A 46781-nucleotide genomic window follows, 5' to 3' on the forward strand; every position below is an offset into this window, starting at 1 on the left:
GGGTTCGCGCGACCTCAGCGCAGAACGGTACCGCCGTCCACGTTGACGATCTGCCCGTTGATCCACGAGCCCTCGTCGGACATCAGGTACGCGACCATGCTCGACACGTCACGGGCTTCGCCGGCTCGAGTGCTGCGGGACCGGCCGACGAGGGCTTTCAGAAGGTCGGGGTCGGCGCCCGTGCGGATCTCGTCGGTGAGGATCAGACCCGGGGCGACGGCGTTCGCGCGGATGCCCTCGCGACCCCAGCGCGAAGCGACGTGCCGCGTGAGGGCGTTGATCCCGGCCTTGGTCGCGGCGTATGCCGGCCGCTGCGGGTCGCCGGTGAACGACGCGATCGACGACGTGTAGACGATCGCGCCCCCACCTGCCGCGAGCAGGTGCGGAACCGTGTGCCGGGTGACGAGCATGTGTCCGCGCAGGTTCACGGCGATCATGCGATCCCAGATTTCCAGGTCGATGTCGACGACGTCGGTGTCCTTCGACACCGAGCCCATGTCACCCGCGTTGATGTGGACCGCGTCGAGCTTTCCGTAGGTGCCGATCGTGGCGTCGACGAGCGCCCGCACCGACTCGTCGACGGAGATGTCGAACTGAACGGCGGTCGCGTCGCTGCCCGCCTCACCGATGGCAGCGGCGGTCTTCTCGGCCCCGGCGCCGTCCAGGTCGCCCACGAGGACCTTTGCGCCCTCCCGGGCCAGTCGAGCGGCGGAGTCGGCGCCCAGCCCGGTCGCGGCGCCTGCCACCAGGACGACCTTGTCTTTCAATCCCTCCATCGCCAGCCTCTCGTCTATGGAAACACCATCGGAAACAATGATTTCAACGTGGAGAATAACATTCTCGAAATTCAGACAGAGGTTCTGAAGTGGCGGGGAGGGCCCGCGGATCTCGTTGTGAGCCATCGGTGACCCGGTGCGCGAACCTCCCCGCAAAGACGGGTAGCATTCTGGGCGCGCAGCCGGAGACGGCCGTGATGGGGCGGTAGCTCAGTCGGTTAGAGCCGTGGACTCATAATCCATTGGTCGCGGGTTCGAGCCCCGCCCGCCCCACCCATCGATGCAGGTCACGACCGTGCATCACGGAAACCTCCACGACTTTGCGGCAGTAGCGGCATCCTGTGAGCAAGCGGCACGCCCCGATGAGTCTCGGGCGCCCAGGAGGTCTACCCGATCATGAGGAAACTGATCTACCCGTACGGCGTCTCCCTCGACGGCTACATCAACGACCGCGACGGCAACATCGACTGGACGGATCCGGACGAGGAACTGCACCAGTTCCACAACGACAGGTTCCGCGAGCTCGAGATCTCGCTGCACGGTCGCCGAATGTACGAGTTGATGGCCGAGTACTGGCCGCACATCCCCGAGGACGCGCCGCCCATCGAGCGTGAGTTCGCCGGACTCTGGACGGAAAAGCGCAAGGTCGTCTTCTCGCGGACGCTCACCGAGGTCCAGTGGAACAGCACTCTGGTCAGGGAGAACGCGGTCGAGGAGGTCCGCAGGCTCAAAGCCGAAGGCGACGGCGTCATGGAGGTCGGCGGCGCGAACCTCGCGGCCTCGCTGATTCCCCACGGCCTCATCGACGAGTATCAGCTCTTCATCTCGCCCGTGGTGCTCGGCGGCGGCACACCGCTCTTCCCACTGCTGGACAAGCGCATCCGGCTCCGACTTGCCGAGACGAAGCACTTCGACACCGCGGTGATGCTCCGCTACGTCGCCGACTGAAACTTGTCGGTGGGTCCCGCTATGTTTCGAACATGCTTTCGAACCGGGTGGGGGGTGCGGTGGTCGAGGCGCGGCTGACCGCCCTCGACACCGCGGTCGACGGCCTGCTCGGTGACGACCTGTCGGGTCTGTCGGACGACGACATCGTCGAGGTCCTGCAACGCCTGGAAACCTCCCTGCGCAAGGCGTCGGCGGTCGGGCACCGTCTGATCGTCGAGACCACCGAGCGCATGATCCCGGGCCATCTCGGCTGCCGCTCGGTCAACGACTTCCTCATCGGCACCCTGCGGATCTCCGCCGCCGACGCGGCCCGACGGGTCAAGGGCGCGAAGAAGGTCGGCACCTGGCATTGCCTCGACGGCGAGGACCTCGAACCCGAACTGCCGGCCACCGCCACCGCCGTGAAGACCGGCGCGATCGGGCCCGATCATGTCGCGGCGGTGGCGAAGGTGATGCGGAAGGTGCCGCACGGGGTCGGGTTCGACGAGATCACCGTCGCGGAGAAGATCCTGGCGGATGCGGCGTGTTCGGTCACCCCCGACGATCTCGTGAAACTCGGTGCGCATCTGCTCGCGTACCTGAATCCGGACGGGGACGTGCCGGACGAGAAGGAACGCACACGGCGCCGGGGTCTGCGGATCGGCAAGCAGGGTGTCGACCTCATGACGCCGATCTCCGGGCTCATCGATCCCGAAACCCGCGCACTGCTCGAACCGGTGCTGGCGAAACTCGCCCGACCGGGCATGAACAATCCGGACGATCCCGAATCACCGTCCGGTGATGTCGAATCCGAGGCCCTCGACCGGGACGCTCTGGCCAAGGCCGCGGCCCGCGACACCCGCACCGCGGTGCAGCGCAACCACGACGCGCTGAAAGTCGCCCTGCGCCAGATCTTGTCGTCGGGGGTGCTCGGTAGCCATCGTGGGTTGCCGGTCACGGCGATCCTGACCATGACCGTGAAACAACTCGAGGAAGCGACCGGCGTCGTGACCACCGCCTCCGGTGGGTTGGTGCCGATCCGGGACGCGCTGCGGATGGCCGAGAAGGCGCATCCGGTGTTGGCGATCTTCGATCACCACGGTCGGCCGCTGCACCTCGGCCGCGCCAAGCGTTTGGCGTCGGCCGATCAGCGCCTCGCCCTGATCACCGCCTCGGGTGGTTGCACCCGCCCTGGGTGCGATGCGCCCGCGACATTGACGGCGGTCCATCACATCACCGAATGGCGAGACGGCGGACCCACCGACATCGGCAACGAGGACCTCGCGTGCGACGCCTGCCACGCACTGGTGCACGACGGTCCCGGCGGCTGGGAAACCCGCGTCGCACCGGCAGGTTCGGAGCATCCGGGCCGTACCGAATGGATACCGCCACCGCACATCGACCCCGAGCAGAAACCGCGGGTCAATCACCGTCATCATCTCGGTGATCTGCTGTCGGCGGCGTTGGCGCACTACCGTGCCCGCCGCGAAACCGAACTGCGCGAGCACCGACAGCGGTGGATGCAGGAACCCTCCGGGGACGCGAACGGCGACGCACCGTAGTGCCGTTGCGGTGCTATTTCTTGAAGCGCCCGGCGAATCCGCGGAGCGGCAGGTCCGCACTCGTCATGATGCCGGGAGGTGAGGCGACCACGGACTTGATCGAGTTCAACACCGGTAGTCCGGTGACGGTCATGCCGATGGAGGCGAAGTTCGACGGATCGGACAGGTCGAACCCCTTGCGGGGGAAGATCATGTGCTTGTTGTAGATATTCGGATCCCCGGTGATCTGGGTGATGTAGCAGCCCTGGATCTTCCACGCGGGATCGGTGTGGGGCGTCATCTGCCATTCGAGGTGGGTTTCCACCCGCGGCACACCGTCGACCAATCCCTGGTACTTGATGTAGCTCGCGCCGAGGGAACCTTCAGGCAAGAGGTACCAGCCGAGGTCGACGTCCTTCGTGCACGCTCCGAGTTCGTAGCCGAAGGTCACCTCGTCGAGTTCGAGGTCGAAGGCGTCGGCCATCAGGTAGACCGAGTCGGCGAACACAGCGGTGTACTTGTAGAGCGAGTCCGGGATCGTGGGGTCGTCGATCGGACGCCCGTATCCGACGGCCTTCCACGTATCGACGGAATGGTGGCACGAGACGTCGACCGATTCGGTAACGGTGACGTTCTCGATCTCGGAGACATCGGCGGAGTTGACGATTCCGAGGATCTGGCACAGCCCCGGATTCATTCCCGTGCCGTAGAAGGTGGAGTTGCCGCGTTCGCACGCCGCCTGGATGACCTCGCTGACCTTCCGGCCCGAGGGATGCGGATGGTTCTTGTCGCGGTGGTAGCCGGTGATCCAGTCCGCCGTCGTCACCACATCGATGCCGGCCTCGAGAACCTTCTCGTAGAGATCTTCGTCGGGGAACACCCCGTGGAATGTGAGGACCTCGGGTTCGGCGGCGAGGATCTCCTCGACCGATCCGGTGGCCGTCACGCCGATGGGGCCGATACCCGCGATCTCGCCGGCGTCCCGGCCGAGCTTGTCGGGGGTGTAGCAGTGGAGGCCGACGAGTTCGAGGTCTGGATGGTTGCGGATCCGGCCGATCATCTCCGTGCCGAGGTTGCCGGTCGCAACCTGGAACACCCGGACCTTGTCGGAGGTGCTCATTTCTCGTGGACCTTTCTGTCGGCTGGGTGAAGCTTTTCCGTCGGCAGTGGATTCAGGCCGGGGATTCAGGCCGGGGATTCAGGCCGGGTAGAACTGTGCCGCCCATTCGCGCAGTGCCCGGAATCCGTCGAATTCCTTACGGGTCAACGCGGGAGGATCGGAATAACGCTGATGGGCCCAGATGTGGATGTCGGCTTCGAACTGCTCGATGACGAAGTCTGCCATCGTCTTTCCGTACCTGGTGATCTCCGGGCCGTCGTCGCCGGGTTTGCGTCCGATCCACACCGTGAAGCGGACGTCGGAGGTGGATTCGTCGACGGGTGTCACCGCAGGCATCGTGCGGTTGTCGATCATTCCCCAGCTCTTGGTGATCGAGCAGCCCAAGCCGGCATTGATCGATTCCACCCCGCTGGCGACCTGCCCCTCGGCGACGTTCTCGTCGAAGGAGACGGTGAAGTCGACGTAGGAGACGGGTCCGGAGAAGTCGTGGCGAGTGAACTCGGGGACGAAGGGCGTCTTGTGGACGAACTTGAAATGGGCGAAATCGACCCCGTTCTCCAGGGTGTACTGCGGATGTAGTTCCAGCCCTTGTCGATACAACGTCGCCGCGGGCACCGGTGGGTAGTAGTCGGCGGCGGTCTTGCCGTCCCCGAACGCCTCGAAGATGTCCGGGACCTCGAAGTAGGGCTCGCGGCCTTCGGTGTCGAACCAGATCCATACCGCCTCGTTCCGCTCGACGGCGGGATAGCTGCGGATCCGGCGACCTTTGTTCGGGCGGCTTTCGTAGGGAATGCAGACGTTGCGGCCCGCCCGGTCCCATTCCCAGCCGTGGAACGGGCACACGAGATTCTCGCCCTCGACGTGGCCTCCGTAGCCGAGGTGGGCGCCGAGATGCTCGCAGTAGGCGTCGAAAACGGCGACCTGCCCGGAAGTCGATCGCCACGCCACCATGTCGCGACCGAAGTACTTCATCCTGCGAACGGCGCCGACTCCGATCTCGCTGCACCAGGCCACTTGGAACCAGCCCGTCGGCTCCATGCACAAGGGTGGCTTCGCCAACGCGGTCCTCCAGCACTCGAAACGAAACGGTGGACAAGGCATCGGAAGATCTGTGATCTCTACCACAGGCCGTGAGAGATCGTAGAACTGTCTTCGAAAATATGCAAGAGGGCTCTATGAAAGTGGTTCCGCTGGTCAGCGCTGTAGACTCGCCGTTCGTGGTGGAGGCGGCGGTGAGCGGGCGACGTGCGAACAAGCGCGGCATCGAGACGCGGGACAGCATGATCAAGGCAGCCATCGCTTCCTTGGCCACAGGCGACCCCGCGGCCGTGTCCGGCAACCGGATCGCCCGGGACATCGGCGCGACCTGGGGTGTGGTGAAGTACCAATTCGGCGATATCGACGGCTTGTGGGCCGCAGTTCTCCGCTACACCGCCGACAAGCGCGGCGACCTTCCGGCGGGAATCAAACCGGACGGCACGCTGCACGAACGGGTGACCGCCCTGATCGAAGCCATGGCGGTGGGCTTGCGCACGCCGGAATCGCTGGCGATCGAAACTCTCCGTGCTGCGCTACCTCGTGATCATGCGGAACTCGAGCGGGACTATCCGCAGACCGCCGCAGAGCTGGCTTCATGGAAACCCAATTGGGACAAGGCTATCGAGCGGTCCTTCGCCGACCTCGGCCTCGATCCCGTCAAGCTGAGGCAGGTGGCGGCTCTCATTCCGGCAGCGATGCGCGGAATCACCTCGGAGCGAACCTTGGGTACCTACGGGAATCTCGACGACGCACTCGCCGGGCTGATCTGCGGGATAGTCGCGTATCTCGAGACGTGACCTGATCCGCCGTAATCCACGACATCGAATCTTCAACCCCAAGGAATTCATGACCGGCTCGACCGACCTGACCACCACCGCGATCACGCAGAACCTCGTCCGCGGTGCCGCCGAACTCGAGCGCACCGAACACGGTCTCCTCCCGCATCGGCTTCCCGGCTGGGCGCGCCGCCGGTGCGACGATCCTCAGCTGCTCATGGCCGAATCCCAGCCGTCCGGAGTGCGGCTGGCTTTCCGGACCCGCGCGACCGTCGTCGAGCTGGACACGCTCCCCACGAGGCGGACGTACATCGGCGCGCCGCCACGTCCGACCGGCGTCTACGACCTGATCGTCGACGGCCGCCTCGCCGGACAGGCCGGTGCGGAGGGCGGAAACATCATCGTCGTCGACCTGGCGACCGGCAGTGTCGAGCACCGCCCGGGGAACGTCGGTACCGTGCGTTTCGCCGACCTGCCCGCCGCGCCGAAGACGGTCGAGATCTGGTTGCCGCACAACGAGACCACCGAACTGGTCGCGCTGCGCACCGACGCACCGGTCGAGCCGGTGGAGGACGAGGGTCGTCCGGTGTGGCTGCATCACGGCAGCTCGATCAGCCACGGGTCCAACGCCGCCACCCCCTCCGGAATCTGGCCCGCGTTCGCCGCCGCGCGCGGGGGAGTGGAGCTGATCAACGTCGGGCTCGCCGGCAGCGCGCTGCTCGACCCCTTCACCGCCCGCACGATGCGTGATACCCCGGCAGACCTGATCAGCGTCAAGATCGGTATCAACCTCGTCAACTCCGATGTGATGCGGCGCCGCGCGTTCGGGCCGGCCGTGCACGGCTTCCTCGACACCATCCGGGACGGGCACCCGACCGCCCCCCTGCTCGTCGTCTCGCCGATCCACTGCCCGATCCACGAGGACACACCCGGGCCCGGCGCATTCGACACCGAAGCGCTCGCCGCCGGGACGTTGGCGTTCGTCGCGACGGGGGATCCGGCCGAGCGCGCGGCCGGGAAGCTGACGCTCACGACGATCCGCGAGGATCTGGCGCGCATCGTCGCGCAGCGTGCAGAGGACGACCCGAACATTTACTACCTCGACGGAACCGATCTCTATGGGGAAGCCGATCATGCGGTGTTGCCGCTGCCGGGCCGGCTCCACCCCGACGCCGAAACACACCGGCTCATCGGCGAACGCTTCGCGGATCGTGCCTTCGAGGGTGACGGCGCGTTCGCGTCACGGGGCCAACTCTCCGGGTCGAGTCGACCGCGTCAGTCCGCGACGAGCCGGGCCGCACCGTAGAGGCCGGTACCGCGCTCGCGTTGCCGGCTGATGACGTAGCGGCCCGGTGCGATGCCCGTGGCGCCGTGCTCGGGGTGGACGAGGTACGCGACACCGGTCACTTCGACGATCCCGAGCGCGAGACCCCGGGGATCGGCAACCGGCGCGGTCCACGTGCACGCGTCCTCGTCCGCGACGAGCGAATGCGGATTGCCTCCGGCGGCGCTGCGCAGCAACTCGATCCCGGACGCGGGAACCGGAACGGTCCGGGTCCACGGTTGGCGTGTCACCACGCCGGTGAGCATCGAGTGCGGGACGACGATGAGATCGCCCTGTGCCTGCGGTCCGTCGACGACCGGCACGGACACCTCGCGATCGAGGTGCTCGAGCACGTCGATGCCGCTCCAGGCAGTGATGTCGGACAGGGTGTGAAGAGCATTCATGGAATTCACCTCGGGGATGTCAGGTCCGGCGTACCAGCCGGGCATAGTCGGAACCGCTGATGCCGTAGGTCCATCCGGCGGCATCGAGGGCGGACGGAGCCCACGCGGGAACGGGCAGTCCGTAGCGTCGGCGAGTGCCGTCGCGTTCGAGAGATCCATTGACGGCGAGCAGGATTCGTCCCGGTGCGCCCCAGCCGCCAGGGCTGTCGTACAACTCGAGCAGGCAGCCGGGATTGCCGGGATCCCCGGTGCGGTCCACGAGGGTGAGCGCTGCCTCCTCGATGTAGGCGTCCCACCCGATACGCTCGATCGCGCACCGCCGGATCTCGACGTTGCGTTCGCGTCCGATGCGCTCGGCCGTCGGATCGAGCACAACCCATTCCGGAACGATGGTGCCGTGATGGACGAAAGATCTTGTTCCGTCCGGATATTCGATCGCTGCCCTGTTCGGGTGGTGGAGGCGTCGTTCGTCCTCGGAACCGCCGGGCGACGGCTCGGTGTGCAGTTCGCAGGGGCGTTCGGCCATCACGCACACCCGCTCGAACGCCCACCACCATCCGGTAGCGCCGGCCAGTGCGGCCTGTGCGTCGAGAAGTTCACTGTCGAGTGCTCCGAAACCGACGAGACCGCATTGCCGGATCGCGTCGTAGTATCCGACCCGGTGCGCTTCCTGCTGCCCGTACCAGCTCACGGTGCTCAGGGGCTGGGGAAGTGTTCGCCGGATCGCGGTGGCCACTCCGTCGAAAAGCGTAGTACGCAACGAATTCCAGATCATCCTCCGGATGACCTGCTCCGGATTCGGAGACGCTCCGAATCGTGACGACGGATAGCGCCGCCGGATCCGCTCGTCCATCCGCCTGCGCCCGCCCGACAACAGCGACGCGATGCGCACGGACGGATGAGTGTCGTCGAGCGCCGAGGATGGTCCCGGGATCGACTGGTGCGCAATGAATGTCGATGCAGCGGCCGGTGACGGCGCCCACACGAATTCGGGTGGATCGAAACCGGAACGCCGATAGAGTTCCGCAACTGCGCATTCCGCGACGGAACGATCGGCGGGTCGAGTGCTCAGTCCGTGCGCGAGCCAATGATCGCGCAGTTCTCGGACGGCGGGGATCATGCGACGGGGGCGGAGGCCGCCTTTCCTGTTGTCATGGTTGTCGAGGATGGCACGAAATCACCGGTGGCGCAAGAATCATGCAGGGATCGGCGCGACGGTGGTGATCTCACCGCCGAGGATCCGCTGCCGATTCTCTGCGAGGCGACGCTCGCCGAGCCGCTGCAACCAGCGCTTCCCGGCCGGCACGCGACCGATCACGTGGTGCTTGGCCACGTTCACCGCGAGTCGGGCAGCCGGGTACCACGGCGGACGTATCGGGACATTCAGTGCCCGGACCGCGGCGGGACCGAGCAGAATGGTCGCGAGCGAGAGCCCGCGCTCGTACTCGTAGCGTCGGCGCAGCGGGCCGAACCCGCTTTCGGTGGAGGTGAGAGGCAGATCGACCAGCGACGCCGCGAGCAGGAGGCTGTGCTCGTCCGCGGCGGGCGACGCCGAGCCGATGTGATACATCATGCGCAGTCCCTTGCGTAGGTCGAACTGCAGCCAGTGCTCGTCGACACCCATCAGCCAGCCGACGTAACACCACAGGTGGAGGACGGCCTCGGCCTCCCGACGGGTGTAGCGCACACCGAGTACCCGCGTGTGGAGCAGGAACGTGATGGAGAACAGACCCAGGGTGCCGGCTTGGTCGAACTGATTGATGGGAAGTCCACGTTCGACCGTGTCCCAATCCGTTTCGCGCTCGTGGTGGTAGTTCACGAAGGCGTGCATGAGCCGGACGTGGACGGACAGGATGAACCCGTCGCCGAAGCGCTCGAGCCCGCCGTCCTCGGTGCAGCCGTACCACCACGCCCCGGTCTCGGCGATGCGCCGCAGTGTCCGGTCGCCGGTGAGCTTGCCCGATCCCGTGAGGATCGGCAGCGGACCGGAGTTGTTGTACCCGCCCAGGAGAGATCCGTAGGCGAGGACGTCCGCTGCGTCGGTGCCGACCCGGCGCAGGGTCCGTGCGCCGAGGGCGATCCTGTCGCGGTCGACCCAGTCCGGTGTGTCCTCGAGGAGCGCGAAGTAGTCACGCAGGGGTCGCGGGGCGTCGGGCACGGAGTCGATGCCGTGGTGGAGTGCCTGCCGGAACTGGGCCATCGTGACAGTGCGGTCCTCGCGCATCGCCCGGACCAGCGCCGCGCTCGGTTCGTCCCGCTCGAGCAGTGCCCGTCGGAGCCGGTCGGCCTCCTCCGGGTCGGCATCGGGATTCGGCCACGCGAACGGACGCAGGGGCGCGGTGATGCGCGCGGCGTGCGCGCGGTCGCGCATGTAGCGGGTCGGTGCGTAGGCCGGGATCGTCACGAGACCCACCTTCCGACTGACAACTGTCATTGTCAATAGTGGTCGATCCAGAAGATGCGGGCTTCGACCAGTGGGCTCGGCGACGGTCCCAGGTCCAGCCGGCGACCTGGGACCACACCATCCGCTGCCCGGCACCTGATCGACATCAGCGTCGGCGCCGGCTACCGGCTGGTCGGCGCCTCGGTGGCGTGAGGAGTGCTCACCGGGCCGTCGGAATGCCGTGCAAACCGCCCGGTTTCGCGATCGTGTACGACGTCCACGCGATCCCACGGCCACCCACCGAACTCGGTGCGGCGATAGTCGTCGTACGCCTGCTGGAGTTCGGCGGTCGTGTTCATCACGAACGGGCCGTGCTGGGCGACGGGTTCGCCGATCGGAACCCCCTGCAGCAGGAGGATCTTCGCGGGCCCGTCACCGGTCTCCACCACGGTCGGCCTCTGAGCGGACTGGGCGAAGCCCTCTCCTGCGGCCACGTCGAGGCCTTCGATGATTGCACGCGAGGCGTCGCCGTAGACGTACAGCACCCGGCGGGTGTCGGCGGTCGCGGGCGCCGGAAGTTCCACCCGCGCGTGGGGTTCGAGGTCGATCAACCACACCGCGATGTCCGATCGCGGATTCGATGCCCATGAATTCACCGGCGGGGCAACGGGTTCGGCGTCGCCGTAGCGTCCCGCGATCACCTTGATCGTGGCCGTGCCGCCCACCGGGCCGCGGACCGCCACGACCGGGATGTCCTCGTTCCACTGCATCGTGAACTCGGGCGACGCGGCCTTGCCGGTGGCGGGCAGATTCAGCCAGATCTGGAACAGCTCGAACGGATTGTCGGCGTCCTGTTCGAGCAACGGGAACATCTCCGAATGCGAGACGCCGTTGCCGGCGGTCAGCCACTGCACGTCGCCCTGCCCGTAACGCGCGGTCGCGCCGGTCGAGTCGGCGTGGTCGACGTAGCCGCGTTCGACAATGGTGATCGTCTCGAAGCCACGGTGCGGATGCGCGGGAAAACCGGGCACCGTCCGACCGTGATACATGCTCCAGCCCGCGGGGTTGTCGAAGTCGCTGCCGAGATCGTGGCCGGCCACCGACGCCGGGCCGAGATTCGCCGTTCCGGCAGGGTAGTGGTCGACGTGGTGCGTCGCGAACAGGAAGGGGTCGAGCGCCTGCCAGGGGCGGCCGAGCCGGAAGACGCTGCCGGTGGTGTGGGAGCCGTGAGAGCGCTGGGTCGTCATGAGAACACTCCGTCCATGTGGTGCCGAGCTTGTGCCCACTACAACCGAACCGAAGGTACATTCATTCCGAATGTGGATTTTACTGCGGTTATAGTGGAATTGTGGCCACAACGAGCAGCAAGGTCCCACGATCGGACGCCGAATACGCTGCCATTGCCGCGGCGGCGGCAGCGGCTGTCGCGAGTCGTCCGGGTGGGGCCCGCAGTCTGACCGTCGACGACGTGCTGTGCGGCGAGTCGTCGGTTCGGTCGGCGCTGGACACCATCGGGGGAGCGTGGTCGATCCTGGTCCTGACCGCGCTGCGCAGCGGACCGTGCCGATACAGCGAGATCAAGCGGGCCGTCCGCGGAATCAGTGATCGCCGGTTGGCGGGGACGCTGCGGGACTTCGTACGCGACGGGCTGGCGGAACGGCGGGTGCTGAGCACCATCCCGTCCCACGTGGAGTACGAGCTCACCCCGCTCGGACAGGAGGTGAGCGACTCGGTGAGCACCTTCGTCGTCGACATCATGCGGCTCGCGCCACGGGTCGCGGCGGCGCGCGCAAAGTCATGACTGTCGCCCGGACTCACGTCGCCGTGATCGCGTCGCCGTGGTTGTCTGGTCGGCGTGACGACGAAGTGGGTGCGGCCTGCGATCGCGGTTCTCGCGTGGATCGCGACGGCGATCGGTGCGATCGGGGTGGCCCTGCATCTCAGTCCGTCATCGTCGCGTGTGCTCGTGCTCGCAGCGTCGGGAGCGCTGTATCCGATGGCCGGCGCGGTCGTCGGGGCGGTCGCATTCGTAGCACTCCGACGCTGGATCGCCGGGGCGGTCGCGGGGCTCGTGGTGGCCGGTGCGGTCGTGACCCAGGCGCCGCTGCACGTCGGGAGCGCGACCGCGGTCGACGGCGTTGCCGTGCAGGTGATGCAGACGAACATTCTCTTCGGAGGAGCCGACCCTGCCGCCGTGGTGGCCGAGGTCCGCGAACGGAACGTCGGGATCCTCACCGTCGACGAGCTGTCACCCGAGGCAGTCGATGCGTTGAGCCGGGAAGGTCTCGACGAGCTCCTGCCGCACCGGTATGTCTCGCCCGCCGCGGGCGCGAACGGAACCGGAATCTGGAGTACCTACCCGCTGTCCGACGCCGTCGAATACGACGGGTTCGTGATGAGCCAGCTCTCGGCGACCGCCGAGGTTCCCGGTGTCGGACCGGTCGCGGTGTACGCCTTCCATCCCGTGCCGCCGGTCTTCGGTACACACGTGTGGGCCGACGAGCTGTCCCGCCTGCGGGACATCCTCGAGCGAACACCCGTGACGCTGCCGGCGATCGTGGGCGCCGACTTCAACGCGACCTTCGACCATGCGCAGTTCCGCGCGTTGCTGTCCGGACGTTTCGGTGATGCCGGCGAACAGGTGGGTGCCGGGAACCTGGTCACCTACCCGACCGACAAGCGGCTCCCGCCGGTGGTCGGCATCGACCACGTTCTCGTCGCGGGGGGACGGGCGACGGAGGTGACGGCCGTGGACATACCGGGTGCGGACCACCGGGCGGTGGTGGCTCGGATCGTTCTGGACACCGACCGGCCGTAGAACCGGCGACGCCGCCCAGCCCCGGGTTCTCCGCCTCGAACGAGACGGGAACCCGGGAACCGGCGCCGGCGGGTGACTCAGAGGGACAGGATCGACGCCGCCGCCGTTCCCGGCGCGCCGTAGACCTGCGCGAGGCCGACCCGCGGGTTGTTCGGCACCTGACGGTCGCCGGCCTGTCCGCGCAACTGCAGCACCAGCTCGTGAACCTGGCGGATACCGGACGCACCGATCGGTTCGCCGTTGGCGATGAGACCACCGTCGGTGTTCACGGGCATCGAGCCGCCGATCTCGGTGGCACCCTCGGCGAGCAGCTTCTCCTGGTCACCGTCCGCGCACAGCCCCGTCTCGGCCATGTGGATGACCTCGGCGCCGGCGTCGGTGTCCTGGAGCTGCGCGACGTCGACGTCCTCGGGGCCGATGCCGGCGGCCTCGTACGCAGCCTTCGCCGCGTACACCGTCGGGGAGACGTCCTCCTCGAGAGCGGCCCAGGTCGCGTGCACCTCGTAGGCGCCGTACGTGCGGGTGCGAATGGCAGTGGAGCGCAGGAAGACCGGCTTGTTCGAGGTGTACTTCGAGACCAGGTCGCCGCGGCACATGATGACCGCGGCGGCACCCTCGTCGGGAGCGCAGAACATCTTGGCGGTCAGCGGGTAGTTCAGCATCGGCGACTCGAGAATCTCCTCCAGGCTGAACTCGGTGCGGCGGAAGGCCTTCGGATTCAGGCCACCGTTGCGGTAGTTCTTCGCCGCGACCCGGGCCAGCGTCTCGTGCGAGATGTTGTGGTCGATGCAGTACCGGTTGGCCTTCATGCCGAAGAACTTGGTGGTGACGAACTGGCCGTTCTCGGCATACCAGGCGGGCAGGCCGAGCATCGCGGGATCGGCGGTGAACGCGCCGCGCGGATGCTTGTCGGTGCCGACGGCGATGCCGATGTCGTACTTGCCGGAACGGATACCGTCGGCGGTCTGCTCGATCGCGCTGGCCGACGTGGCGCAGGCATTGAACACGTTGGTGAAGGGAATGCCGGTCAGGCCCACCAGCCGCGTCACCGAGTCGGTGTTGTCGACCTCGTAGCTGCCGCCGATGCCGAACTGGATGTCTTTCCACGCGACACCCGAATCCTCGAGTGCGAGCTGGATCGCGTCGGCCGCCATCTCGATGGCCGACCTGGTGCCGAATCTGCCGAACGGGTGAAGGCCCACACCGATGATGGCAACGTCGTTCATAGTTTCAAGGACTCCTCGATCAGGTGTGTACGGATCAGATCGGCGCGAACGCCCACGTGACGATCTCGGTTCCGTCCTCGTCGGTGTAGAACGGAACGAACGTGAGCTCGAGCTCCATGCCGGGCTGCAGCTTGGCCGGGTCGGTCTCGGTCACTCGCGCCTCGACGCGCACGACGTCGCCGAGCTGGACCAGTCCGAAGACGAACGGCTTGAACGTGGCCGCCGTTTCGTTGCCCGCGTACGGCTGCTTCGGGACGAATCCCTGCGTCGTCCAGGCCACCAGCGTGCCGCGCCGGGGGAGCAGCAGATCCGAGATGTTCGCGCCGCTACAGCGCGGGCAACGCGGCTGCCGCGGCCACGTCGTCGCGGAGCAGTCGTCGCAGCGGCTGCCGATGAGCTGCGGATCCTCCGCGGGCCAGGTCGAAACGTCGGGCGCGAGCGCCTTCGTTGTCATGAGCACGTCCTCCGTTGTCCGGTGCCGTCGCGACAGCTTGTTGTCGCATTCAGGCATGCTGATTACGTTAGACGGAAATGATGTTCTCGACAACGAGAGCACGATATTCACACGGCCGCGTGTGACGGAGGGGCGTACAGCCGGGGATTACGGCCGGTCGGTCGCAGGACTCGAGGAAGAGGCTCGAGGAATCAGAAGCGCATGCGGCGCCGCCGCGTGGCCCGCTTGCGGCGTTTGTGTCGCGGCGTGTCGTCACGGATTCGCGACTCGGCCACGGGTTTCGGCCGCGCCCCGGAGCTGTAGCTCTCGAGCACGGCGTTCATGTCGGCGATCGCCTGTTCCCTCGCGCGACGGTCTTCGATCCGCAACAACTTCTCGCGCAGATCCACGGCGAAGGCGGCGTATTCGTTCTGCCAGTCCCGTCCGGTCGTGTATGCGCGCGGCTCGGCGGTGCCGAGCGGTTCGGCCGGGCCGCCGGCGTGCAGGCGGTACCGCGCTCCGAGGTCCGGCGCGACCACGGTGAGTGTCGAATCGAGTTCCTGCGCGGCGCCGGCGAGAGCTGCCACGGCCTCTGGTTCGCCGTGGTCGAGGAACACCGCCCCGGTGACGGGTGTGCGGTCGCGGAGCCACTCGACCAGTTCGTTGTGGTCGGCGTGCGCGGAGTAGGTGTCGATCCGCCGGATCTGTGCCCGCACGTCGACGTCGGACCCGGAGATGCGCACGCGCTCGGCGCCGTCCAGGATGATGCGGCCGAGCGAGCCCTGCGCCTGGAAGCCGACGAACAGCACCGTCGAGTCGTGGCGACAGAGATTGTTGCGGAGATGGTGGCGGATCCGCCCCGCCTCGCACATGCCGGACGCGGCGATGATGATCGCACTGTTGAAGGTGTCGATGCGCATCGACTCCTCGGCGTCCTGCGTGTACTCGAATGCGGGGTGGCGGAAGATGTTCCGGCCGTCCAGATCCTCGAGTTCCTCGGTGTACCGGGCGAACACGTTGGTGGCACGAATCGCCAGCGGTGAATCGACGAACACCGGTACCTGTGCGACGCGGTTGTCGTCGACGAGGTGGGCGATGTCGAGGAGTAGTTCCTGGGTCCGTTCGAGAGCGAACGAGGGGATCACCAGGTTGCCGCCGCGGCCGAGTGCGCGGTTGATCTCGTCCTCGAGTACGGCCCGGCGTTCCGCGATGGTGCACCGCGGTCGTGTCCGGCCTCCGTACGTCGACTCGCACACCACGTAGTCCAGATGTGAGGGCCCCTCCGGATCGGCCTGGAACGCTTTGTGTTCCGGTCCGAGATCCCCCGAGAAGAGCATCCGCACACCACCCACCTCGAGTTCGACGGACGCCGAACCCAGGATGTGGCCTGCGTTCCACAGGCGGGCGCGGAATCCGGGAACCGGCTCGAACCACTGCTCGAGCGGCACCGGCCGGGCGTGGCTCCAGGCCTCGAGTGCGTCGGCCTCGGTGTATATCGGTGCGAACGGCTCGTGGCCGGCGCGGTCTCGCCGCCGGTTCCGGCGTTCGGCCTCGAATTCCTGGATGCGGCCGGCGTCGGCGAGCATGAACTCGAGCAGGTCGGCGGTCGCGGCCGTGCAGTGGATCGGGCCTCCGAAACCTCTGGCCACCAGTTTCGGCAGGAGCCCGCAATGGTCGATGTGGGCGTGCGTGAGGATGACGGCGTCGACCGAGTCCGGATCGAACGGGAACTCCTCGAGATTGAGTCTCTCGAGGCTCCGCGAGCCCTGGAACAGGCCGCAGTCGACGAGTATCCGTCGGTCCTCGAAGGTGACTTCCATGCACGAACCGGTCACGGTCCTCGCGGCACCGTGGAAGGTGATCTCCGGAATGTCGGCCACGGGTTCCTCCACCGCCTGGGATTCGCGAGGCATCGCGACTGGATCCACGCTATCCGATCGTGCGGTCGTGGACCGGATGTGGGTGGTCGAGTGTCGACGTCACGACGCGACTCCGCCCGGTCGTGGTGGCATTCGACGCCACTGTGCGCCCGCCCAGTGAGAACCTGTTCCAATTCACACCGAATGTGGTTATCGTCACGTGCGGAAGTCCGAATGTGATGGAGGGTGATGTCAGATGAAGACCAAGGGTGCACTGCTCTGGGGGGTCAACGAGCCGTGGTCGGTCGAGGAGATCGAGCTCGGGGATCCCGTTGCGGGCGAAGTGCAGATCCGCATGGAAGCGGCCGGCATGTGCCACTCCGACCATCACATCGTCACCGGTGCCACGCCCATGCCCAGCTACCCGGCCATGGGCGGACACGAGGGTGCCGGTGTCATCACCAAGGTGGGTGAAGGCGTCGTCGGACTCGAGGTGGGCGACCACGTCGTGCTCTCGTTCATCCCGTCGTGTGGGCGGTGCCCGTCGTGTGCGACCGGGCACTCGAACCTGTGCGACCTCGGCGCCGGTCTGCTCAGCGGCCAGGCGATCTCCGACGGCACCTACCGCATCCAGGCCCGCGGGGAGAACGTCATCCCGATGTGCCTGCTCGGTACGTTCTCGCCGTACATGACGGTCAACCAGACCCAGGTCGTCAAGATCGAGAAGGACATCCCGTTCGAGCTGGCCGCGCTGGTCGGCTGCGGCGTGCCCACCGGTTGGGGATCGGCCACCCACATCGCCGACGTCAAGCCCGGCGACTCGATCGCGGTCATCGGCATCGGTGGCGTCGGCATGAGCGCGCTGCAGGGCGCGGTCGCCTCGGGTGCCCGGCACGTCTTCGCCATCGATCCGGTGCCGTGGAAGCGGGAGCAGGCGCTGAAGTTCGGTGCCACGCACGCCTACGCTTCCATCGAAGAGGCCATCGTCCCGATCATGGAGATCACCTGGGGCAAGATGTGCCAGAAGACGATCATCACCGTCGGTGAGATGAAGGGCGAGCTGGTCGACCCCGCGCTGACCATCACGGCCAAGGGCGGTACCTGCGTCGTCACCGCGATGGGCTTCATGTCCGACATGGACGTCAAGCTGAACTCGTTCCTGTTCGCGATGCTGCAGAAGGAGCTCAAGGGCAACATCTTCGGCGGCTGCAACGTTCGGGTCGACATCCCGAACCTGTTGGACCTCTACAAGTCCGGGCAGTTGAACCTCGCGGACATGGTCACCCGCACCTACAGCCTCGAGCAGATCAACGAGGGCTACCAGGACATGCTCGACGGCAAGAACATCCGCGGCGTCATCCGCTACACCGAAGCCGACTGGTGACAACCGGACTGGCACCGGTCTTCTAGTCTGGACCGGTGCGCAGTCTGGAGCTCGTTTCCCAATGGCCGGTCGATCACGCCGCCGCCGCAGTTCTGACCCGCGACGGCGGCGTGATCGGCACCGTCGGTGAGACCGCCGAGGTCTATCCGCTGGCGTCGGTCACCAAGCCGCTCGTTGCGTACGCGGTGCTCGTCGCCGTCGAGGAAGGGGCGATCGAGCTCGACCAGCCGGCGGGCCCTCCCGGATCCACGGTCCGTCATCTGCTGGCCCACGCCTCCGGCCTCGCGTTCGGGGAGCAGAAGGTCCAGGCCGAACCCGGCCGCAAGCGCATCTACTCGAGCGCCGGATTCGAGGTGCTCGCCGACCTGATCGCCGACGAGACCGGAATCGTGTTCCCGGACTATCTGACCGAAGCCGTCTTCGAACCGCTGGGCATGCGCGAATCCACGCTGCCCGGGCCCGCGGGGCACGGCGGTCACTCGTCGGTCGCCGACCTGTCCCTGTTCGCCGCCGAACTGCTCGCCCCGACACTCATCTCGGAGGAGACGTTCGCGGCCGCGACTTCCGTCCAATTCCCGGGGCTCGACGGTCTCGTGCCCGGCTACGGTATGCACAAACCCAACGATTGGGGTCTCGGCTTCGAGATCCGGGGGCACAAGAGTCCGCATTGGACCGGATCGGCCAACTCGCCCCGCACTTTCGGACATTTCGGGCAGTCGGGCACGTTCCTCTGGGTCGATCCCGATCCGGGCATCGCGTCCGTCGTGCTGACGAACCGCGCCTTCGGGGACTGGGCGAAACCCCTGTGGCCCGCGTTTTCCGACGCTGTTTTGGGTGAGATCACAGAAACCTCTCCGGTTCGCTAGCGAAACACCGGTCACAGGGGCAAACTGTTTCGAGTGTCGCCGGGTGCGACCGCCGTGGACGACGGGCGTTGGGGAAGACGTTCTCGTCGAACACGGAGGTGTGTATGCGCGCGTCGAACCAGTTCGCGGATGCGACAACGGGAGTGGTCTACATCCACTCCTCGCCCGCTGCTGTGTGTCCACATATCGAGTGGGCGCTGGCTGCCACCCTCGACAGCCGGCCCGATCCGACCTGGATCGGCCAGCCCGCGGATCCGGGCCTGCTGCGCACCACCGTCAACTGGACCGGCCCGGTGGGCACCGCCGCGAGGATCGTCGACGCCCTGCGCGTGTGGCAGATGCTGCGTTTCGAAGTCACCGAGGATCCCAGCGAAGGTGTCGACGGCGAGCGCTACAGCTACGCTCCCGGACTCGGATTGTGGCGCGGCAACACGTCGGCCAACGGGGATGTGGTGGTCGGTGAGGGCCGTCTGCGTGCCCTGCTGGCGTCGGGCAACCTGGCCGCCGAACTGCACCGTGCCCTCGGGACCGCGTGGGACGAGGTGCTCGAGCCGTACCGCTGCGGCGGCGACGGCGCCGAGGTCACCTGGCTGCGTCGCAACGTGGGCTGACCCGCCACGGTTCCCCCGTACCGAACCTCCACGAGACGAATACGCCGAAGCCCTTCCGGATCGCGGATCCGGAAGGGCTTCGGCCGTGCGGGCGTCGGCTTACAGGGGAATGTTCTTGTGTCCCCCGCGTGCCGGAGCCGCGGCGGCGAGCGCCGCGGTGAGAGTGCTGCGGGTGGTGGCGGGGTCGATGAGTTCGTCGACGACACCGATGGACATGGCCCGCCCGACACCACCGGCGATCGCCTCGTGTTCGGCGGCGAGACGGTCGTGCAGCGCTTCGCGCTCCTCGTCCGGCGCGGCAGCCAGAGCGCGCTTGTGGAGGATGCCGACGGCGGCCTTGGCGCCCATCACGGCGACCTCGGCCTCGGGCCACGCGAACACGGCGGTCGCGCCGAGTGCCCGCGAGTTCATCGCGATGTAGGCGCCGCCGTAGATCTTCCGGGTCACCAGCGTCACCCGGGGCACGCGTGCTTCGGCGAAGGCGTGCAGCAGCTTCGCGCCGCGGCGCACCACGCCCTCCCATTCCTGGCCGACACCCGGCAGGTAGCCGGGGACGTCGACGACGACGACGAGGGGCACACCGAACGCATTGCACATGCGCACGAACCGAGCGGCCTTCTCGGCGCTCTCCGAGTTGAGGCATCCGCCGAGCCGCAGCGGGTTGTTGGCGATGACCCCGACCGTGCGACCGCCGAGGCGGCCGAATCCGGTGACGATGCTGCGTGCCCAGTTGCCTTGCAGCTCTTCGAAACTCGATTCACCTTCGACGTTGTCGAGGAGTTCGTGGACGATCGGCCGCACGTCGTAGGCGCGCCGCGGGGATTCGGGGAGAAGCGCCCGCAGGTCGGTGTCGCCCCGAGCGGCGAGCTCGATGTCGAACTCGCCCTGATCGGCGAGCATCGACACCAGGCGCCGCGCGCGGTGGAGCGCGTCCTCTTCGTCCTCGGCGGCGATGTGCGCGACACCGGACTTCTTGGTGTGCGTGTCCGGACCACCGAGCGATTCCATGTCGACCTGTTCACCGGTGACGCTGCGCACCACGTCGGGCCCGGTCACGAAGACGCGTGCTTCCGGCGCCATGATGACGATGTCGGTGAGGGCGGGGCCGTAGGCGGCGCCTCCGGCGGCGAAACCGAGTACGACGGAGATCTGGGGGACCCGGCCGGACGCGCGGACCATGGCCTCGAACACGAGGCCGACGGCGTGCAGGGCCTCGACTCCCTCGGCGAGCCGAGCGCCCCCGGAGTGCCAGAGGCCGACGACCGGCAGGTCGCGTTCGATGGCGGTGTCGATCGCGGCGACGATGTGCTTGCAGCCCTCGACACCCATGGCGCCACCCATGACGGTGGCGTCGGAGCAGTAGGCGACGGTGCGGATGCCGTCGATGTAGCCGATCGCGGCGAGAACGCCCGACTTGTCACGCGGATGCAGCGTTTCGGTGGTGCCGGCGTCGAACAGATTCTCGAGCCGCGCGAGCGGGTCTCGAGGGTCCACCGCGGTGTTCCGAGTGTCGGCAGGATCCAGGATGGTCATCGGTGCTCCTCGGGAAGGCGGGTGGTGGGGTGTTCGTGGTGGAGGTGCCGAGAGGGGATGGGACCTCCACCACGAACATCGAGCGGGCGTCGGACGGGTCAGGCCCGGCCGAACGCGAGCGCCACGTTGTGCCCACCGAATCCGAACGAGTTGTTCAGCGCGAAATCGAAGTTGCCGTAACGCGGTTCGCCCTTGACCACGTCGAGATCGATTTCTGGATCCTGATTCTCGAGGTTGAGCGTGGGCGGAATGACTCCGTCCCGCAGGCTCAGGACCGTCAGTACTGCCTCGAGGGCACCGACCGCACCGATCGAATGTCCGAGCGCGGACTTCGGTGCGTAGATCGCGGCGTGCTTGCCCACGGCCGCACCGATTGCCTTCGCTTCGGCGATGTCGCCGATCGGGGTGGCCGTTGCGTGTGCGTTGACGTGGGCGATGTCGGACTTGGTGAGTCCGGCGGTCTGGATCGCCCGGGTCATGGCACGGGCAGCACCCGTTCCCTCGGGATCGGGGGCCACGATGTGGTACCCGTCCGAGGTGATTCCTGCGCCCAGGACGCGGGCGTGGATCGTCGCGCCACGTGCCTTGGCGTGTTCCTCCGATTCGAGGACGAGCATTGCGCCCGCCTCGCCGAAGACGAAACCGTCGCGGTCCTTGTCGAAGGGGCGGGACGCACCCTTCGGGTCGTCGTTGCGGGTGCTCAGCGCGCGCATCATCGCGAAGCTGGCGGTGGCAACCGCATCGAGCTGACCCTCGACACCACCCGTGACGATGATGTCGGCGTCACCGAGCGCGATCATCCGGTACGCGTGGGCGATCGCTTCGGAACCCGACGAGCACGCCGAGACCGGCGTGATGACCCCGGCGCGGGCGCCGAGTTCGAGACCGACGGTGGCCGACGGGCCGTTCGGCATGACCATCTGCACCGCGAACGGCGACACCTTGCGGTATCCGCCTTCGCGCAGCTTGTCGACGGCGTCGATGAGGGATTCCCCACCGCCGAGACCGGTACCGATGACGACACCGAGCCGCTCGTGGTCGACCTCCGGGCTGCCGGCGTTCGTCCACACCGTGCGTGCGAGGGTCAGCGCGAGCCGTTCGACGTAGCTCATGCGGCGGATCTCGACGCGGGAGAGTCCTTCGTCGGGGCTGACCTTCAGGGTTCCGCCGATGCGGACCGGGAGGTCGAACTCTTCGACGAATCCGCCGGTGAGTGTGCCGATGCCGCTTTCCCCGGCGAGGAGTCCCTTCCACGTGGCATCCACATCACCGGCGATCGACGTCGTGGCCGCAAGGCTGGTGACGACGACGTTGCGCAACGTAGGAGAGGCGGAAGTCACGGTCGGGCTCACTCGTTGTCGTTCGAGATCTGAACGCCCTCGGCCTCGAGCTTCTGGATGTAGGCGACGATGTCACCCACGGTGCGGAGGTTCGCGAGGTCCTCGTCCGGAACCTTGACGCCGTACTTGTCCTCGGTCTGGACGGCGATCTCGACCATGGAGAGGGAGTCGATGTCGAGATCGTCGACGAAGGACTTCTCGATGGTCACCTCGGAGGGCTCAATACCGGTGACCTCTTCGATGATCTCCGCGAGACCGGCGATGATTTCTTCCTGGCTGGTGGCCACGTCGTGGCTCCCTTCGTGTGTTTCAGTGATGGGGTCTGAATTTCCGGCCGGATGTTTCCGGCCGGGCCCGGGTACCCGGATCGGGCGTACCCGTGTTTGCTGCGCGACGCGCGCGCAGCAAACTATCCGAGTCCGGGCAATTCGGCCAGTGCCGTGAAATCGTCCGCGGACTTGAGCGCCAGGGTGGGGGTGCCGCGCATCTCGCGCTTGGCAATACCCACCAGGGTGCCCGCCGGGGGGAGTTCCACGACGGCCGAGACCTGGGCGGTGCGCAGATGCGCGGTGCACAGGTCCCACCGCACAGGCCGGGTCACCTGTGCGGCCAGCTTGGAAAGTGCGTCCGCTCCGGACGCAACGGGGGCGCCGTCGAAGTTGGACAGCAGGGTGCGGGTCGGTTCGCTGGGAACGATCTTCGCCGCGGCGTCGGCGACCGCCTCCTGGGCGGGCGCCATGAATCGGGTGTGGAAGGCGCCGGCGACCGGCAGTTGCCGGATCCGTGCTTTCTCGGGCGGGTTCGCGGCCAGTTCCTCGAGCGCCGAGATTCGGCCGGCGGCAACGATCTGTCCGGCGGCGTTCACGTTGGCCGGGGCCAGGTCCAGCTCGGCGAGCCGGGCGAGGACCTCGTCCTCCGCGCCACCGAGGACCGCGGACATGCCGGTCGGCTCGACGGCGCAGGCCTGGGCCATCTCGGCACCGCGGATCGCAGCGAGCGAGACGGCTTCGTCGGCGGTGATGACGCCGGCGATCGCGGCCGCAGCGAGTTCACCGACCGAGTGCCCTGCGACGACCACGTCGGCCGGGACGAGGCCGCGGGCGTCGAGTTCCTCGAAGGCGAGCAGCGCCGTGGCGACGACGAGGGGCTGGGTGACCGCCGTGTCCGTGATCTCCTCGGCGGTGGCGGTGGTGCCGAGGCGTTCGAGGTCGAGCCCGGCGGCCTTCGACCAAACCTGGATGCGATCGCGGGCGCCGGGCTGCTCCAACCAAGGGGCGAGCATGCCGGGTGTCTGGGACCCCTGACCGGGGGCGAGCAGCGAAATCACGAAGATCAGGGAACACCCTGCGGAGGCCTCCTCGAGATGTCGGCTGGGATGAAGTCTCGAGCAGGGATTTGTAGGGTTTCCACAAAAGCCCAAGTCGACCGTGACTATCGATCGACCGGCTGTGTGTGTTACGTGCCCGAATCGCGAAATGTGAATCGTGTGACCGGTGGTGACTGAGTTCGGAGTTTGTTATGGCTTCGAGCCAAACGACCCACTGTTGCGGCGATTCGGAGAACGTATGCATCACGGGGATTCGTGGGGTCCCGGCCGGTCACTTCTGTGATTCGCTTCAACCGGTACCGGACAGTATTTGGATGAACAAACAGCTTTCGTGCGCAGGTCTCGACAGCACCCCCACTGTCGAGATATGCGTCGAGCGTGTTCGACAGCGCCGGACCGGCCGCCGCCAAGGGACCGACGATGTAGTCCTCGAGTGCCTCGATCGCCGCCGCGTCGCCCAGCAGGGCACGTTCGGGCAGCAACTCCGCCGCGTGCACCGGGCGTGGAGCGCCGGGCCATCCCGCCACCGCCTCCATCGCGGCCATCGCCTCGACGGCCGAGACGTGCGCCGATCCCAGCGTCGGGGTGGTCGGACCGATGACGACCGCATCGTCCGAGAATGCGCGCATCAATTCGTCACGGAACGCCGCCGCCTCCGGCGTGCCGTGCAATATCCCGCTGACCACCATCACGAGCCGCTCACCCTGCACGACCGCCAGTGCCGCGCGACCGTGCTGCTGCGCGATGGTGTGCACCGTCGTCACCACCGACACGTTCTCGTCCGGCGGGGGAGTTCCCACGATCACCGTCGCGGGGGCGGTCGCGTCCCAGTTCAGGGTCGCCGCGCGCGACTGCATGTCCGCACCGGTGTCGCCGCGCACCACGGCGTCGACGACCAGCGCCTCGAGCCGTGTGTCCCACGCGCCGCGCGACTCGGCGGCACTCGCGTACACCGACGCCGCCGCGAACCCCAGCTCGCGGCCGTACCGCAGGATCGCCTCGGTCAGGGCCACCAGCTGCTGCTCGTTGCGGGCGAGCGCCGGCAGCCACTGCTCGAAGAACTCCATCGCGGCCCGCACCATGTCGACGGTCTGCCGCAACGTCAGCCGCCGCGCCAGGTCCTGCGGGATCACCTGGTAGGCGTCGGTGCTGAAACGGATGTCGCTTTCCGGGTCGCGCACCCACTCGATGAAATCGACGACCGACGACTGGATGACCAGCTGCACGGTCGCCCGCTGCGAGGCGTCGAGGTCGGCGAAGAACGGCAACTGCTCCTGCATCACGTGCACGGCCTCGGTGGACAGTCGGCCGGAGAACTGCTTGACGCGCCGCAGCAGCGCGTCGGGCAACGGGGCACGTTCCGGACGCGCCGGCGGCACCGGGCGCCCCGTGGGAGCGCCCGGTGCACGTGTCAACCGCGGTGACGCGGAATCCTCGACCATGGGACGAAACTACGCCCGCGGCCGATCGCCCGTTGCAGGACGGGCCGGATCAGGCCACGCCCGGATCCGACGTCTGCTCCGGCGCGGCCGTGACGTCGTCGATCTTGTACTTCGCGGCGGCCTCGACGGCCCGCGCCCGATCGACGGCACCCTCGCGGCCGAGCGCGGCGAGCACCGCGACGACCGTCGATTCGGCGTCGATGTTGAACACGCGGCGCGCGGCGGGACGGGTGTCGGAGAATCCGAAGCCGTCGGCGCCGAGCACCGTGTAGTCACCGGGCACCCACTGCCGGATCTGGTCCGGAACCGCCCGCATCCAGTCGGACACCGCGACGAACGGGCCGGCCGCATCGGACAGCACCCGCGCGACGTAGGGGACCGGGGCCTCGGCACCCGGATCGAGCAGCGCCTTGCGGTCGCACTCGATGCCGTCGCGACGCAGTTCGCCCCACGACGTCACCGACCACACGTCCGCGGACACACCCCACTCCTCGGCGAGCAACTCCTGGGCGCGCAGCGCCTCCGGCATGAGCACACCCGATGCGAGGATCTGCGCCTTCGGGCCGGATGCCGCACCGGTCCGGTACAGGTACATGCCCTTGAGCAGCCCGTCGACGTCGAGGTTCGCGGGCTCGGCCGGCTGCACGTACGGCTCGTTGTAGAGGGTGATGTAGTAGAAGACGTCCTCCCCACCGAACCCGTCGACGCCAGGGGTTCCGCCGTACATGCGGCGCAGACCGTCGCGCACGATGTGGGCGATCTCGTAGGAGAACGCCGGATCGTAGGTGACCGCCGCCGGGTTGGTGGACGCGAGCAGCAGCGAGTGGCCGTCGGCGTGCTGCAGACCCTCACCGGTCAGCGTGGTCCGACCGGCGGTCGCGCCGAGCACGAAGCCGCGGGCCATCTGGTCGGCCGCGGCCCACAGGCCGTCGCCGGTGCGCTGGAACCCGAACATCGAGTAGAAGATGTACACCGGGATCATCGGTTCGCCGTGGGTGGCGTACGACGTGCCCACCGCGGTGAACGAGGCGGTCGAGCCGGCCTCGTTGATGCCCTCGTGCAGGATCTGGCCGACCGCGCTCTCCTTGTAGGCGAGCATGAGTTCGGCATCCACCGACGTGTACAGCTGGCCGTTGCGGTTGTAGATCTTCAGCGACGGGAACCACGAGTCCATACCGAACGTGCGGGCCTCGTCGGGGATGATCGGCACGATGCGCGGACCGATCTCCTTGTCGCGCAACAGTTCCTTGAGCACACGCACGAGCGCCATGGTGGTGGCGACCTGCTGCTTGCCCGAGCCCTTGCGCACCACGTCGTAGGTCTTGGCCTCGGGCAGCTTCAGCGGTGCCGCGGAGGTGCGGCGCTCGGGCAGGAACCCGCCCAGCTGGCGGCGCCGGTCCAGCATGTACTGGATCTCGGGGGACTCGAAGCCGGGGTGGTAGTACGGCGGCATCTTCGGGTTCGCCTCGAGTTCGGCGTCGGAGATCGGGATGCGCTGCAGGTCCCGGAAGTACTTGAGGTCCTCGAGCGTCAGCTTCTTCATCTGGTGCGTGGCGTTGCGACCCTCGAAGTGCTTGCCGAGGGTGTAGCCCTTGATGGTGTGCGCCAGGATCACCGTCGGCTGACCCTTGTGCTCCATCGCCATCTTGTAGGCGGCGTAGATCTTGCGGTAGTCGTGGCCGCCGCGCTTGAGGTTCCAGATCTCCTGATCCGTCAGGTCCTTGACCAGCTCCTTCGTGCGCGGGTCGCGGCCGAAGAAGTGCTCACGGACGAAGGCGCCGTCGTTGGCCTTGTACGTCTGGTAGTCACCGTCCGGGGTGACGTTCATCAGGTTGACCAGCGCGCCGTCCTTGTCGGCGTGGAGCAGCGCGTCCCACTCGCGTCCCCACACGACCTTGATGACGTTCCAGCCGGCGCCGCGGAAGAACGACTCCAGCTCCTGGATGATCTTGCCGTTACCGCGCACCGGCCCGTCCAGGCGCTGCAGGTTGCAGTTGACGACGAAGGTCAGGTTGTCCAGGCCCTCGGTCGCGGCGACGTGGGCGAGACCGCGCGATTCCGGCTCGTCCATCTCGCCGTCGCCGAGGAACGCCCACACGTGCTGGTCGGAGGTGTCCTTGATGCCGCGGTCGTGCAGGTAGTGGTTGAATCGAGCCTGGTAGATCGCGTTCATCGGGCCGAGGCCCATCGAGACCGTGGGGAACTCCCAGAACTCCGGGAACAACCGAGGGTGCGGGTACGACGGCAGGCCGCCGCCCAGCGACGCGTGGCTGTGTTCCTGACGGAATCCGTCCATCCGCTCGGGTGAGATGCGGCCCTCGAGGAAGGCGCGAGCGTAGATGCCGGGGGAGGCGTGGCCCTGGATGAACACCTGGTCGCCGCCGCCCGGATGGTCCTTGCCGCGGAAGAAGTGGTTGAAACCGACCTCGTAGAGCGCGGCGGAGGACGCGTAGGTGGAGATGTGACCGCCGACGCCGATGCCCGGCCGCTGCGCGCGGGTGACCATGATCGCGGCGTTCCAGCGGATGTACGCACGGAAACGGCGCTCGACCTCTTCGTCACCGGGGAACCACGGTTCGCTCTCGGTGGGAATGGTGTTGACGTAGTCGGTGGAGGTCAACGCGGGGATCGATACGTGGCGCTCGCCGGCGCGCTCGAGCAGGCGCAGCATCAGGTAACGGGCGCGGGTGGGGCCGGCGGCTTCGAGCATGCCGTCGAACGATTCGAGCCACTCGGCGGTCTCGGTCGGATCGATGTCCGGGAGGTAGGAGGCCACACCCTCGCGAATGACGCGAACGCGGCTGTCGGTGGCCGGTCCAGTCGAACTCGGCGAGGGCCCCGATCCCTTGGCGCCCGGTGTGTCGGCGCCGTCTAGGGATTGAGGTCCGTGGATCAGGTCTGTCAACGTCTGCTCCTCATCGTGGTGGGGCGCGCAGGTGTGGCGCCCACTCCGTTGATCGGCTCTTGTGGGAGCCGACTCATCGACATCTGAACATGATGCACCCCTCATCTTCCCCCATTCGGGCGTGCGGGGCAGCGGCCGGTGGTCCTGTTCCTCCCAGTGCGGACGAGAAGGGCGAATCACCCGAACCGGACGGGCGGTGTCCGTGCGGAGTAGCGTGGGGAAAGAAACTCGGGTCTTTCGTTGCGATTCGGCTTGCGCTGAGCGGTCGAACGATGTTCGCTTTGACCAATCGATGCAATCGTCGTCACACCGGCGTCCGGGCAACCGGGCGCCGGCAACCAGAAGGAGGGAACCACCGTGGTCGCCGCGGCGGACGCCAAGAACTACGTTCAGAAGCTCGGTATCACCCACGACCACGTGGTTCAGGAACTCGGATGGGACGAGGACGTGGACGACGAGATCCGCGTCGCCATCGAAGAGGTAACCGGGTCCGAACTGCTCGACGAGGACTCCGACGAGGTCGTCGACGTCGTCCTGTTGTGGTGGCGCGAGAGCGACGGTGATCTCGTCGACACACTGATGGACGTGATCAGCCCGCTGTCGGACGAAGGGGTCGTGTGGGTACTGACGCCGAAGACCGGCCGCCCCGACCACGTCGAGCCCAGCGAGATCGCCGAATCGGCGACCACCGCCGGTCTCACCCAGACGTCCGCCGCCAACCTCGGCGACTGGACCGGCAGCCGGCTGGTGCAGCCGAAGGCTGCCCGTCAGAAGCGCTAAGCTCCGCTCACATCGACGCTGAGCTCGGCTCGCTCATCCAGTAGTTCCACTACCAGCGAAGGATCCGACTGCCCGATGGCTATCGCGGTGGGCGCCGAAGCGCCCAATTTCACCCTGAAGGACCAGAACAACCAGGAAGTCTCGCTGTCGAGCTTCCGTGGCAAGAAGAACGTGCTGCTGGTGTTCTACCCGCTCGCGTTCACCGGTGTGTGCCAGGGCGAACTGTGCGCGGTGCGAGACGACCTGCCCACCTTCGAGAACGACAACACCGCGATCCTCGCGGTCTCGGTCGGTGCGTCGCCCACCCACAAGATCTGGTCCGCCGAGCAGGGCTACACGTTCCCGCTGCTGTCCGACTTCTGGCCGCACGGTGAGGTCGCGCAGGCGTACGGCGTGTTCAACGAGAAGCTCGGCTTCGCGAACCGCGGCACCTTCGTCATCGACAAGGCCGGCATCGTGCGTTTCGCCGAGGAGAACCAGCCCGGAGAGCCCCGTGACCAGGGAGCTTGGGCCAGGGCGCTCGCCGCGCTAGAGTCCTGAGTCGACTCCGGCGGAACTCCGCCGGAGATCGGGGCGTGTAGCTCAGTGGTAGAGCTCTGGTTTTACACACCAGCGGTCGGGGGTTCGAAACCCTCCGCGCCCACTAGGTAGTCGGCCGTGAAGGTCTGCGCAAGGCCTTCTTGCCCGTCGAGCCAGTCTTCTCCCACTTGGATGTTCTCGGCTTAAGGCAGTGCCGCATCCTCTTGAGATCTTCGTCGAAGGGTGGCGCGCACAGTCGGGGTCATTGCGGCGCTCGCGTGCCTCAACTTGGCAATTCTGCTGGCGGTGCGCCGAACGTTGTGGTCTCGGACCTTCCTGGCATGACTGCGTCTCCGGGCTCGCCTGATCTTGTCGCGTCCCACGCCCGGTGCCCGAGCATTGAAGGCGGAAGCGCTTTACGACGGGGTGCTGCTCGAGGTCCAGACGTGGGCCGAGCTGGACGGTTCGATCGGGAAGGCGGACATTGGCGCGCTATTGCTGTGGGAGCGGCTGAACCTCAATACAGCCTGGACTCGCGAGCTTAACGAGTGGCCGGACCGGAAGGTGCGAGCAGTTACTGCTGAGGCGTTCGAGTGTGCCAGGGACGTCGAACGAGAGGGTGAGCGTCGCGACGGGCGACGGGTGGCGTCCCCGCTACATGGACAAAGCGCTCTTCATACTTGGCGGCTGAGCCCTGGTCGGTGGGAAAGGTGGACCCTCTTCGTCCGCGCTCTGCGGATCAGAACCCGCGGGGTGAGCCAGGAGCGCCAGGGATTAGGGTCTCGGGAACTCGCCACTCCCAACTTATGTCTTTGCCAAGCATGTCCAGGTAGATGCTCTGGGTTCCGAAGGGGACGTCGAATGCGTAGGTGCCGCGATACGTCGAAGCAGGAGCGAGTGGTTCCTGGAACGCATCGTCGTTGAGTTCGTCGCAGTTGAGCGCAGCGGTGCTGATCAGGCTCCCGAGGACGGCTCCGTCCGGGCCGACGCCTCTCCAGTTGCTGGCTTTCAGACTGCGGTCAGCCATCTCCTTGACGCTACGGTTGCCGGCGCCTGTGACCGCCTCTGCGTAGTTTGGCGCTGTTACGGCTTCGACGTCGACGAAGAGGTATTGCCCGTTCGGGGTGATCTGCCAAAAGCCTGTGCACTCCGGGTTCATGCGTGGGTTGCTCAGAGTGAAGGTGAAGGCAGGTTCTCCGCTGACGTTGTCGATCAGGCCAGCTGACTCGCCGAAATTCTTTTCGATGCGACCCTGGGCGTTGCGGGGTGGTTCAGGCGTGGTCGATGTCGATTCCGACGATGCAGTAGCCGCACTGTCCGTGGCGCTGTTCGTATCATCTGTAGCGCACCCAGCCAGCAGCAGAAGCGATGCCATCAATGCTGCCCGGATCCTCATGTGCACAACCTCCTCGAGCTACGCGCATCAGCCAGCCGAGCGCCTACCACTCTCGGGATTGTCACAGTCCGCGAGCGCCGAATCGAGTAGCGACACGTTCCGGTCAGTCTTTCGCCGGCCGCCAGTGAGTTCCCTTCGGTGGCAAGGGATGGCCGGTCCATCATCCACTTCGCTCCGGTAATCACTTGTACCTTGACCTCCACAGCGTTGCGGGACGATCGCGCCGCAGCGGATCTGCGTGGCGTAGGTGCGACGTCCGATCGCGCGCCATTTCGGTTCGCAGTACGGCCAATATCAGCACCAGTACCGACTCGCTCTCGGCGGCGTCGGCCAATGTTGCTTCCTGTTCGCGGGTTTGGTTGATCTTGAACTTGGACCCTTGCGTGGGAGGTTATCGGGCTCCTGAGCTTTGTTCGTCTCAGATTTCAGGGCCGCACCGCGCGGCCGAGGATGCCAGCCCTCGGCTTGGCCTGGGTCATGGTTGTGTCACCGGAGTGAAGTGGCGTCAGGCCACGGTCGTCCGAGGCATGACGCGGCCCCACCCGGATTTCGGGTGGGGCCGCGTTCTGGGTTGAGCGGCAAATCGATCAGGCTAACTGCAGCCGAACTGACCGTCCAATCCGATCGGAACTTGCGGTGCTGCAGGATCTTTCGGCCCCCTGAGCCGGTTCGTCGTCAGGAAACGGCCACGACGAGGGCGTGTAGTGCTCCGCTGACGAATGATTCGGCACGAGGAGGAAGGCAATGCCGCCGAGGATATTGGTCTTCCTCTCAGTCGGCGGCGCGCCAGCGATTGCTACCGTCGGACCCGGGTGCACACACCATCGGTGTGCCCTTGGTGGTGATGCCGGTGCCTCCGTCGCAGAACGCGCCCGGCTGTACCACGTTCCCGCTCGGCGTCAGCGCTTGCTCAGGCGCTGTTGCAGAGGGCCCTGCGGGTGCGGGCGCCACCTCAGCGCACGACCACAGACCGGCGACGTTGCCACGTGCTTCGCCCTCGGCGGCCACGAGCCGTTCGGTTGTGTGCATCGGTCCGACGGTGTAGGCGCGGCCGGCGCCGTTGCGTACGGCCTTCACGGCGTAGTCGCCGTCAAGGTCGTTGTCGAGCGCGACGTATCGCAGGAGGTGGCCGGCGGCGTCCGCGTTCGGCTGACCCGGCTCCGCCGACAGCTGTACCGGGATCCCGACGAGGGCAATGCGCGCGAAGTCGGCGGACTCGACCGACCAGCACTCCGCGCCTTCGGGCGCGTCGAGGCCGAGGATGCCGACGGTCAGCGTCTCACCGGTGTGGGGGTGGCGGGTGACGATGGTGTCGCCGTCGATGACCTCGACGACCTGGGTGACGCCGGGGAGCTTGTATGGCTCGGCAGGGCCGGCCGATGCCGGTGCTGCGACGGCGCAGAGCACGCCGGCCGCGGCGAGGGTCGCGACAGTCGCGACGGTTCCGATCTGCAAGTGTGGTCTCCTGATTCGTGCTGCAACGCAGGCGCGGCACATCCCTAGGGATCTTGCCGCCCTCACGTGACCGAACGAAATGTACGGTTTGTTACGTCCGATTGTGAAGTTTCATATTTCTCATCGGTCGGGTGCCGCACCGCCCGTCGCCGGAAGCTCAGCTCAGCGTGACGGTGCATCCGGGCTGCAGGGTCACGACCGTATCGCGGCACATGATCTCGATCGATTCCTGATTCCCGGGCTCGGCAGCGACCTCGACCGTGCGTCCGCTGACCGTCAACCACAGCTTCCGGCCGCGGTAGTAGATCGGAAACTCGAGGGCGCCCAGGGTATCCGGCCATTGCGGACCCAGGACGAGACGGTCGCCGCGGACTTCGAGTCCGGTGAAGCACCGCTGCAGCAGATCGATGCTGCCGGCCATGGCCGCGAGGTGGATGCCCTCCGACGTCGTCCCGCCCTGGATGTCGGTGATGTCCGACGCCAGGACCTGTTCGAAGTACTCCATCGCCCGCTCGCGGTGGCTGCGGGCGAGCACCCACGAATGCACCACGGCGCTCAGCGTCGAACCGTGGGACGTCCGGGCGAGGTAGTAGTCGATCGTTCGGTGGATGGTTTCGGATTCGAGGCCGTACCCGAGTTGTTCGAAGAGTTCCCGCAGTTCGTCGGCGGAAAGGAGATAGAACAGCATCACGACGTCGGCCTGTTTCGACGCCTGGTAGCGGTTGACGTCGTCGCCTTCCGCTTCGAGGATCCGGTCGAGGCGCCGGATGTCCGGGTACTTCGCGCGGTATCGGTCCCAGTCGAGTTCGGCCAGCTCGCCGTAGCCTTCGAACTGGCTGATGACGTCGTCGTGGAACGGCACGAACATGCGGTGTCCGAGATCCGACCACAGTGTCATCTCGTGGGCGTCCAGATGGAGACGGTCGACGAGTTCGGCGCGATTGTGCTGGGGGATGGCGGCGAGCGCCTCGATGGCCCGCCGGATCACCCAGACGGCCATGACGTTGGTGTAGGCGTTGTTGTCGATGCCCGAGTACGGCGCGTCGGGGTAGCCGGAATGGAACTCGTCCGGTCCCATCGCCCCGCGGATCACGTATCGCGACTTGGCCCGGTCGTACGACGCCAGACTGGCGAAGAACCGCGCGATCTCCACCAGCATCTCCGCTCCGAAATCACCGAGGAATTCCACGTCCCCCGTGACCTGGTAGTACTGCCACACGTTGTAGGCGATGGCGATGCCGATGTGGTACTGGCGCCAACTCGGATCGGGCAGCCATCGTCCGGAATCCGGGTTCAGGTGCAGTTGCTGGCTTTCCTCCCGGCCGTCGCTGCCGGACTGCCACGGGAACATCGCGCCCCGGTATCCGGCGGCGGTCGCGGCGCGGCGCGCCTCGGGCAGGCGGCGGTATCGGTAGTGCAGTAGCGACCGGGTAAGGGCGGGCTCGCGCAGGTTCAGCACCGGGAAGACGAACACCTCGTCCCAGAAGATGTGGCCGCGGTAGGCCTCTCCGTGCAGTCCGCGCGCCGGTACCCCCACGTCGAGGTCGGCGGTGTTGCGCGAGACGGTTTGCAGCAGGTGCAGCAGGTGGAAGCGCACGATCCGGGACGCTTCCTCGTGACCGGCGAGGTCGATGCCGACCCGGTCCCACAGGTGTTCCCACGCCAGGACGTGGCCGTCCAGAATCTCGTCGAATCGCCCCAGCCCCTCGAGCAGTCGCGTCGCCGCCTCGGCAGGGCCGGAGACCGCGTGGTCACGGCCGGTGAACACGGTCACCGTCTTCTCCGCCGTGATCGAGGAACCGGCCTCCACATCGACGGTGAGATGGTGGCCGACACTGCCGTCGTCCTCGAAGAATCGGTAGTTGCAGGCGTTGCGGTTCCCGTCGGACCAGACGGTGGTCCGAGCGGCCACCGAGACCGGGATGCGCGACTGGTTCGTCTGCACCGTCAGAACCACGGAGTCGTGTGCCGCCTCCCGCGCCTCGAGGGGTTCGAGATGGTCACTGGCCAGATCGCGATACCGCTCGACGAGCGTGTTGCGGACCGCGCCGTCGATCGCCGTGCGGAACTCCACGCTGCCGCTCCAGTCGTGGGCCACGATCGTGGTCTGCAGCGCCCCCACGTGGGGCAGGTGCATTGCGACGAACCGGCGTTGGATCACGGTCGTCGTCCGGCCCTGTGGGTCGCGGTACCGCACCCGGCGGGTGAGAACAGCGCGGCGCAGATTCAGGTACTGGCGGTAGTCCATCAGTTCGACGGAGTCGATGTCGAACCAGGGCCCGTCGTCGATGCGGAAGGTCATCGGCAGCCAGTTGGGGGCGTTCACCAGGCTTTCGTTCGTGATCGTCGTACCCGCGCGGTCATCGTGCAGTCGGTTGTACAGACCCGCGATGTACGTGCCGGGGTAGTGCCACCGTCCGGCCGCGGATTCCGGTGCGCACCCGCGGGTGGCGAAGAAGCCGTTGCCCACCGTGCACAGTGCCTCGCGTAGTTTTTCGCTCGGCGGATCGTAGTCGTCGTAGTACAGCATCCATCCACCCGCGCGGGACGGGCTCGCGGGATCGCGGTCGACCAGATCGGCCAGGCGCTGGAGCAATTCGCGAACCTGCGCCGGATCGTTCACGGCGAACCGCGCGGCCGACCGGCGATTGCCGGGCTCCTCACTGCGGACCACGATCCCGATCCCTTCGGGAGACAACGCGTCGAACGCGTCCTCGTCCGTGGGATCGTCGCCGATGTACAGCGGCAGCAGCCCCTCCGCGCCGGTGACACGCCCGAGCACCCATCGCAGGGCCTCACCCTTGCCCCAGTCTGCGAGGGGCAGAACCTCGAGCACCTTCCGGCCGCTGATGATCCGGAGAGAATCCTCGGCACCCGCGATCTCGTGCACGACGGCCGAGACCTCGTCGACCCGGTCGGCGGGCACGGCGCGATGGTGCACGGCGACCGAGAATCGTTTCCGTTCGATCACGACGCCCGGCACGGTGCGCAGACGCTCTTCGAGCAGCCCGGACACCCGGTCGAGGGCCGATCCGGCGGCCGGAGCCTCCGAATGCTCGTAGTGTCCGCCCGCCGGTCCGGCGACTTCGAATCCGTGGCTGCCCACATACCAGATACCCGGAATCCCGACCCGTGCCTGCAGGTCCGGCAGGTCGCGCCCGCTGACCACGACGACCGGGCATGCGGCCGCGAGCCGGCGGAGAATCTCGTCGGTGCCGTCGGTGAGCACAGCCGCTGCGGGGTCCGGCTCGATATCCGCCAGTGTGCCGTCGAAGTCGAGGAACAGCACCGGTGTGCGCACCCGCAGCAGCGTCGCCAGCTCGTGCCGGGAGGTCAGTGCGTCGGGTATCTCCGAGAGCCGGTGGTCGCCTGACCGGATGTCGATCTCGCCCGGATCCCGGATCACCAGGGCGAACCCGGCTCGTTGCGCCGCGGCCGCGACGTCCTCGTCGGCGGTGATCACGACGGTGGCCGTGAGCGGTGACCGGAGCCGGGCGGCGACCTCCGAGGGGGTGGTGTCGGTGGCCACGATCGGAAGCGAATCGTCGTCTCCTGCTGTGTCGCCGGCCGCTGTGTCGACTCCTGTTGTGTCGAGCACTGCCCGGGCGTCCCCGGTGGGCGAGAACACCGCGACGTCGACGCCGAGATCGCGCAACCGGTGCAGCAGCGCAACCGTCGAGTCGACGGACCGGCCATCTTTCAACACGCCCACGTCGACGACGACGGCGCCGTGGTGGCGCAGGTCGATCAGCGGCAGGGGACCGGTCTCGTGTTCCGACTGCACAGCGCCTCCCGGACGAACGAGCTCTACCCCTCGTGTTCCGATCATGGCACCGGCGAAGGCCGAACAGTGGATACTTCGCGCAACACCGGCCGTCTGAGCAGCAGATCTCCGATCCGGGCCCTGCAATGCACGAAATCGGTTTACCGTGCACAGGGGGTGAGCCGTTCGCCGGGGAACACAGGGAGCCACCGATGGGTGAACACAAGGTCTGGGTACGACCGATCGAATCGGTGAGCGCGGACGACGCGCCCACCGTCGGCGGAAAATCCGCCAACCTGGGCGAGCTCACGCGGGCGGGTTTTCCGGTTCCCGCCGCGTTCGCCGTCACCACCGACGCGTACCTCGACGCGATGCAGGCGGCCGGTGTGCGCGAACGGCTGGCGGCCGAGGCGATCCCGGCCCCGGACATCGACGACGCCACGCTCATCCGCACCTCGGCCGAACTCGCCGCGCTGGTGACCGAGTCGACGATCCCGGACGAGATGCGCGCGGACATCGTCTCGGCGTACGAGGCCCTCGGAACGAATGTGCCGGTGGCGGTGCGATCGTCGGCGCCTGCCGAGGACGCGGCGGACACCTCGTTCGCCGGTATCCACGAGTCCTATACCAACATCATCGGCGCCGACGCGCTGGTGCGGGCCGTGCAGGCGTGCTGGGCGTCGTTGTGGTCCGAGCGGGCCCGCACCTACCGCGGGCTGCGCGGGGTGGCCGACGAGCCGTCCATCGCCGTCGTAGTGCAGGTGATGGTCAAATCCGAGTCGTCCGGGGTGGCGTTCACCGCCGACCCCCGCACCGGCGAACGCGATCGCATCGTGATCGAGGCGGCGCTCGGCCTCGGCGAGGTCGTCGTCGGCGGGCAGGTCGAGCCGGACACCTACGTCGTCGCCAAGGACAGCTTCGAGGTGCTCGACGTCCACCTCGGGCATCAGGAGTTCCAGATCGCCTCGACCGACACCGGCGACAGCCGGGTCGCGGTCGATCCGGCGCGCGGCACCCGCGTGCTCGACGAGGACCAGCTCGAACGGGTCGCGCGTCTCGCCGCCGGTGTCGAGCAGCACTACGGTTCCCCGCAGGATCTCGAGTTCGCGTTCGCGGACAACGAGTTGTGGATCGTGCAGACCCGCCCGATCACCACGCTCGACACGTCCTCGTCCGGCGGGCCGTCCGGAAACGGTGACGCGACACCGTTGTTGACCGGCCTCGGTGCCGGCCCAGGCGTGGCCACCGGTCGGGTACGGGTGCTCCACGAGCTGGTCGACGGCAAACGCCTGACCGACGGGGAGATCATCGTCGCGCCCATGACCCGGCCGGACTGGCTGCCCATCCTGCGCCGCGCCGGCGGCATCGTCACCGACGGTGGCGGCATCACCTGCCATGCCGCGATCGTCGGGCGGGAACTCGGCAAACCGGTGGTGGTCGGTGCACGCACCGCGACCACGGACCTGCGCGACGGGCAGCTCATCACCGTCGACGGCGACGCAGGCGCAGTGTTCGACGGGAAGGTGCACACCGAGGCCCGTCCGGCCGCGGCGGCGACGGCGGCCCCGGCGGCCGTGGGTGCCGCTCCGACCGTCACCGCGACCTCGGTGTACGTCAATCTCGCGACGCCGGATGCGGCGGAGGCGGTCGCTGCCACCGACGTCGACGGGGTCGGATTGTTGCGGGCCGAGTTCATGATCACCGAGGCCCTCGCGGGGGAACATCCGGCACGCCTGATCGGGCAGGGCCGGCGCGAGGAGTACGTGGCGAAGATGTCCGAGGGGGTCGCCCGGATCGCGGCGGCGTTCGCACCGCGGCCGGTCGTGTACCGGGCGATCGACTTGCGCAGCAACGAATTCGCGGATCTCGAGGGCGGCGAGATCGAGCCGGACGAGGAAAACCCGATGATCGGCTATCGTGGCTGCTTCCGCTACGTCCGCGATCCGGAGTTGTTCTCGTTGGATCTCGATGTGCTGCACCGGGTTCGGGAGCAACATCCCAACGTGCACCTGATGATCCCGTTCGTGCGCACCCGCTGGGAGCTGAAGGAGTGCCTGGCGCAGCTCGATGCGCATCCGCTCGGGGCGGACCGCCGGATGCTGCGCTGGATCATGGCCGAAGTGCCGTCGGTGGTGTACTGGCTGCCCGAATACGCGAAACTCGGCATCGACGGGGTGTCGATCGGCACCAACGACCTGACCCAGCTGATGCTCGGCGTGGACCGCGACTCGGAGGTGTGCCGCGACCTGTTCGACACCATGGATCCGGCCGTCCTCGACGCGATCGACCACATCATCGAGCGAGCGTCGGCGGCGGGGCTGACCACCTCGTTGTGCGGCCAGGCCGTGTCGACGAGCACCGAACTCGCCGAGCACCTCGTCCGGCGCGGCATCACCTCGGTGTCGGTGACGCCCGATGCGGCGCCGCAGACCAGGCGGACGGTGGCGCAGGCCGAACAGCGGATCCTGCTCGATCGTGCACGCGGAGCCGGAGGGTGACGACGTGACCGGCACCGGCCCGGCGGATCTGCTCGATACTCACCTGCCGGTGTACGACGTCGCTCTCACCGAACAGCTCGTGGTGGATGCGGAGGTTCCCGCCGTCTTCCGCGCTGCGCACGATCTCGACTTCCTCACCGTGCGAACACCTTTGCTGACCGCGGCGTTCTTCGTGCGTGGCCTACCGGCACGCCTGTCCGGCAAACCGTCTCCGGAACTGCCCGCATTGCGCCTGTTCGCCGATCCGGCGTCGAGTGGTCTGCCGGGCTGGCTGGTTCTCGGGGAGGTACCCGATCGAGAGATCGCCTTCGGTGCGGTCGGCAAGTTCTGGAAGCCCGACATCGAGTGGCGTGATGTTCCGCTCGATCGTTTCCGCGGGTTCGACGAGCCCGGCTGGGGGAAGATCGGATGTCACTTCTCGGTTCGAGCGAACGGGCCCGGCCGCAGCGTCGTCTGTTACGAATGCCGGACGCAGACCACCGATCCGGATTCGCGGAAGAAGATGATGCGCTACTGGTGGATCATCCGGCCGTTCGTCGGGCACATCATGCGCGCGACGTTGCGCACCATCGCGGCCGGCGCGCAGTGACGTGAGAGACTGGTATTCACGGAGCCGACGAGAGAACCCGGGAATGCAATGGGGACACCAGCGGAGTCGATGCCGGACCGTCGCACCCTCGAGTCCGCGGTCGCGCTGGCCTGCCGCGCGCCGTCGCTCCACAACAGCCAGCCCTGGCGGTGGATTCTCGGCGCTCACGCGCTGACGCTCTACTGCGACAACGATCGCATCCTGCCCGCCACGGATCCGTCCGGTCGCCAGATGGTGCTCTCCTGTGGGACGGCGCTGCACCACCTGCGGACGGCACTCGCCGCGCAGCGGTGGTCGTCGGAGATCGAGCGGATGCCGCGCTCGCCGGACCGGCAGTGCCTCGCGACACTCCGGTTCCGCCGACTGGACGAATCGTCCGACACCGGATCGTCCGACACCGAACCTTCCGACACAGGGGTCCGGTTGGCAGCGGCGATCGCCCGACGTCGCACCGAGCGGTTGCCGATGGCCGCGCCGCCGGAGTTGCCCTCCACCGTCACGCTTCTGCAGGAACTCGCCGAGCACGCCGGTGCACGTCTCGACGTGATCGGAGAGGACGAACGAGCCGCTCTCGACGACATGTCCCGCCGAATCAGCGGGAAGAGGCGCGCCGACTCCGGCTACCTGTCGGAGCTGAACTGGTGGACCGGGCACGCGATATTTCCCGAGGGCGTTCCCGCCGAGACCCTCCCGGCCGCCGGGAGCGCGGTGGCGATCGAGCGGGAGTTCCCGCCCGGTCGAGCGACGAGCGAGACCGCCGGTGAAGTGGACCACGCGGCGATACTGCTGCTCTCCACTGCCACTGACCTTCGGCTCGACTGGCTGCGGTGCGGCGAGGCCCTGTCGGTCGTGCTCCTCACCTGCACCGACCGCGGACTGGCGACCTGCCCGGTCACCCACCTGACCGAATCCGAGGATTCGCGGGCGTTTCTCCGCGGGCTGACCGGGGACGGCGTCCCCCAGGTGCTGATCAGGGTCGGCATCCGCACATCACCGGCTTCGGAGACCCCGACGCCGCGCCGACCGCTCTCGGAGGTCCTGTTCCGGGAACACCCGGAAGCGGACTCTCGATAGCGGCGTCACGGGTGGGCTACCGGCGTGAAGGCCGGCGATCGAAGCTCGCGTGCATCTCCCAGATCAGGATCTCGGCGTCGGTGACCGCACTGACCCGCTGGCCTCCGGAACCGGTCAGCCGCAGCGCATCTCCGTGCTCGAGTGGTCCCGATCCTTCGACGTCGACGGTGCCGCGTGCGACGAACAGGTGGCCGAACGGCGCGTCGGGGATCGTCACCGTCCGTCCCGGCTGTAATCGGGCGGCATGCAGCCCGGCATACCTGTTGTGCAATCCGACGGCGGCGTCGTTGCGGTGGCGGGGCAGGCCGGATGCGACGACGACGAGTGCGCCCGCGTCGAGTTCGGCATCGATGGGCAGTTCCTGGTAGCTCGGCTCGCTGCCGGACTCGTCCGGTGGAATCCACATCTGGATCACGTGGACGGGGTCGGCGACCGGAGATCCGTCCGCGCGGCGGTGGTCGTTGCGTTCGGAATGCAGGATGCCGCGGCCGGCGCTCATCCGTTGTGCGAGGCCGGGGTGGACGATGCCGCTGTTGCCGCGCGAATCCTGGTGCACGAGCGAGCCGCTCACCACCCACGTGACGATCTCGACGTCCTGATGCTGGTGGGTGTCGAATCCGTGGCCGGCGTCGACGATGTCCTCGTTGTTGACCATCAGGACGCCGTGGGCGTGCTCGGTGAGGTCGAAGTTGCCGGCGAACGGGAAGCTCTGTGCGGTGTCGATCCAGCCGAGGCGCTGGCGCGCGCGGTCGCGGGAACGTTGGATCACGGTCTTCGGCAGCACTGTTTCCGGCACGTGTGCTCCTCGCTCGGGTGAACTCGATCAATATAGTTGATTACGCAACTATATGCGAGTCCCGTCAGCGACGGTGCGCCCGCTTCTTCTTCCTCTTGTTCTTCTTCCGGGTGCGGGATTTCGCTTCGGGCGGTGGTGTCGTCACCACCGGTTCGGCGGACGCCGCGGGTTCGCTGTCCGCGGAGTCGTCACCCGGTGCCGGCGGGGACAGCGACCGGGCGGCCTCCCGGCGCAGGCTGTCCATGAGTTCGGGGGAGCGCAGCAGGAACGTCGCCTCCCGCAACGCGGTGTACCGGGCCAGCGAGATCAGCACCGCATTGCCCTGATCACCCACGATCTCGACCGCGACCGTGTCGCCGTTGACCTCGCGGACCAGGCTTTTCAGATTCTTGCGTGCGGATTTCACCGTGGTAGCCGGCACCGGCATCGACTCCCTTCGCTTCGTGTCCGAATTCGCATCCTTGCATCGCCGGGTCCGTTTCGGGCGGGGACACGACAATCGGACGGTTCAGGACTCGGTGGTCCAGTCGACCCCGGTGCGCTCGATGTAGGCGGCGACGGCCTCCTCGACCGTGCCGAAGAAGTGCGCCGGTTCGATGGCCTCGGCCAGGCCGTAGCGATCGATCTTCATCCGCACCGGGTGCTTGAGCTCGGCGAACACCAGTGACGTGCCCTGGGCGTCGAGCTCGCGATCGAGTTCGAACAGCACGTCTGCTGCGGTGGTGTCGACGTCGGTGATCGGTTCAGCGGCGATGAGGATCCACCGCGGTTTCGGGTCGCTGCGGGCCAGGCGTCGCACGTTGTCGCGGAACGTCTTGACGTTGGCGAAGAACAGGGGCGCGTCGAACCGGTAGATCTCGAGGCCGGAGAGGTGCCGCGCATCGGGATGCACGGTGACGTCGTGGAATCCCTCGAGGCCGGGCACGCGGCCGAGGACCGTCTGATACGGCCACCACGCCCGCCGGAAGATGTTGAAGACCGACAGCAGCACCGCGACCGCGATGCCCGGCAGCACGCCCAGGATCGCGACACCCAGGAACGCGACGATCGACAAGGTGAACTCGGTCCTGCGCTGATGCCACAACCGGACGGTCCCGGGAATGTCGGCGAGCGACAACGAGGCGGTGATGACGATCGCAGCCAGCGCCGGCTGGGGGAGATTGCGGAACAGGCCGGGCAGCAACACGATCATCACGAGGATCAGCACCGCACCGGTGACGCCGGTGAGCTGCGTCTTCGACCCCGAACGTTCGGCGACCGCGGTCCGCGAACCGCTCGTACTCACCGGGAAGCCCTGGAACAGCCCGGCGGCCACGTTCGCGGCACCGATCCCGATCATCTCCTGGTTGCCGCGGATCTCCTGTCCGGTGCGCGCCGCGAACGACGACGCGGTGGAGATCGTGTCGGTCAGCGACACCAGCGCGATCCCCACCGCGCCGGCGAACAGCAACGCCAGATCGTCGACCTCCACGTGCGGGATCGTCAGCGGCGGGAAACCCTGCGGCAGTTCCCCGACGAGAGACACGCCGCGATCGGCCAGTCCGAAGGCCGAGGACGCGGCGATCGCCAGCACCACCATCGCCAGCACCGCCGGGATCTTCGGAACCCACCGCTGCATCGCGAGGATCAGGGCGATCCCGCCGAGCCCCACCGCGACCGCCGCTCCGTTGGTCTCTCCGTTCGCCACACCCTTCACGAATCCGGTGATGTCTCCGAAGAAGTTCTCCGAGTCCACCGAGAACCCGAACAGCTTCGGCAACTGGCCGACCAGGATGGTCAGGGCCAGGCCGTTCATGTAGCCGATCATGGTGGGCTTCGAGATCAGGTCGGCGATGAAACCGAGCTTGGCGATCGACGCGAGGATCATGACGACACCGACCATGATCGCGAGCATGGACGCGAGCGCGACCGCCCGCGCCGGGTCGCCTCCGGCCGCGACGAGCGGCAGGATCGTCGCCGCGATCATCGGGCCCAGCGACGAATCCGGGCCGAGCACGAGAATGCGGGACGGGCCGAACACCGCGTACCCGAGCAGGCACAGAATGCTCGTGTAGAGGCCGGTGATCGGGGGCAACCCGGCCAGTTCGGCGTAGGCCATGCCCTGCGGGACGAGCAGCGTCGACAACACGATTCCGGCGACGATGTCCTTCGCGAGCCAGCTCCTGCGGTAGGTCGCGACGGCCTCGAGTCCGGGCATCACACCGAACAGGGAAGCAGCCGTACGCCGGTGCGTCATCGCTACATTGTGCGGTCGGCAGGGGCCGGGTCGCGCCGAATCGTCCGTACCCATTCCGGTGAGTTCCTCGGGCGAACTCGCTGCCGTCGGATTCGAAAACGATTTGACGGCCGTTTCCGAACAGCGGGAGACTGGCACCTTCCGAAGCGGCGGCGATAGTGGCGCTCGACCAACCATCCAGAAAGTTCCTCGACATGCAGACACCACAGGCGCAAGAGCACCTGGACGCCGACGCCGAGGAAAGGATGGCACCCGGAAGCGGACTGCTGATCGGTGTGCTGGTCGTCGCGACGTTCGTGATGATCCTCAACGAGACGATCATGAGCGTGGCCCTGCCGCGGCTGATGGTGGACCTCGACATCTCCGCGAGCACCGCCCAGTGGCTCACCACCGGGTTCCTGCTGACGATGGCCGTCGTCATCCCGACCACCGGCTATCTGTTCCAGCGCTTCCCGCTCCGGCCGATGTTCATGGCCTCGATGGGTGTGTTCAGCCTGGGCACGCTGTTCGCGGCGTCCGCGCCCGGGTTCGGGCTGCTGCTGGCGGGCCGGGTCACCCAGGCGGTGGGCACGGCCATCATGCTGCCGCTGCTCATGACCACCGTGCTGCGGGTCGTCCCGGCCGCCCGGCGTGGACGGATGATGGGCATCATCTCCATCGTCATCGCGGTCGCACCCGCGATCGGCCCCACGATTTCCGGCATCGTCCTCGACGCGTTCGACTGGCGCTGGATGTTCTGGATCGTCCTGCCGATCTCGCTGGTCGCGTTCGTCGTCGGATCGGTCCTGGTCAAGAACGTCACCACCACCGGCAAGGCGCCGCTCGACGTGATCTCGGTCGTGTTGTCGGCGCTCGCGTTCGGCGGCATCGTCTACGGGCTGAGCAGCATCGGCCACGCCGCGGAGGACTCGCAGGTCCCGGCGTGGGTGCCGCTCGCCGTCGGCGTGGTCGCGCTGGCCGTGTTCGTGATGCGGCAACTCTCCCGGCAGTCCGACGGCCGCGCCCTGCTCGACCTGCGCCCGTTCTCGACACCGGCGTTCAGCCTCGGACTCGGCATGCTCGTGATCAGCATGATGGCGCTGTTCGGCGCCCTGATTCTGTTGCCGCTCTACCTGCAGAACGTCCGCGGCATCGACATCCTCACCACGGGCCTGCTGTTGCTGCCCGGTGGGCTCGTCATGGGCGTGCTGTCGCCGTTCGTCGGCCGGATCTACGACCGTACCGGCCCGCGCGTGCTCGTCATCTCGGGTGCAGCCGTCGTCGCCGCGGCACTGTGGCTGATGGCGATGCTCGACGCCGAGTCGGCACTACCGATGGTCGTGCTGATCCACTCGCTGCTGATGGGCGGACTCGCGTCGGTCATGACACCGCTGATGACCTCGTCGCTGGGGTCGCTTCCGGACGAGCTGTACTCGCACGGAAGCGCGATCTTCAGCACGATCCAGCAGCTGGCCGGCGCCGCCGGCACGGCACTGTTCGTCACGGTCATGACCTATACGGCGACCGACCGCCTCGCCGACGGTGCAACCGAGGTCGACGCCGCCCAGGCCGGTATCCACACCGCGTTCCTGTACGGCGGGATCGTCTCGCTCCTCGCGCTGGCCGTGTCGTTCTTCATCGGACGGCCGGAACGCACTCCGGTGACCGAGGCGCACCCTGTCTCGCCGAGCAGCACGGTCGCCGACTAGCCCGACCGGCGGGACCTCACGGCGGGGCCGTCGGTGGCCGTCACGGCGGAGCCGTCAGTGGCCGTCACGGCGGAGCCGTCAGTGGCCGTCACGGCGGAGCCGTCAGTGGCCGTTGCTGCCCGCGGTCTTGTACGCCTCGGCCAGCAGCGTCGCGACGTGGTCGTCGAGTTGGTCCGGCGAGGTGATGCTCAGCCGGTGGGTGGTCACCGTGTCCGTCGTCGGGAACGCCTCCCGCAGCTGAGGGTGATGGATGCGCCGCTGCAGATCGATCGCGACCTCGAGTCGCGTCGAGTACACGAATGCTGCCGCGAACACCCGGTCGCGAGCCCACACGACATCCGACCGCCGCACGCGCTCGTCGACGTCGGCGCCGAGCGCCAGCACCATGTCCCGGAACCGGAGGAACCCCTCGACGCCGGCGGGGTCCTTGTCGGCCAGATAGTCGTCGACGGACGCGTACATCGGATGCTCCTCGGGCGTTTCGCGGTTGTCGTGCGGTGCGCTCACCGCGACCGGCCGTAGCGGTCGGCGAGTTTCTCTTCTGTGGTGCGCGGCGCCGGCGGGGTCTCCGGGTCCGGCACCTCGGCGGTCCGTGCCTTCTCCTTGCGTCGTTCGCGCAGTTCCGCCCACACGACGTAGCCGAGCCCCAGCGGCGCCATGATGCCGAACGCCAGCCACTGCAGGCCGTAGGACAGGTACGGCCCGGCGTCGAGCTGCGGCAGGGGGATGGTGCCGAGACCGCCGGGCTGCCCCTCGGCGAGCTGCAGGTAGCCGCCGGCCAGGTCGATGCCCGTGGCGGCCGCGACCTGCGGGGTGTCGATGTAGTACACCTGCAGGAACCCGGCGTCCCGGAACGGTTCCTTGCCGGGCACCGTGCCTTCCGACATGCGGATGCGCGCCTCGAGGGTCACCTGCCCGGTCGGGGCCGGCTCGATCGGCGGAACCTCGGTGCCGAGTGCGGGACGGACGTAACCCCGGTTGACCAGCACCGTGCGCCCGTCGTCCAGGGCGAACGGGGTGAGCACCTCGTACGCGGGCTGGGAATTCACGCTGCGCAACCGAACCAGCACGTCGGAGTCCGGAAGGTAGCTACCGGTCGCGGTGACCCGTCGCCACTCGTCGTCCTGCGCGGGTTCCCCGTCGCCGACCAGCTCACCGACGGAAACCGGATCCTGCGACAACGATTCGGCGATCCGGTCGTTGCGATCACTCGTCCTGGTGTTCTTGCCCAGCTGCCACGGCGCGAGGACCGTGAAGCATGCGTAGGCGAAGCCGACGACGACCACAGCCAGCAAGAACCAGCTCGGGCGCAGCAGAAACTTCAGACGTCGCACGTGTCCACGGTAGCCCGTGATCTGTGCCTCACCGTTCCCGCACCCATGCGAGCAGGCCCGGAATCGCCGCCTCGATCTGCTCGCGCACCAGCTCGAACTCCGGCAGACCGCCGTAGTAGGGATCCGGTACCGAATCGGTGTCGGCGTCCGGATCGAAGCTGCGGAGCAGGGCGCGGCGCTCGGTGGGCATCCCCAGATGCGCGAGCGCGCGGTCGTGGCCGGTGGCCAGGGCCACCACGAGGTCGGCTTCGAGATGCTCGGCGCCGAGCTGCGCAGCCTGGTGACCCGTCGGATAGCCGTGGCGTTGCAGTACCGCGTTGGTGCGCGGATCGGCCTCGGCGCCGATGTGCCAGCCGTGCGTGCCCGCGCTGCTCACCCGCACCCGTCCGTCGAGCCCCTCCTTCAGCAGATGGTGGGCGAAGATCTTCTCGGCCATCGGGGACCGGCAGATGTTGCCGGTGCACACGAACGTCACATGCAGAACGTCAGCGCTCACCGGTGAGGATCCTCCCGAGCTCGGCGACGCTGCCGACGGCCGTGTGCGCGTGTTCGGATTCCTCCGCGGCGCCGTAGCCGTACTCGACGAACACCGTCGGAATCCCGAACCGGCCGGCGCCGTG

40 protein-coding genes and 2 tRNA genes are annotated in these 46781 nt (G+C 67.4%); 17 read left to right on the plus strand and 25 right to left on the minus strand.

All coding sequences use genetic code 11. The annotated features are described in order from the left end of the window. Positions 1 to 14: 14 nt before the first annotated feature. Entirely contained in the window at positions 15 to 776 is a 762-nt protein-coding gene (locus tag ACN675_RS12865) for an SDR family NAD(P)-dependent oxidoreductase (protein ID WP_420751205.1), read from the minus strand. A gap of 199 nt (positions 777 to 975) precedes the next feature. On the opposite strand from ACN675_RS12865, the gene ACN675_RS12870 reads away from it, so the two are divergent. The 3 genes from ACN675_RS12870 (at position 976) to ACN675_RS12880 (ending at position 3265) form a co-directional block, all read left to right on the plus strand. Then, positions 976 to 1049, plus strand: a tRNA-Ile gene (locus tag ACN675_RS12870). A gap of 123 nt (positions 1050 to 1172) precedes the next feature. Further along, complete coding sequence (locus tag ACN675_RS12875) at positions 1173 to 1724, plus strand: dihydrofolate reductase family protein (RefSeq protein ID WP_420751206.1); 552 nt, start codon at positions 1173 to 1175, stop codon at positions 1722 to 1724. 32 nt (positions 1725 to 1756) lie between these two features. Then, positions 1757 to 3265, plus strand: coding sequence for a DUF222 domain-containing protein (locus ACN675_RS12880; RefSeq protein ID WP_420751207.1), 1509 nt, complete (start codon positions 1757 to 1759; stop codon positions 3263 to 3265). Between the two features lie 13 nt (positions 3266 to 3278). On the opposite strand, the gene ACN675_RS12885 is transcribed toward ACN675_RS12880, so the two are convergent. Both ACN675_RS12885 and ACN675_RS12890 read right to left on the minus strand, forming a co-directional pair. After that, entirely contained in the window at positions 3279 to 4364 is a 1086-nt protein-coding gene (locus ACN675_RS12885) for a dihydrodipicolinate reductase (RefSeq protein WP_420751208.1), read from the minus strand. 78 nt (positions 4365 to 4442) lie between these two features. Beyond that, positions 4443 to 5423 carry a Rieske 2Fe-2S domain-containing protein gene (locus ACN675_RS12890; RefSeq protein WP_420751209.1) on the minus strand — a complete coding sequence of 327 codons (981 nt, stop codon included), beginning with the start codon at positions 5421 to 5423 and terminating at the stop codon, positions 4443 to 4445. A gap of 116 nt (positions 5424 to 5539) precedes the next feature. Between ACN675_RS12890 and ACN675_RS12895 the strand changes: the two genes are divergently transcribed. Continuing rightward, entirely contained in the window at positions 5540 to 6199 is a 660-nt protein-coding gene (locus ACN675_RS12895; RefSeq protein WP_420751210.1) for a TetR/AcrR family transcriptional regulator, read from the plus strand. Between the two features lie 49 nt (positions 6200 to 6248). Further along, positions 6249 to 7484, plus strand: a complete 1236-nt coding sequence (locus ACN675_RS12900) for a GDSL-type esterase/lipase family protein (protein WP_420751211.1) — start codon at positions 6249 to 6251, stop codon at positions 7482 to 7484. Here the strand turns inward: ACN675_RS12900 and ACN675_RS12905 are convergent. From ACN675_RS12905 to ACN675_RS12920, 4 genes are all read right to left on the minus strand, one after another. Continuing rightward, the gene (locus ACN675_RS12905) at positions 7454 to 7906 is read right to left on the minus strand and encodes a hypothetical protein (RefSeq protein WP_420751212.1); all 453 of its coding nucleotides are present in this window, start codon (positions 7904 to 7906) and stop codon (positions 7454 to 7456) included. The two genes, ACN675_RS12900 and ACN675_RS12905, sit on opposite strands and share 31 nt — an antisense overlap. A gap of 19 nt (positions 7907 to 7925) precedes the next feature. After that, positions 7926 to 8666 (minus strand): DUF6745 domain-containing protein, encoded by a 741-nt coding sequence (locus ACN675_RS12910; protein WP_420751213.1) that lies wholly within the window; start codon positions 8664 to 8666, stop codon positions 7926 to 7928. Positions 8667 to 9101: 435 nt separating this feature from the next. Next, positions 9102 to 10310 (minus strand): oxygenase MpaB family protein, encoded by a 1209-nt coding sequence (locus tag ACN675_RS12915; protein WP_420751214.1) that lies wholly within the window; start codon positions 10308 to 10310, stop codon positions 9102 to 9104. Positions 10311 to 10471: 161 nt separating this feature from the next. Next, positions 10472 to 11536 carry a pirin family protein gene (locus ACN675_RS12920; protein WP_420751215.1) on the minus strand — a complete coding sequence of 355 codons (1065 nt, stop codon included), beginning with the start codon at positions 11534 to 11536 and terminating at the stop codon, positions 10472 to 10474. 101 nt (positions 11537 to 11637) lie between these two features. On the opposite strand from ACN675_RS12920, the gene ACN675_RS12925 reads away from it, so the two are divergent. Beyond that, complete coding sequence (locus ACN675_RS12925; RefSeq protein WP_420751216.1) at positions 11638 to 12090, plus strand: winged helix-turn-helix transcriptional regulator; 453 nt, start codon at positions 11638 to 11640, stop codon at positions 12088 to 12090. A gap of 54 nt (positions 12091 to 12144) precedes the next feature. Next, positions 12145 to 13107, plus strand: coding sequence for an endonuclease/exonuclease/phosphatase family protein (locus tag ACN675_RS12930; RefSeq protein ID WP_420751217.1), 963 nt, complete (start codon positions 12145 to 12147; stop codon positions 13105 to 13107). A 77-nt stretch (positions 13108 to 13184) separates the two neighbouring features. Here the strand turns inward: ACN675_RS12930 and ACN675_RS12935 are convergent, their stop codons facing one another. From ACN675_RS12935 to ACN675_RS12945, 3 genes are all read right to left on the minus strand, one after another. Next, the gene (locus tag ACN675_RS12935; RefSeq protein WP_420751218.1) at positions 13185 to 14333 is read right to left on the minus strand and encodes a thiolase family protein; all 1149 of its coding nucleotides are present in this window, start codon (positions 14331 to 14333) and stop codon (positions 13185 to 13187) included. A gap of 34 nt (positions 14334 to 14367) precedes the next feature. Next, positions 14368 to 14787 carry a Zn-ribbon domain-containing OB-fold protein gene (locus ACN675_RS12940; protein WP_420751240.1) on the minus strand — a complete coding sequence of 140 codons (420 nt, stop codon included), beginning with the start codon at positions 14785 to 14787 and terminating at the stop codon, positions 14368 to 14370. Between the two features lie 191 nt (positions 14788 to 14978). After that, positions 14979 to 16646 carry an MBL fold metallo-hydrolase gene (locus tag ACN675_RS12945; protein ID WP_420751219.1) on the minus strand — a complete coding sequence of 556 codons (1668 nt, stop codon included), beginning with the start codon at positions 16644 to 16646 and terminating at the stop codon, positions 14979 to 14981. 235 nt (positions 16647 to 16881) lie between these two features. On the opposite strand from ACN675_RS12945, the gene ACN675_RS12950 reads away from it, so the two are divergent. From ACN675_RS12950 to ACN675_RS12960, 3 genes are all read left to right on the plus strand, one after another. Further along, positions 16882 to 18009, plus strand: a complete 1128-nt coding sequence (locus ACN675_RS12950; protein ID WP_420751220.1) for an NDMA-dependent alcohol dehydrogenase — start codon at positions 16882 to 16884, stop codon at positions 18007 to 18009. Between the two features lie 35 nt (positions 18010 to 18044). Beyond that, positions 18045 to 18875 carry a serine hydrolase domain-containing protein gene (locus ACN675_RS12955; RefSeq protein ID WP_420751221.1) on the plus strand — a complete coding sequence of 277 codons (831 nt, stop codon included), beginning with the start codon at positions 18045 to 18047 and terminating at the stop codon, positions 18873 to 18875. Positions 18876 to 18979: 104 nt separating this feature from the next. Next, on the plus strand, positions 18980 to 19486 hold the full coding sequence (locus ACN675_RS12960; protein WP_420751222.1) for a DUF3145 domain-containing protein: 507 nt from the start codon (positions 18980 to 18982) through the stop codon (positions 19484 to 19486). A 99-nt stretch (positions 19487 to 19585) separates the two neighbouring features. Here the strand turns inward: ACN675_RS12960 and ACN675_RS12965 are convergent, their stop codons facing one another. The 6 genes from ACN675_RS12965 to aceE all read right to left on the minus strand — a co-directional run bounded on the left by ACN675_RS12965 (position 19586) and on the right by aceE (position 28033). Continuing rightward, positions 19586 to 21019: an acyl-CoA carboxylase subunit beta gene (locus ACN675_RS12965; RefSeq protein WP_420751223.1), complete on the minus strand. Its 1434-nt coding sequence runs from the start codon at positions 21017 to 21019 to the stop codon at positions 19586 to 19588. A gap of 98 nt (positions 21020 to 21117) precedes the next feature. Then, positions 21118 to 22359 carry a KasA/KasB family beta-ketoacyl-ACP synthase gene (locus ACN675_RS12970; RefSeq protein ID WP_420751241.1) on the minus strand — a complete coding sequence of 414 codons (1242 nt, stop codon included), beginning with the start codon at positions 22357 to 22359 and terminating at the stop codon, positions 21118 to 21120. Between the two features lie 8 nt (positions 22360 to 22367). Beyond that, the gene (acpM, locus tag ACN675_RS12975; protein ID WP_068162700.1) at positions 22368 to 22646 is read right to left on the minus strand and encodes a meromycolate extension acyl carrier protein AcpM; all 279 of its coding nucleotides are present in this window, start codon (positions 22644 to 22646) and stop codon (positions 22368 to 22370) included. A 122-nt stretch (positions 22647 to 22768) separates the two neighbouring features. After that, the gene (locus ACN675_RS12980) at positions 22769 to 23686 is read right to left on the minus strand and encodes an ACP S-malonyltransferase (protein WP_420751224.1); all 918 of its coding nucleotides are present in this window, start codon (positions 23684 to 23686) and stop codon (positions 22769 to 22771) included. 128 nt (positions 23687 to 23814) lie between these two features. Then, positions 23815 to 25128, minus strand: a complete 1314-nt coding sequence (locus ACN675_RS12985) for a PucR family transcriptional regulator (protein ID WP_197257817.1) — start codon at positions 25126 to 25128, stop codon at positions 23815 to 23817. Positions 25129 to 25177: 49 nt separating this feature from the next. Continuing rightward, positions 25178 to 28033: a pyruvate dehydrogenase (acetyl-transferring), homodimeric type gene (aceE, locus tag ACN675_RS12990; RefSeq protein ID WP_420751225.1), complete on the minus strand. Its 2856-nt coding sequence runs from the start codon at positions 28031 to 28033 to the stop codon at positions 25178 to 25180. A gap of 357 nt (positions 28034 to 28390) precedes the next feature. On the opposite strand from aceE, the gene ACN675_RS12995 reads away from it, so the two are divergent. From ACN675_RS12995 to ACN675_RS13005, 3 genes are all read left to right on the plus strand, one after another. Further along, positions 28391 to 28813 (plus strand): DUF3052 domain-containing protein, encoded by a 423-nt coding sequence (locus ACN675_RS12995; protein WP_420751226.1) that lies wholly within the window; start codon positions 28391 to 28393, stop codon positions 28811 to 28813. Between the two features lie 75 nt (positions 28814 to 28888). After that, entirely contained in the window at positions 28889 to 29353 is a 465-nt protein-coding gene (locus tag ACN675_RS13000) for a peroxiredoxin (RefSeq protein WP_420751227.1), read from the plus strand. 31 nt (positions 29354 to 29384) lie between these two features. Continuing rightward, positions 29385 to 29456, plus strand: a tRNA-Val gene (locus ACN675_RS13005). Between the two features lie 615 nt (positions 29457 to 30071). Here ACN675_RS13005 and ACN675_RS13010 read toward each other — a convergent pair. The 3 genes from ACN675_RS13010 to otsB form a co-directional block, all read right to left on the minus strand. After that, complete coding sequence (locus ACN675_RS13010; protein ID WP_420751228.1) at positions 30072 to 30707, minus strand: hypothetical protein; 636 nt, start codon at positions 30705 to 30707, stop codon at positions 30072 to 30074. Between the two features lie 792 nt (positions 30708 to 31499). Further along, positions 31500 to 32183 (minus strand): thermonuclease family protein, encoded by a 684-nt coding sequence (locus ACN675_RS13015; protein WP_420751229.1) that lies wholly within the window; start codon positions 32181 to 32183, stop codon positions 31500 to 31502. Positions 32184 to 32340: 157 nt separating this feature from the next. Then, positions 32341 to 35967 (minus strand): trehalose-phosphatase, encoded by a 3627-nt coding sequence (gene otsB, locus ACN675_RS13020; protein WP_420751230.1) that lies wholly within the window; start codon positions 35965 to 35967, stop codon positions 32341 to 32343. A gap of 191 nt (positions 35968 to 36158) precedes the next feature. On the opposite strand from otsB, the gene ppsA reads away from it, so the two are divergent. Genes ppsA through ACN675_RS13035 form a run of 3 tightly spaced genes read left to right on the plus strand, consistent with a single transcriptional unit; the run spans position 36159 to position 40107 of the window. Continuing rightward, the gene (gene ppsA, locus ACN675_RS13025) at positions 36159 to 38444 is read left to right on the plus strand and encodes a phosphoenolpyruvate synthase (protein WP_420751231.1); all 2286 of its coding nucleotides are present in this window, start codon (positions 36159 to 36161) and stop codon (positions 38442 to 38444) included. A 4-nt stretch (positions 38445 to 38448) separates the two neighbouring features. Further along, complete coding sequence (locus tag ACN675_RS13030; protein WP_420751232.1) at positions 38449 to 39033, plus strand: hypothetical protein; 585 nt, start codon at positions 38449 to 38451, stop codon at positions 39031 to 39033. A gap of 48 nt (positions 39034 to 39081) precedes the next feature. Continuing rightward, entirely contained in the window at positions 39082 to 40107 is a 1026-nt protein-coding gene (locus ACN675_RS13035) for an Acg family FMN-binding oxidoreductase (RefSeq protein WP_420751233.1), read from the plus strand. A 16-nt stretch (positions 40108 to 40123) separates the two neighbouring features. On the opposite strand, the gene ACN675_RS13040 is transcribed toward ACN675_RS13035, so the two are convergent. The 3 genes from ACN675_RS13040 to ACN675_RS13050 form a co-directional block, all read right to left on the minus strand. Next, a complete protein-coding gene (locus ACN675_RS13040; RefSeq protein WP_420751234.1) occupies positions 40124 to 40903 on the minus strand; it encodes a pirin family protein in 780 nt (259 codons plus the stop codon). A 64-nt stretch (positions 40904 to 40967) separates the two neighbouring features. Continuing rightward, positions 40968 to 41330, minus strand: coding sequence for a type II toxin-antitoxin system Phd/YefM family antitoxin (locus ACN675_RS13045; protein WP_420751235.1), 363 nt, complete (start codon positions 41328 to 41330; stop codon positions 40968 to 40970). A gap of 81 nt (positions 41331 to 41411) precedes the next feature. Beyond that, a complete protein-coding gene (locus tag ACN675_RS13050) occupies positions 41412 to 43139 on the minus strand; it encodes a SulP family inorganic anion transporter (protein ID WP_420751236.1) in 1728 nt (575 codons plus the stop codon). A 194-nt stretch (positions 43140 to 43333) separates the two neighbouring features. Here ACN675_RS13050 and ACN675_RS13055 point away from each other — a divergent pair, with 194 nt between their 5' ends. After that, positions 43334 to 44827, plus strand: a complete 1494-nt coding sequence (locus ACN675_RS13055; RefSeq protein WP_420751237.1) for a DHA2 family efflux MFS transporter permease subunit — start codon at positions 43334 to 43336, stop codon at positions 44825 to 44827. 102 nt (positions 44828 to 44929) lie between these two features. On the opposite strand, the gene ACN675_RS13060 is transcribed toward ACN675_RS13055, so the two are convergent. From ACN675_RS13060 to ACN675_RS13070, 3 genes are read right to left on the minus strand one after another with little or no spacing between them, the layout of a single operon-like run. Next, the gene (locus tag ACN675_RS13060; RefSeq protein ID WP_420751242.1) at positions 44930 to 45289 is read right to left on the minus strand and encodes a DUF5655 domain-containing protein; all 360 of its coding nucleotides are present in this window, start codon (positions 45287 to 45289) and stop codon (positions 44930 to 44932) included. A gap of 41 nt (positions 45290 to 45330) precedes the next feature. Further along, positions 45331 to 46161, minus strand: coding sequence for an SURF1 family protein (locus ACN675_RS13065; RefSeq protein ID WP_420751238.1), 831 nt, complete (start codon positions 46159 to 46161; stop codon positions 45331 to 45333). A 28-nt stretch (positions 46162 to 46189) separates the two neighbouring features. Further along, positions 46190 to 46657 (minus strand): low molecular weight protein-tyrosine-phosphatase, encoded by a 468-nt coding sequence (locus ACN675_RS13070; protein ID WP_420751239.1) that lies wholly within the window; start codon positions 46655 to 46657, stop codon positions 46190 to 46192. Positions 46658 to 46781: the final 124 nt, after the last annotated feature.

Source organism: Rhodococcus sp. O3, from assembly GCF_048897285.1.
In the GTDB taxonomy this organism is placed as follows: domain Bacteria; phylum Actinomycetota; class Actinomycetes; order Mycobacteriales; family Mycobacteriaceae; genus Rhodococcus.

Excerpts from the sequence above, each read along its gene's own strand:
- ACN675_RS12865 (WP_420751205.1), bottom strand. The coding sequence starts at position 776 with ATGGAGGGATTGAAAGACAAGGTCGTCCTGGTGGCAGGCGCCGCGACC.
- ACN675_RS12875 (WP_420751206.1), top strand. The coding sequence starts at position 1,173 with ATGAGGAAACTGATCTACCCGTACGGCGTCTCCCTCGACGGCTACATC.
- ACN675_RS12880 (WP_420751207.1), top strand. The coding sequence starts at position 1,757 with ATGCTTTCGAACCGGGTGGGGGGTGCGGTGGTCGAGGCGCGGCTGACC.
- ACN675_RS12885 (WP_420751208.1), bottom strand. The coding sequence starts at position 4,364 with ATGAGCACCTCCGACAAGGTCCGGGTGTTCCAGGTTGCGACCGGCAAC.
- ACN675_RS12895 (WP_420751210.1), top strand. The coding sequence starts at position 5,540 with ATGAAAGTGGTTCCGCTGGTCAGCGCTGTAGACTCGCCGTTCGTGGTG.
- ACN675_RS12900 (WP_420751211.1), top strand. The coding sequence starts at position 6,249 with ATGACCGGCTCGACCGACCTGACCACCACCGCGATCACGCAGAACCTC.
- ACN675_RS12905 (WP_420751212.1), bottom strand. The coding sequence starts at position 7,906 with ATGAATGCTCTTCACACCCTGTCCGACATCACTGCCTGGAGCGGCATC.
- ACN675_RS12920 (WP_420751215.1), bottom strand. The coding sequence starts at position 11,536 with ATGACGACCCAGCGCTCTCACGGCTCCCACACCACCGGCAGCGTCTTC.
- ACN675_RS12935 (WP_420751218.1), bottom strand. The coding sequence starts at position 14,333 with ATGAACGACGTTGCCATCATCGGTGTGGGCCTTCACCCGTTCGGCAGA.
- ACN675_RS12940 (WP_420751240.1), bottom strand. The coding sequence starts at position 14,787 with ATGACAACGAAGGCGCTCGCGCCCGACGTTTCGACCTGGCCCGCGGAG.
- ACN675_RS12950 (WP_420751220.1), top strand. The coding sequence starts at position 16,882 with ATGAAGACCAAGGGTGCACTGCTCTGGGGGGTCAACGAGCCGTGGTCG.
- ACN675_RS12960 (WP_420751222.1), top strand. The coding sequence starts at position 18,980 with ATGCGCGCGTCGAACCAGTTCGCGGATGCGACAACGGGAGTGGTCTAC.
- ACN675_RS12965 (WP_420751223.1), bottom strand. The coding sequence starts at position 21,019 with ATGACCATCCTGGATCCTGCCGACACTCGGAACACCGCGGTGGACCCT.
- ACN675_RS12985 (WP_197257817.1), bottom strand. The coding sequence starts at position 25,128 with ATGGTCGAGGATTCCGCGTCACCGCGGTTGACACGTGCACCGGGCGCT.
- ACN675_RS13000 (WP_420751227.1), top strand. The coding sequence starts at position 28,889 with ATGGCTATCGCGGTGGGCGCCGAAGCGCCCAATTTCACCCTGAAGGAC.
- ACN675_RS13010 (WP_420751228.1), bottom strand. The coding sequence starts at position 30,707 with ATGGCATCGCTTCTGCTGCTGGCTGGGTGCGCTACAGATGATACGAAC.
- ppsA (WP_420751231.1), top strand. The coding sequence starts at position 36,159 with ATGGGTGAACACAAGGTCTGGGTACGACCGATCGAATCGGTGAGCGCG.
- ACN675_RS13035 (WP_420751233.1), top strand. The coding sequence starts at position 39,082 with ATGGGGACACCAGCGGAGTCGATGCCGGACCGTCGCACCCTCGAGTCC.
- ACN675_RS13045 (WP_420751235.1), bottom strand. The coding sequence starts at position 41,330 with ATGCCGGTGCCGGCTACCACGGTGAAATCCGCACGCAAGAATCTGAAA.
- ACN675_RS13050 (WP_420751236.1), bottom strand. The coding sequence starts at position 43,139 with ATGACGCACCGGCGTACGGCTGCTTCCCTGTTCGGTGTGATGCCCGGA.
- ACN675_RS13055 (WP_420751237.1), top strand. The coding sequence starts at position 43,334 with ATGCAGACACCACAGGCGCAAGAGCACCTGGACGCCGACGCCGAGGAA.
- ACN675_RS13060 (WP_420751242.1), bottom strand. The coding sequence starts at position 45,289 with ATGTACGCGTCCGTCGACGACTATCTGGCCGACAAGGACCCCGCCGGC.